44 protein-coding genes (1 of these 44 only partly in view) are annotated in these 42857 nt (G+C 71.7%); 16 read left to right on the plus strand and 28 right to left on the minus strand.

The window, feature by feature from the left end:
• Nucleotides 1-142, plus strand: partial view of a FadR/GntR family transcriptional regulator gene (locus tag GQQ95_RS15495; RefSeq protein ID WP_157425859.1) — the end only. It extends 701 nt beyond the left edge of the window; only the last 142 of its 843 coding nucleotides appear in the window; its start codon lies beyond the left edge, outside the window; its stop codon occupies nucleotides 140-142.
• 4 nt (nucleotides 143-146) lie between these two features.
• Here the strand turns inward: GQQ95_RS15495 and GQQ95_RS15500 are convergent, their stop codons facing one another.
• Nucleotides 147-1121, minus strand: coding sequence for an aldo/keto reductase (locus GQQ95_RS15500; RefSeq protein WP_157425860.1), 975 nt, complete (start codon nucleotides 1119-1121; stop codon nucleotides 147-149).
• Nucleotides 1122-1256: 135 nt separating this feature from the next.
• On the opposite strand from GQQ95_RS15500, the gene GQQ95_RS15505 reads away from it, so the two are divergent.
• Nucleotides 1257-2291 carry a zinc-dependent alcohol dehydrogenase gene (locus GQQ95_RS15505; RefSeq protein ID WP_157425861.1) on the plus strand — a complete coding sequence of 345 codons (1035 nt, stop codon included), beginning with the start codon at nucleotides 1257-1259 and terminating at the stop codon, nucleotides 2289-2291.
• Nucleotides 2288-3046: an SDR family oxidoreductase gene (locus GQQ95_RS15510; protein ID WP_157425862.1), complete on the plus strand. Its 759-nt coding sequence runs from the start codon at nucleotides 2288-2290 to the stop codon at nucleotides 3044-3046. The genes GQQ95_RS15505 and GQQ95_RS15510 overlap by 4 nt, the downstream gene beginning before the upstream one ends.
• 50 nt (nucleotides 3047-3096) lie before the next feature.
• Here GQQ95_RS15510 and GQQ95_RS15515 read toward each other — a convergent pair whose 3' ends face one another.
• The 11 genes from GQQ95_RS15515 to GQQ95_RS15565 all read right to left on the minus strand — a co-directional run bounded on the left by GQQ95_RS15515 (nucleotide 3097) and on the right by GQQ95_RS15565 (nucleotide 15618).
• Nucleotides 3097-4599, minus strand: a complete 1503-nt coding sequence (locus tag GQQ95_RS15515) for an aldehyde dehydrogenase (NADP(+)) (protein WP_157425863.1) — start codon at nucleotides 4597-4599, stop codon at nucleotides 3097-3099.
• Nucleotides 4600-4634: 35 nt separating this feature from the next.
• Nucleotides 4635-5885: a fumarylacetoacetate hydrolase family protein gene (locus GQQ95_RS15520; RefSeq protein WP_157425864.1), complete on the minus strand. Its 1251-nt coding sequence runs from the start codon at nucleotides 5883-5885 to the stop codon at nucleotides 4635-4637.
• Between the two features lie 112 nt (nucleotides 5886-5997).
• A complete protein-coding gene (locus tag GQQ95_RS15525) occupies nucleotides 5998-6792 on the minus strand; it encodes an enoyl-CoA hydratase/isomerase family protein (RefSeq protein WP_157425865.1) in 795 nt (264 codons plus the stop codon).
• Nucleotides 6789-7961 carry an extracellular solute-binding protein gene (locus tag GQQ95_RS15530; protein WP_157425866.1) on the minus strand — a complete coding sequence of 391 codons (1173 nt, stop codon included), beginning with the start codon at nucleotides 7959-7961 and terminating at the stop codon, nucleotides 6789-6791. Before GQQ95_RS15530 ends, GQQ95_RS15525 begins: the two co-directional genes overlap by 4 nt.
• Nucleotides 7958-9193: a CaiB/BaiF CoA transferase family protein gene (locus GQQ95_RS15535; protein ID WP_157425867.1), complete on the minus strand. Its 1236-nt coding sequence runs from the start codon at nucleotides 9191-9193 to the stop codon at nucleotides 7958-7960. The genes GQQ95_RS15530 and GQQ95_RS15535 overlap by 4 nt, the downstream gene beginning before the upstream one ends.
• Nucleotides 9190-10263 (minus strand): Gfo/Idh/MocA family protein, encoded by a 1074-nt coding sequence (locus GQQ95_RS15540; RefSeq protein WP_157425868.1) that lies wholly within the window; start codon nucleotides 10261-10263, stop codon nucleotides 9190-9192. The genes GQQ95_RS15535 and GQQ95_RS15540 overlap by 4 nt, the downstream gene beginning before the upstream one ends.
• The gene (locus GQQ95_RS15545) at nucleotides 10260-11222 is read right to left on the minus strand and encodes an MBL fold metallo-hydrolase (protein ID WP_157425869.1); all 963 of its coding nucleotides are present in this window, start codon (nucleotides 11220-11222) and stop codon (nucleotides 10260-10262) included. The genes GQQ95_RS15540 and GQQ95_RS15545 overlap by 4 nt, the downstream gene beginning before the upstream one ends.
• A gap of 13 nt (nucleotides 11223-11235) precedes the next feature.
• On the minus strand, nucleotides 11236-12387 hold the full coding sequence (locus GQQ95_RS15550) for a mandelate racemase/muconate lactonizing enzyme family protein (RefSeq protein ID WP_157425870.1): 1152 nt from the start codon (nucleotides 12385-12387) through the stop codon (nucleotides 11236-11238).
• Nucleotides 12388-12400: 13 nt separating this feature from the next.
• On the minus strand, nucleotides 12401-13309 hold the full coding sequence (locus GQQ95_RS15555) for a carbohydrate ABC transporter permease (RefSeq protein WP_157425871.1): 909 nt from the start codon (nucleotides 13307-13309) through the stop codon (nucleotides 12401-12403).
• Nucleotides 13302-14165, minus strand: a complete 864-nt coding sequence (locus GQQ95_RS15560; protein ID WP_157425872.1) for a carbohydrate ABC transporter permease — start codon at nucleotides 14163-14165, stop codon at nucleotides 13302-13304. The genes GQQ95_RS15555 and GQQ95_RS15560 overlap by 8 nt, the downstream gene beginning before the upstream one ends.
• An 82-nt stretch (nucleotides 14166-14247) precedes the next feature.
• Nucleotides 14248-15618, minus strand: coding sequence for an ABC transporter substrate-binding protein (locus GQQ95_RS15565; RefSeq protein ID WP_157425873.1), 1371 nt, complete (start codon nucleotides 15616-15618; stop codon nucleotides 14248-14250).
• Nucleotides 15619-15757: 139 nt separating this feature from the next.
• On the opposite strand from GQQ95_RS15565, the gene GQQ95_RS15570 reads away from it, so the two are divergent.
• Nucleotides 15758-16507: a FadR/GntR family transcriptional regulator gene (locus GQQ95_RS15570; protein ID WP_157425874.1), complete on the plus strand. Its 750-nt coding sequence runs from the start codon at nucleotides 15758-15760 to the stop codon at nucleotides 16505-16507.
• A 102-nt stretch (nucleotides 16508-16609) separates the two neighbouring features.
• Here GQQ95_RS15570 and GQQ95_RS15575 read toward each other — a convergent pair whose 3' ends face one another.
• Together GQQ95_RS15575 and GQQ95_RS15580 are read right to left on the minus strand one after the other, a co-directional pair.
• The gene (locus GQQ95_RS15575) at nucleotides 16610-18670 is read right to left on the minus strand and encodes a right-handed parallel beta-helix repeat-containing protein (protein ID WP_157425875.1); all 2061 of its coding nucleotides are present in this window, start codon (nucleotides 18668-18670) and stop codon (nucleotides 16610-16612) included.
• A 195-nt stretch (nucleotides 18671-18865) separates the two neighbouring features.
• On the minus strand, nucleotides 18866-19855 hold the full coding sequence (locus GQQ95_RS15580; protein WP_157425876.1) for an ArsR/SmtB family transcription factor: 990 nt from the start codon (nucleotides 19853-19855) through the stop codon (nucleotides 18866-18868).
• 78 nt (nucleotides 19856-19933) lie between these two features.
• Here GQQ95_RS15580 and GQQ95_RS15585 point away from each other — a divergent pair, with 78 nt between their 5' ends.
• The 8 genes from GQQ95_RS15585 (at nucleotide 19934) to ectB (ending at nucleotide 26474) form a co-directional block, all read left to right on the plus strand.
• The gene (locus GQQ95_RS15585; RefSeq protein ID WP_157425877.1) at nucleotides 19934-20335 is read left to right on the plus strand and encodes a cupin domain-containing protein; all 402 of its coding nucleotides are present in this window, start codon (nucleotides 19934-19936) and stop codon (nucleotides 20333-20335) included.
• Between the two features lie 111 nt (nucleotides 20336-20446).
• Nucleotides 20447-20737 carry a DUF4287 domain-containing protein gene (locus GQQ95_RS15590; protein ID WP_157425878.1) on the plus strand — a complete coding sequence of 97 codons (291 nt, stop codon included), beginning with the start codon at nucleotides 20447-20449 and terminating at the stop codon, nucleotides 20735-20737.
• A gap of 41 nt (nucleotides 20738-20778) precedes the next feature.
• Complete coding sequence (locus GQQ95_RS15595; RefSeq protein WP_157425879.1) at nucleotides 20779-21354, plus strand: GNAT family N-acetyltransferase; 576 nt, start codon at nucleotides 20779-20781, stop codon at nucleotides 21352-21354.
• Between the two features lie 47 nt (nucleotides 21355-21401).
• Complete coding sequence (locus GQQ95_RS15600; protein WP_157425880.1) at nucleotides 21402-22370, plus strand: prenyltransferase/squalene oxidase repeat-containing protein; 969 nt, start codon at nucleotides 21402-21404, stop codon at nucleotides 22368-22370.
• 44 nt (nucleotides 22371-22414) lie between these two features.
• Nucleotides 22415-23221 (plus strand): SGNH/GDSL hydrolase family protein, encoded by an 807-nt coding sequence (locus tag GQQ95_RS15605; RefSeq protein WP_170296924.1) that lies wholly within the window; start codon nucleotides 22415-22417, stop codon nucleotides 23219-23221.
• 140 nt (nucleotides 23222-23361) lie between these two features.
• Nucleotides 23362-24651: a SufS family cysteine desulfurase gene (locus tag GQQ95_RS15610; protein ID WP_157426132.1), complete on the plus strand. Its 1290-nt coding sequence runs from the start codon at nucleotides 23362-23364 to the stop codon at nucleotides 24649-24651.
• On the plus strand, nucleotides 24648-25163 hold the full coding sequence (sufU, locus tag GQQ95_RS15615) for a Fe-S cluster assembly sulfur transfer protein SufU (RefSeq protein ID WP_157425882.1): 516 nt from the start codon (nucleotides 24648-24650) through the stop codon (nucleotides 25161-25163). Before GQQ95_RS15610 ends, sufU begins: the two co-directional genes overlap by 4 nt.
• 42 nt (nucleotides 25164-25205) lie before the next feature.
• Nucleotides 25206-26474: a diaminobutyrate--2-oxoglutarate transaminase gene (gene ectB, locus GQQ95_RS15620; protein WP_157425883.1), complete on the plus strand. Its 1269-nt coding sequence runs from the start codon at nucleotides 25206-25208 to the stop codon at nucleotides 26472-26474.
• A 333-nt stretch (nucleotides 26475-26807) separates the two neighbouring features.
• On the opposite strand, the gene GQQ95_RS15625 is transcribed toward ectB, so the two are convergent.
• The 3 genes from GQQ95_RS15625 to GQQ95_RS15635 all read right to left on the minus strand — a co-directional run bounded on the left by GQQ95_RS15625 (nucleotide 26808) and on the right by GQQ95_RS15635 (nucleotide 29023).
• Nucleotides 26808-27284 (minus strand): recombinase family protein, encoded by a 477-nt coding sequence (locus GQQ95_RS15625; RefSeq protein ID WP_157425884.1) that lies wholly within the window; start codon nucleotides 27282-27284, stop codon nucleotides 26808-26810.
• Nucleotides 27285-27356: 72 nt separating this feature from the next.
• Entirely contained in the window at nucleotides 27357-27869 is a 513-nt protein-coding gene (locus GQQ95_RS15630; protein ID WP_246205135.1) for a MarR family winged helix-turn-helix transcriptional regulator, read from the minus strand.
• A gap of 149 nt (nucleotides 27870-28018) precedes the next feature.
• Nucleotides 28019-29023 carry an SDR family NAD(P)-dependent oxidoreductase gene (locus GQQ95_RS15635; RefSeq protein ID WP_157425886.1) on the minus strand — a complete coding sequence of 335 codons (1005 nt, stop codon included), beginning with the start codon at nucleotides 29021-29023 and terminating at the stop codon, nucleotides 28019-28021.
• Between the two features lie 218 nt (nucleotides 29024-29241).
• Between GQQ95_RS15635 and GQQ95_RS15640 the strand changes: the two genes are divergently transcribed.
• Entirely contained in the window at nucleotides 29242-29904 is a 663-nt protein-coding gene (locus tag GQQ95_RS15640; protein ID WP_170296925.1) for a TetR/AcrR family transcriptional regulator, read from the plus strand.
• Here GQQ95_RS15640 and GQQ95_RS15645 read toward each other — a convergent pair.
• The 5 genes from GQQ95_RS15645 to GQQ95_RS15665 form a co-directional block, all read right to left on the minus strand.
• Nucleotides 29889-30401 carry a DUF3237 domain-containing protein gene (locus GQQ95_RS15645; protein WP_157425888.1) on the minus strand — a complete coding sequence of 171 codons (513 nt, stop codon included), beginning with the start codon at nucleotides 30399-30401 and terminating at the stop codon, nucleotides 29889-29891. The genes GQQ95_RS15640 and GQQ95_RS15645 overlap by 16 nt on opposite strands.
• Nucleotides 30398-30919: a MarR family winged helix-turn-helix transcriptional regulator gene (locus tag GQQ95_RS15650; RefSeq protein WP_157425889.1), complete on the minus strand. Its 522-nt coding sequence runs from the start codon at nucleotides 30917-30919 to the stop codon at nucleotides 30398-30400. The genes GQQ95_RS15645 and GQQ95_RS15650 overlap by 4 nt, the downstream gene beginning before the upstream one ends.
• Nucleotides 30916-32289, minus strand: a complete 1374-nt coding sequence (locus tag GQQ95_RS15655) for an FAD-dependent monooxygenase (RefSeq protein ID WP_157425890.1) — start codon at nucleotides 32287-32289, stop codon at nucleotides 30916-30918. Before GQQ95_RS15655 ends, GQQ95_RS15650 begins: the two co-directional genes overlap by 4 nt.
• Nucleotides 32290-32405: 116 nt before the next feature.
• Nucleotides 32406-33632, minus strand: coding sequence for a glycosyltransferase (locus GQQ95_RS15660; protein WP_170296926.1), 1227 nt, complete (start codon nucleotides 33630-33632; stop codon nucleotides 32406-32408).
• A 114-nt stretch (nucleotides 33633-33746) separates the two neighbouring features.
• Nucleotides 33747-34268, minus strand: a complete 522-nt coding sequence (locus GQQ95_RS15665) for a MarR family winged helix-turn-helix transcriptional regulator (protein WP_157425892.1) — start codon at nucleotides 34266-34268, stop codon at nucleotides 33747-33749.
• 109 nt (nucleotides 34269-34377) lie between these two features.
• Between GQQ95_RS15665 and GQQ95_RS15670 the strand changes: the two genes are divergently transcribed.
• Together GQQ95_RS15670 and GQQ95_RS15675 are read left to right on the plus strand one after the other, a co-directional pair.
• Nucleotides 34378-34947, plus strand: coding sequence for an NADPH-dependent F420 reductase (locus GQQ95_RS15670; RefSeq protein ID WP_157425893.1), 570 nt, complete (start codon nucleotides 34378-34380; stop codon nucleotides 34945-34947).
• A gap of 221 nt (nucleotides 34948-35168) precedes the next feature.
• Nucleotides 35169-35837, plus strand: a complete 669-nt coding sequence (locus GQQ95_RS15675; RefSeq protein ID WP_157425894.1) for a GAP family protein — start codon at nucleotides 35169-35171, stop codon at nucleotides 35835-35837.
• A 113-nt stretch (nucleotides 35838-35950) separates the two neighbouring features.
• Here the strand turns inward: GQQ95_RS15675 and GQQ95_RS15680 are convergent, their stop codons facing one another.
• A complete protein-coding gene (locus GQQ95_RS15680) occupies nucleotides 35951-36160 on the minus strand; it encodes a three-helix bundle dimerization domain-containing protein (RefSeq protein WP_157425895.1) in 210 nt (69 codons plus the stop codon).
• Nucleotides 36161-36250: 90 nt separating this feature from the next.
• Nucleotides 36251-37150: a methylisocitrate lyase gene (gene prpB, locus GQQ95_RS15685; RefSeq protein WP_157425896.1), complete on the minus strand. Its 900-nt coding sequence runs from the start codon at nucleotides 37148-37150 to the stop codon at nucleotides 36251-36253.
• A gap of 99 nt (nucleotides 37151-37249) precedes the next feature.
• Here prpB and GQQ95_RS15690 point away from each other — a divergent pair, with 99 nt between their 5' ends.
• Complete coding sequence (locus GQQ95_RS15690) at nucleotides 37250-38260, plus strand: LLM class flavin-dependent oxidoreductase (protein WP_157425897.1); 1011 nt, start codon at nucleotides 37250-37252, stop codon at nucleotides 38258-38260.
• A gap of 160 nt (nucleotides 38261-38420) precedes the next feature.
• Here the strand turns inward: GQQ95_RS15690 and GQQ95_RS15695 are convergent, their stop codons facing one another.
• From GQQ95_RS15695 to GQQ95_RS15710, 4 genes are all read right to left on the minus strand, one after another.
• On the minus strand, nucleotides 38421-39335 hold the full coding sequence (locus GQQ95_RS15695; RefSeq protein ID WP_157425898.1) for an aldose 1-epimerase family protein: 915 nt from the start codon (nucleotides 39333-39335) through the stop codon (nucleotides 38421-38423).
• Between the two features lie 2 nt (nucleotides 39336-39337).
• The gene (araA, locus tag GQQ95_RS15700) at nucleotides 39338-40861 is read right to left on the minus strand and encodes an L-arabinose isomerase (RefSeq protein ID WP_157425899.1); all 1524 of its coding nucleotides are present in this window, start codon (nucleotides 40859-40861) and stop codon (nucleotides 39338-39340) included.
• Between the two features lie 109 nt (nucleotides 40862-40970).
• The gene (locus GQQ95_RS15705) at nucleotides 40971-42626 is read right to left on the minus strand and encodes a xylulokinase (RefSeq protein WP_157425900.1); all 1656 of its coding nucleotides are present in this window, start codon (nucleotides 42624-42626) and stop codon (nucleotides 40971-40973) included.
• Nucleotides 42623-42857: class II aldolase/adducin family protein (locus GQQ95_RS15710; protein ID WP_212275509.1), on the minus strand; the 235-nt coding region annotated here is incomplete at its 5' end. The genes GQQ95_RS15710 and GQQ95_RS15705, both read right to left, overlap by 4 nt.

A 42857-nucleotide genomic window follows, 5' to 3' on the forward strand; every position in this document is an offset into this window, starting at 1 on the left:
GTACACGGCCGCCCACCTCGACGAGTCCGCGCCCGAGATCGTCGACGGCGGAGAGCCCGGTGCGGCGCTGCGTGACCGAGGCGATGCGCAGTCGGGCGAGGCCGCCGGGGGCGCCGACTCCGGCGAGGCCGCCGGCTCCTGAGCCGTCAGGCATCGCGCAGCAGCCCGCGCTCGGCCAGCGTCGACCACAGCTCGTCGGGCACCTCGGCACCGACCCGCTCGACGGCCTGCTCGACCTGGTCGGCCGTGCGCATGCCCACCACCACGGAGACGACGCTCGGATGCCGCAGCGGGAAGGCCAGCGCGGCCTCGGGCAGGGTCACCCCGAACGACTCGCACACGTCGGCGATCTCGTTGGCCCTCGCGATGACCTCGGCAGGCGCCTGGGCGTAGTCGTAGCGTGCGTCGGCGGGCGGTCGCGGTCGTGAGAGCAGCCCCGAGTTGTAGACGCCGGCCGCCACGATGGCGACCCCGCGCTCGCTCGCAGCGGGCAGCAGGTCCTCGAGGGCGCCCTGCTCGAGCAGCGTGTAGCGCCCGGCCAGCATGATCAGGTCGACGTCATGGCGGAGCACGAACTCGGTGGGCATGGCCGACTGGTTCATGCCCGCACCGACGGCTCGCACGACGCCCTCGTCGCGCAGCTCGATGAGGGCGGGGATCGCCTCGGCATGCGCCTCCGGGCCGTAGTCGTCGGGGTCGTGGAGGTAGGCGATGTCGATGCGGTCGAGGCCGAGCCGCTCGAGGCTCTCGTCGATCGAGCGGCGGATGCCGTCGCGGCTGAGGTCGAACCGACGGCGGAGGTCGGCCGGAACGTCGAAGCCCTGATCGTCCCGGGCGCGGCCGTCGTACTCCTCGTTCGGGACGATGAGCCGTCCGGCCTTGGTGGAGAGCACGTAGTCGTCGCGGGGGTAGGCGGCCAGCGCCGCCCCGAGCCGCCGTTCGGAGAGCCCGAGCCCGTAGTGCGGCGCCGTGTCGAAGTACCGGATGCCGCGGTCGTACGCCGCCGCGACGGCACCCGCCGCCTCGTCGTCGGTGGTGACGCGGGCGAGGTTGCCGAGTTGCGCGGCACCGAAGCCGAGCTCGGTCAGCGACAGGCCGGATCGCAACGTGCGACTCTTCATCGAGTTCCTCCAGGCATGAGAACGGGGTGAGTAAAGGTTAGATGATTTCGCAGCGTCACGCCATTCCTCTGGCATAATCGAACCGATGTGGGCGAATAGGTCTCCTCAATCCGCCCCGAACGAGCTGGAGGATCAATGCTGACCGCCACGTATGCGGGCGACCGCACCATCGCCATCGCCGAAGCGACCGAGGAGCCGCCGGCTCCCGGGCAGGTGCGCCTTCAGGTCGCCTACGTCGGCCTGTGCGGTACCGACCTGCACATCCTGCACGGGAACATGGACGCGAGGGTGCGGACCCCGCTCGTCTTCGGTCACGAGATGAGCGGCACGATCGACGCCATCGGCGACGGCGTCGAGGGGTGGCACGAGGGACAGCAGGTCACCGTGATGCCCCTCGCATGGGACGGGACCTGCCCGGCATGCCTCGCCGGCAACGAGCACATCTGCCAGAACCTCGACTTCATCGGCATCGACTCCCCCGGCGCCCTGCAGGCGACCTGGAACGTCCCCGCCGAGGTGCTCGTGCCCCTGCCCGACGACATGGCGCTCGATGCCGCCGCGCTCGTCGAGCCGGTCGCCGTCGCCGTGCACGACGTCCGCCGAGCGGAGATCAGGGGCGGCGAGCGCGCCGTCGTGATCGGCGGCGGCCCCATCGGCGTGCTCATCGCGACGGTGGCCCGCGCGTTCGGCGCCGAGGTCGCCGTGGTCGAGCTCGACGCGACACGTCGCGCACAGGTCGCCGCACTCGGCTTCGAGGCCCTCGATCCCCGCGAGGTCGATCAGGTCGGCTGGGTCGAGGAATGGACGGATGGCGCCGGCGCGGACGTCGTCTTCGAGGTCTCGGGCGCGGCCCAGGCCGTGCTCGGCGCGACCGCCCTCGCCAAGGTGCGCGGCACGCTCGTCGTCGTCGCGATCCACCCCACCCCGCGCGAGATCGACCTGCAGCGCGTGTTCTGGCGCGAACTGCGCATCCTCGGCGCGCGCGTCTACGAGCGCACCGACTTCGAGCGTGCCGTCGAGCTGATCGCCGACGGCACGATCCCGACCGACGTGCTCATCACGAAGATCGTGCCGCTCGCCGAGACCGGTGCCGCGTTCGAGGACCTCGAGGCGGGCCGCGCCATGAAGGTGCTCGTCGACGTGCAGGCCGGGCAGGAGGCGAGCGCATGAGCGTGTCGTTCGACCTCACCGGAACGACGGCCGTCGTCACCGGCGCCAAGCGCGGCATCGGCTACGCGATGGCCGAGGCCCTCGCCGAGGCCGGTGCCGACATCATCGGCGTGAGCGCCACCATCGAGGCCGAGGGCAGCGCGATCGCCGCCGCGGTCGAGGCGCACGGACGCCGCTTCGAGGCGCGCGCGGTCGACTTCGCCGACCGGGAGGCCGTGCTCGCCCTCGCCGGGGAACTGCGCGACCGGGAGATCGACATCCTCGTGAACAACGCGGGCACGATCGAGCGGGCGCCCGCCGCGGAGCATCCGCTCGAGTGGTGGGACCGCGTCGTCGAGGTCAACCTGTCGAGCCAGTTCGTGCTCACCCAGGCCGTCGGCGCCGGCATGCTCGCCCGCGGCCGCGGCAAGGTCATCTTCACCGCCAGCCTGCTGAGCTTCCAGGGCGGCATCAACGTCCCCGGCTACGCGGCCGCGAAGTCGGGCATCTCCGGACTCGTGAAGGCCCTCGCCAATGAGTGGACCGCCCGCGGCGTGACCGTGAACGGCATCGCCCCCGGCTACATCGCGACCGACAACACGCAGAACCTGCGCGACGACCCCGACCGCTCGAAGGCGATCCTGGACCGCATCCCGGCCGGGCGCTGGGGCCGCCCCGACGACATCGCCGGCCCGACGGTGTTCCTCGCCTCGCCGGCATCGGACTACGTCTCGGGCGTCATCCTCCCGGTCGACGGCGGGTGGCTCGGGCGCTGAGTCGGCGCGGGGCGCGCGAGCGCGGGGCGCACGCGGCGCGCGAGCCGGGCTCAGTCGAGCTGCAGCCGGCCGTCGACGCGCCGTGGGATCCCGCGGTAGCCGTCGCGCAGCTCGGCGGGCAGCACGGCCTCCGGCGCGTCCTGGTACGCGAGCGGGCGGAGGAACCGGCGGATCGCGCTCACGCCCACCGACGTGTGCTGCGAGTTCGTCGAGGGCCACGGGCCACCGTGGTGCTGGGCCCACGACACGCGCACCCCGGTCGGGTAGCCGTCGAACACGAGGCGCCCGACGCGCGGCGCGAGCTCGCCGACGAGCGCGGCGACGGCATCCGACTCGGCGGGCTCGCTGTGCACCGTGGCCGTGAGCGAATCGGGCACGGCATCGAGCGCGGCGAGGATGTCGCGGTCGTCGCCGTACCGCGCGACGACGATGAGCGGCCCGAACGCCTCCTCGGCGATCTCGGCCGTGAGCGCGGTCGCCTCGACCCCGAGCACGGTGGGCGCGGCGGTGAAGCCCTCGCCCCGGTCGGTGCCACGGGCGAGCAACTGCACCGCACCCTCCCCCACGAGCCGGCCGCGGATCTCGTCGAACGAGGTCGCGATGCGCTCGTTGAGGAGCACGGATGCCGCGGCATCCGTCGCCCGTTCGACCAGGCGCGCGACGAGTGCATCGCCATCGGCGCCGTACGGCACGAACGCGACCCCGGGCTTCGTGCAGAACTGCCCGGAGCCGAGGGTGAAGGAGCCGTACAGGCCGTCGGCGATCTCGGTCGCGCGGGCGGCCGCCGCGCCGGGCGTGATCACGAGCGGGTTGAGGCTCGAGAGCTCGCCGTAGAAGGGGATGGGCTCGTCGCGGCCGGCGATGATGTCCATCAACGCCTGCCCGCCCGTGAGCGAGCCGGTGAAGCCGACGGCCCGCACGAGCGGGTGCGCCACGAGCGCGGCCCCGGCGGCGGTGCCGTAGACGATTCCGAGCAAGCCGTCGGGTGCGCCGTACGCGCGTGCGGCGTCGGAGAGCACGGCGTACGACCGCGCCGACGTCTCGAGGTGCGACGAGTGGGCCTTCAGCACCACGGCGTTGCCGCCGGCCAGCGCCGAGGCGGTGTCGCCGCCCGCCACGGAGAACGCGAAGGGGAAGTTGCTCGAGCCGAACACGGCGACCGGTCCGATCGGGACGAGCAGGCGCCGCAGCTCGGGCGCGGGCCCGAGCGCCGTCTGCCCCGCGTGGTCGATCGCGACCTCGAGGTAGCCGCCCTCGCGGACGGCCTCGGCGAAGAGCCGGAACTGGAACGCGCTCCGCGAGACCTCGCCGTCGAGGCGTGCCGTGCCGAGGCCGGTCTCGCGGTCGGCGACGGCGACGAGCTCGACGCGGTCCGCCTCGAGCGCGTCCGCGAGGGCGTCGAGGAGGCCGGCGCGCCAGGCGCGGTCGTGCCCGGCGACGGCGGCGAAGGCGGCCTGCGCGGCGCGCACGATGGCATCGGCCTGCTCAGCGGTGGTCGCTTCGAGTCCGGTCGGGGCGACGGCGCGAGTGCGCGGGTCGGTGGTGGTCAGCATGGTGGTCTCCTGGGTCGGCGCAGCAGTCGTTCGCGTCAGCGCAGCAGTCCGCGCGCGGCGAGGGATCGGTAGAGGGCGTCGATGCCGAAGGTCCACGGCTCGGCGTCGGCGGTCGATCGCACCCGATTGACGAGGGCGCCGAGGCGCGGCTCGGCGATGCGCACGAGGTCCCCGTCGTGGTGGGTGAAGCCGCGGCCGGGCACGTCCCGGTCCTCGACCGGCGCGAACATCGTGCCGAGGTAGAGCACGAAGCCGTCCGGGTACCGGTGGTGCTCGCCGACCACCTGGTCGACGAGGTCGGCCGGGTCGCGGCTGATGCGGGCGAGCTCGCTCGTGCCCTCGAGGCGGAAGCCGTCGGTGCCGTCGATGGTGAGCGAAACGACCGCGGCGCGGAGGTCCTCGAGGGAGTACCCGTCGTCGAAGAGCCGGATGAACGGGCCCACCGAGGCGGAGGCATTGTTGTCCTTCGCCTTGCCGAGCAGCAGCGCGCTGCGGCCCTCGACGTCGCGGAGGTTCACGTCGTTGCCGAGGCTCGCCCCGACGATGCGGCCGTCGGAGCTCACGACGAGCACGACCTCGGGCTCGGGGTTGTTCCACTGCGACGCCGGGTGCACGCCGACGTCGACCGAGGTGCCGACGGTCGCGAGCACGGGCGCCTTGGTGAACACCTCGGCGTCGGGCCCGATGCCGACCTCGAGGTACTGGCTCCACCAGCCGCGCTCGAGGAGCATCGCCTTGAGCGCGGCCGCCTCCTCCGAGCCAGGCTTCAGCTCGTCGAGGCTCCCGCCGATGGTGGCGAGGATGTCGCGGCGGATCACGGCGGCCGCGTCCTGGTCGCCGCGCGCCCGCTCCTCGATGACGCGCTCGAGCATCGAGACCGGGAAGGTCACGCCGGCGGCCTTGACCACGTGCAGGTCGATCGGCGAGAGGAGCCACGGCCTCGCGGCATCCCGGGACTCCGGCGGGGTGTTCGCGACGATCTCGGCGAGGCTCCCGATGCGCTGGCCGGTGCCGGACCCGAGCGCCGCGAGGAGCGCACCGGTGGGGTCGGCCTGCTCGGTGAGGGCGCGCATCGTCGGGAATGCGATCGACACGTCGAACAGGTCGTCGCCGCGCAGGGCGACGACCGCGGGGCCGGCGGCATCGAGGCCGGCGGCATCACGGCCGGCGTCCTCGCCCGCGTCACCGGCGGCATCCGCCCCGGTCGCGGGGAGCCAGGCGCGCCCGACGAGGGTCGCTCGGTCGGCGTCGACGGGCAGCAGGTCTCGTGCATCGGGCCAGGTCATGGGTGGTGCTCCTCGGTGTGTCGGCGGGCGGGAGGGGGCGGGACGGGTCGAGCGGCGCCAAGTGGCGGAGGTCGGCGGGCATCCGCGGGCGTCCGCGGGACGAAGGACCGCCTCAGCGGCGATGGAACGTGCCGGCCCGCTTCTCGGCGAACGCGGCCCGCCCCTCGTCGGCGTCGGCCGTCGCGAAGGTGATGGCCTGCAGGTCTCGCTCGTAGCGGATGGACTCATCCTGCGACATGTTCGCCGCGGCGCGCAGGTTCGCCTTGGCGGTCTCGGCCGCGATCGGCGGACGCGTGGCGATGACCGCGGCGAGTTCCTTCGCCCGGGCCACGAGCGCCGCCGGTTCGACGAGTTCGCTCACCAGCCCCCAGCGGAGCCCCGTCTCGGCGTCGATCGGGTCGCCGGTCATGAGCATGACCGCGGCGTTCGAGGGCCCCACCGAGCGGGTGAGGAACGTGCTCATGCCGCCGCCGCCGATCCAGCCGAGCTTGATCTCGGGAGCGGCGAAGCTCGCCGTCGTCGAGGCGAGGCGGATGTCGCAGCTGAGCGCCGTCTCGAGGCCGCCTCCGAAGGCGTAGCCGTTCACGGCCGCGATCACGGGCTTGCGGGCGGCGCGGATCGCGTCGCAGTAGTCCGCGCGGTTGCGGAACTCCCACGGCGTCGCGTAGCCGTCGAGCGTGCGGATGTCCGAGCCGGCGCAGAACGCGCGCTCGCCCGCCCCGGTGAGCACGATCGCGCGGACCTCGTGCGCGGCATCCGCCCACTCGATGACCTGCACGAGCGCCTTCGACATCTCGGGCGTGACCGAGTTGAGCTTCTCCGGGCGAGCGAGGGTGATGGTGACGACCGCACCATCGACCTCGACGCGCAGGTTCTCGTGGTCGAGCGGGTATCCCGGGTCGGTCATGCGTGGCTCCGTTCGGTGAGGGACAGGGACGCGAGCGCGTCGAAGCGGGTGTTGACGGCGTCGACGACCTCGAGGGCCGCGCGCCGCGTGAGCGAGGTGCGATCGGCGAGCATCGCGTCGCGCAGCATCGCGGATGCCGCGGACTGGAAGGCCGTGTACCCGGGCACCCGGGGGCGCACGGAGGCGTGCTCGATCGTCGTGAGCGTGCCGCGGTAGAAGTCACCGGATGCCGCGTTCACGACGTCGTTGGTCCAGGCGCTGCGGAGGCTCGGCTGGCCGTCGTGCTCGGGGATGAACCCGGCCTGCACGGCGGGGTCGAAGAGACGCGCGAGGTGGTCGAGGAGCGCGCGGTCGGGAGTGCTGCGGACGGTGATCGCGATGCCGGTGCCGCCGATCGTGGATCCGGGCCGCCCGCCGGCGACCTGGGCCGGGGCGTCGCCGAAGACGAGGGCGCCCGGGCCCGAGGCGTAGTTCACGTACCCGTAGACGAGCGGAACGAACGCGATGTCGCGCACCCTCCGCATGCGCTCGAGCAGGTCGATCGGGTTGAGCCGGGCGCTGCCGGCCGGTGCCCGGCGCGCGAGGTCGGCCAGCAACTCGAGCGCGGCCGCCCCGTTCCTTGCGTCGACGAGGCCGTGGCCGGGGGTGGTCGCGGGTTCGGCGCCGAAGGCCGCGCAGACCGAAAGGAGGCTGAGCAGCGCATGCGGGCCGGCGAGGCTCAGTGCGACCGGGACGTCGCCGCCCTCGGCGAGCGCTGCCACCTCGCGCCACGTGGCCGGTGCGGCGTCCAGCACTTCGGGCAGCCGCACCGACACCTGCGTCGCGGCGTCGAGGGGCAGCGCCCAGAGCGCGCCGTCGACGGTGTACGACGCGGCGCTCGGCCCGACCGTGTCGCGCCGCAGGCGGTCGACGAGCTCCGCCGGGAACAGCTCGTCGATCGGGCGCAGCACCCCCGCGGCGAGCGCGTCACCGAGATGCGGGTGGTCGAGGACGATCACGTCGTAGCGCTCGGCGAGTTCGCCGATGGGCGCGGACTCGAAGCCCTCGAGCGAGTGCACGCCCCACTCGATGAGGGGCCGGCCCGCGGCATCCGCCGTCGCCGCTGCCGCAGCCTCGAGCGCGTGGCGCCCCCGCGGGTGATCCCACGTGAGGCCCCGGTAGCCGGTCATCGGGCGCCGGCGACGGCGGGAGCGGCATCCGTCGCATCCGTCGCCCTGGCCGCGCCCGAGGCGAGCAGCGCGTCGATCGCGGCGTCGTCGAAGCCGGCCTCGACGAGCACCTCGCGCGTGTGCTCCCCGACGAGCGGCGCACCGCGGTGGAGCTGCGGGGGCGTCACGGAGAAGCGGTACGGGAAGCCGGGCGTCTTGACGAGCCCCTCGGTGGGGTGCTCGTACTCGATGAAGGTGCCGTTGTGCAGGATCTGCGGGTCCTCGACGAGCCGGGCGTAGTCGTTCACTGGCCCGATCCACATGCCGGCGGCGCCGAGCGTCTCGATCCAGTGCGCGGCCGTGGCCTCCCGCAGCTTCGCGGCCGTGCGCGAGTGGATCTCGTCGCGCCGGGTCCAGCCCTCGACCTCGCTCGACCAGCCCTCGAAGGCCGGCTCGCCGATGAGGCGGCCGAGCACGTCCAGGTCGGCGAACGCGAGTGCGACGTACCCGTCACTCGTCTCGAACACGCCGTACGGTGCGCGGATGTAGACGTGGGCGTGCGGTTCGGCCGACCGCTGCTGGGCCTTTCGCCCGACCGTGAAGACCGAGAGCTCCTGCATCTGCAGCGTGGTGAGGGCGTCGAGCATGTTGACCGTCACGAGCTGCCCCTCGCCGGTGCGCTCGCGGTGCAGGAGCGCGGCCAGCACGCCCTCGAAGGCGGTCGACGCGGTGATCGCGTCGGCGAGGTACTGGCCCGCGGGGGACGGCTCGTCTCCGTCGCGTCCGGCCGAGTACATCGCGCCCGACATCGCCTGGAGCAGCAGGTCCTGCCCTGGTCGGTCGCGGTACGGGCCGTCCTCGCCGTACCCCGAGATGGAGACGTAGACGATCGACGGGTTCACGGCGCGCAACGACTCGTAGTCGACGCCGAGCCGTGCGGCGACGCCCGGTCGGTAGTTCTGCAGGAAGACGTCGGCACCCGCGACGAGGTCGCGAAGCGCGGCCTTGCCGTCCTCGGCCTTCAGGTCGAGCGCGACCGACCTCTTGTTGCGGTTCAGCGAGAGGAACGAGACGTTGATCTCGTTGCCGGCGGCCCCGCCCGCGGCGGCGTGGCGCTGCCACTCCCCCGTCGTCGGCTCGACCTTGATGACATCGGCCCCGAGATCGCCGAGGCGCTGCGCCGCGAACGGCCCTGCCATCGCGATCGAGCAGTCGATGACGCGGTATCCGGTGAGCACTCCCCGTGCGGTCATGCGGCCTGCTCCTCGTCGTGCACGTTCACGTCGGTCCCTCCCGCAGCGGCGCTGCGCAGCATGGCGTCGATCAGTTCCACCGAGCGGGCCGCCACCTCGACGTCGGAGTTGTTCTCGGTGCTCGCACCCGTGACGAGGTCGATGAACCGGTTCGGCGGCACGATGCACTCGTACGCGCCGGCGCCCGGCTCGACCTGGATGTCGAAGCGCGTCCCGTCGTACCGGTGCACCCAGGCGCGCTCGCGCTCGGTGTCGAGCATGAGCACTCCCTCGGTGCCGAAGATGCGGATGTCCACCTGGTACGGGTCGCCGTCGGGAACGGTCGCGGCCCCCGAGAGCGAGCCGAGCGCACCGCCGTCGAACGTGATGACGGCCGCGTTGAAGAGGTCGACCGCGGCACCGCCGTTCGAGACCTTCGCCATGACGGATGCCGCGCGCAGGTCGCTCAGCCAGAAGAGCAGCGCGCTCGAGTGCGTGACCTGCCCGTGGGCGTAGCCGCCGCCGCGCGCGGGCGACTGCCACGTGCTCGGCTCGGGCCCGCTCGTCTCGGAGTCCCAGAGCGCGCGGATGTGGTTCGTGTCGCCGGCGAAGAGGCCCCGCGTCGGCGAGGCCATGTTGCACGTCACGTGCTGGATCTCGCCGAGGTGGCCGGCGTCGACGAGGCGCTTGGCCTCGACGATGAACGGCTTGTAGTTCCATCCGTATGGCGCGAGGAAGTGCACGCCGTGCTCGCGCACCTTGGCCGCGAGGTCCCAGCCCTGCGCCGCGTGCAGCGTGACGGGCTTCTCGACGAGCACGTGCAGGCCCCGCTCGATGGCGGCGACGGCCTGCGGGTGGTGCAGGTCGTGCGGCGTCGAGACGACCATCGCGTCGAGGTCCTGGTCGAGGAGCTCCGCGTAGTCGGTCGTCGCCATGCCGAACCCGAACTGCTCGCGCACGGCCTCCAGCTCGGGGCCGATGCCGCAGACGCCGACGAGGTCGACGTCCTCGCGAGCCGCGAAGATCGGGAAGTGGTTGCTCGTCGCCCACCAGCCGGCGCCGACCGCGCCGAGCCGAACCCTGGCGCTCATCGCACCCACCGCCACGTGCGTCGGCCGTCGGCGTCGGTGGCGGATGCCGCGAGCCCGCGTCGCTCCATGCGCTCGAGGTTGCCCGTCACGGGGAACACGGCGTAGTCGAGCGCGTCAGGGCCCCACGGGCCGAGCTCAGACCCCGCGGCGCGCACGAGCTCGAGCGTCGTGGCCGGATCCTCGCGCGCGGCGAGGATCGCCGAGACGACCTCGTCGATGCGCTCGGTGTAGGCCTCGCTCTCGTCGAGGAAGGCCCCGACGTCGTCGCCCTCGAAGACCGGGTAGTGCGCGGTCAGCAGCAGCTCGGCATCGAGCGCACGGAACGCGCGCAGGCTCTCCACGTACGGGTCGACGTCGCGGTAGGTCGGCGGGAATGCGGCGCGCCCGTCGGCGAACGGCACGGTCGTCCCGAGTGTCGCGTCGCCGATGAGCAGCGCGCGATTCGCCTCGTCGTGGACGGCCACGTGACCGGGGCTGTGTCCGGGCACGTGCAGCACGCGTACGGTGCGGCCGCCGAGGTCGAAGCCTTCGCCGCCCGCGACCCGCAGGTCCACGGGCACGAGGTCGGAGACGCTCCGCAGGTACGCGGTCGTCTCGGGCGGGTCGTCGAACCCGTCGGTCTCGCGGAACTCGCCGTAGCGCTCGTCGATGAGCCGCTGCACGTCCTCGACGAGCGGGGCGTCGAGGTCGTGCGCGACGATCCGGACGCCGGGGATCGCGGCCTTCAGCGCGCCGTTGCCGCCCGTGTGGTCGAAGTCGCAATGCGTGTTCACGGCCCAGCGCAGCTTCTCGCGCGGGATCCCGGCGGCATCGAGGTAGGGCAGGAGCGTCTCGGTGACGCTCTCGCGCACGCCCGTGTCCACGAGGAGCGCGGCGTCCTCGCCCACGAGGAGGTAGAGCGCGACGAAGCGCTCGCCGAGCGGCGCCTGGACGCGGTGCAGTCCGGGTCGGAGTTCCATCGTCCTCGTCCTCTCAGCGCTCGACGCCGTCGAGCACGACGCGGAGGCCCGCCCGCATGGGGCGCATGTGCGGTCCGGCCGGGTCGGCCCAGCCGCCGCCGTCGCGCTGCTCGGTGATCAGGGCCTCGTCGATGCGGATGCCGGCTCCCGGCTCGTCGCTCAGGACGATGCCGCCGTCGGCGAACTCATGGTCGACGAGCAGCCCGTCGGCGAAGCGCACGTCCTGCACCTCGGTCGTCAGGTGGTTCGGCACGGCCGTCATGACGTGTGCGACGGCCGGGTTGGCGTTGTAGCCGACCGGGCTGATCGGGAGGTCGCGCGCGGCCGCGGCGAGCGCGAGCCGGTGGAGATGCGACACGCCCCAGATCGCGCCGGCCTGCACGACGTCGGGCGCCCCGGCGTCGAACAGGGGTCGGAACTGGTCGACGCCCGTGAGGTTCTCGCCCGTCGCGACGGCCGCCCTGATGCCGTTGCTGAGCCGGGCGTGCCCGGTGGCATCCCATCGCCGCAGCGGCTCCTCGACCCAGAGCAGGTCGACGTGCTCCTCGAGCGCGGTCACGTAGCGGACCGCCTGCTTGACCTGCCAGGACTCGTTCGCGTCGAGCATCAGGCCCGGCCGCGTCGTATTGCCCCGGAGCGCATCGGCGAGGATGCCGAGGCGCCGCAGGTCGGCGTCGAAGTCGATGCCGCCCTTGAGCTTGCCGGCCACGAAGCCGCGCTCGGCGAACTCCGCGTAGAACCCGACGAGCTCGTCGTCGTCGAGGGCGATGTCCAGGCCCGAGGCGTAGCCGGGCACGAAGCGGTCGCGTCCGCCGAGCAGGCGCCAGAGCGGCTCCCCCGCGGCCTTGGCCTTGAGATCCCAGACGGCGGCATCGAAGGTGGCCAGCCCGCCGTAGGTCGCACCCGCGTGCCCGCTCTTGAAGACCTGTGCGAGCATGCGGTCGAAGAGGGCGGCCGCTCCCCGCGGGTCTTCCCCCTCGAGCGCGGGGAACAGCCGCTCGAGATCGGCGTGCGAGCCGATCCCGACGCCCTCGAGGCCGATGTCGGTCTCGAGGATGACGATGGGCACCTCGGTGACCGCCTCGGGGATGTGCCCGTTGGCGTCGCCGATCGATCGCTTCCAGTGGTGCTGCGCGGTCAGGGTGCGGTATCCGGTGATCTTCATGACGTCCTCGCGCTCATTCCTTGGTTCCGCCGGCGGTCATGCCCTCGACGAGGAACCGCTGCGCGAACAGGAAGATCAACAGGATGGGGGCCACCGAGAGCAGGGTCGCGAGGGCCAGCGTCGGGAGCTGGATCACGATGCTCGAGGCGGTCGTGGGGTTGAAGGCGGGGACGTTCGCCAACATGTTGGCCAGGCCCACCTGGACCGGGATCTTCGTTCCGCCGACCACGAGGAACGGGAGGAAGTAGTTGTTCCAGTTCGCGACGAAGCTGAAGAAGCCGACGAGCGCGATGACGGGCGTCGCGAGCGGCATGGCCACCTGCGCGAACACGCGCAGCTCGCCGGCGCCGTCGATGCGCGCCGCGTTCAGCAGGTCGCGGGAGACCGCGGTCGAGAAGTAGATGTAGGTGAGGTACACCCCGAACGGGAAGAACGAGAACGGCAGGATGACCGCGAGCGGATTGCCGATGAGCTTCGCCGCACTGAGCTCGAGGAAGATCGGGAGCACGAGCGCCGTGTTCGGGATGAGCATCACGATGAGCGTGGTCACCAGCAGCAGCCGCCGGCCCTTGAACTCGATGAGCGCGAGCGCGTACCCGGCCGGGATGCTCACGACCAGCGTGATGGCGAGCGCCGCGAACGAGTAGAAGGCGGAGTTGCCGAGCCACGTCGAGAAGATGCCGCTGCCGAAGGCGAACAGCTCGTTCCAGTTCGCGGCGAGCTGGTCGAACGAGCCGAACGAGAACGGACCGTCGAGCAGGAGCTGGCTGTTCGTCTTGGTCGGCGCGAGCACCATCCAGATGATCGGCAGCACGAAGAAGGCGGCGAACACGAGCAGGACGAGGATGACCGCGGCGCGGCCGACCCACTGTCCGGGGGTGAGGGCGGGGCGCTGCCTGCGCCGGGTGGTCACGTCAGTCACGTTCGAACAGCTTTCCGCGGAAGATGAAGATCGCCGAGAGCCCCAGCGCGACCACGAGCAGCACGACCGAGATCGCGGCGGATCCCGAGAAGTCGTTCTGGCGGAAGGCGTAGAGGTAGGCGAGCTGGTTGAGGGAGTAGTCCTCGGGGACGACGTTCTTCGTCGCCTGCGCGAGGATCTTCGGTTCGACGAAGAGCTGGGTTCCGGCGGCCAACGACATGACGCCCATGTAGCTGATCCACTTCTTCAGCATCGGGAGCTGGATGTGCCACGCCGTCTGCACGGGGCCGGCGCCGTCGATGCGGGCGGCCTCCATGACCTCGACGGGGATGTTGTTGAGTGCCCCGTACATGATCACGATCCAGGAACCGGCACCCGCCCAGAACGCGATGACGGTGAACACGACCGGGAGGTTGCCCACGGCCACCACGTTGACGAGCGACTCGTAGCCCATGGCGTGCAGGAGGCCGGAGACCGGGCTGACCGAGGGGTCGAGCACGAACAGCCAGAGCAGCACGCTCGAGGCCCCGGCGATGGCGCCCGGCACGTAGAAGAGGAAGCGGGCGGCGTTGCCGAGCCAGCGGACCCGGATGCCGTGCACGATGACGGCGAGCAGGACCACGAAGACGATGAGGCTGACGAGCCAGAAGAGCACGTAGAGCGCCACGTGCAGGACCGCCGGGAGGAACCGGTAGTCGGCGAAGACCCTGGCGAAGTTGTCGACGCCCACGAAGGCGCCGTTGCGGGTGAACGACAGGTAGAGCGCGTAGAGCGTCGGCAGCAGTCCGAAGGCCAGCAGCAGCAGCGTGTAGCCGCTGACGAAGACGTAGCCGTAGCGCAACTGGCCGGCGTTCATGCGAGAGGCGCGGCGGCCCCCCGGCCGACGCCGCCCCGAGGGGACGACGTCGACCGGGACCGGAGGTGCGGTGACGGTCACGTTACTCGACCGAGTACCCGTTGACGGTGGCCTCGTTCTCGAGCTCCTCCTGCCATGCCGGCAGCAGCGACTCGATGGTCTCGCCCTCGGCGATGCCGGGGATGACGATCTTCGCCCAGGCCGACTCGGGGCTCCACGAGGTGACGTTCCAGCCGGACCAGACCTGGCCCGCGGCATCCGACATCACGGTCTTGAAGTCGTCGTTGACGAAGTACGACGCCTCCGCCTGCTTGTCGAGCCACTTCTCGGCGGCCTCCGTGTAGGCGGGGTAGCCCGACGACGCGTCGACCTGGAACTCCTCGGCGCTCGTCACGAACTCCAGGAAGGTCTCGACGGCCTCGAGGTTCTTCGAGTGGCTCGAGGCGTACCAGACGCCGCCGCCCACGTTGCCGGCCGCGACGTCGCCGCCCTCCCACTTCAGCGGGGCGCTGACGCTGATCTCGCCGGCGGGGGTGGCGAGACCGCCCTGGAAGATGGCGCCCGTGTACCAGACCGGCCCCGGCACGCCGACGAGCTTGTCGGCGTACTTCGACGCGAAGTCGGCGCTGAAGAAGCTGTCCTGCACGAGCGTGCCGTTCGCGAGCATCCCGTCGAGGATCTTCGAGATCTTCTCGGCGTTCGCGTCGGAGGTGTCGGAGTGGAACACGCCCTGCTCGGGCGACTGGAAGACCGGCGACTCGGAGCCGCCGTAGTAGACGTACGTCATGAAGCTGTCGCCGAGGCTGCCGAGGATGTACCCCGGGTGCTCCGCGGCGAGCTTGTCGCCGAGCTCCGCGTACTCCTCCCAGGTCGTGGGCGCCTCGTAGCCGAACTCGTCGAGGAGCCTCTGGTTCGAGAAGAACACCGTCTGGGCCAGGTCGTTGCGGAGGCCGTACACGGTGCCGTCGATGGTCGTGTAGTCGAGCGAGCCCTCGGCGAAGCCGTCGAGGAACTCCTCGTCGAGGAAGCCCTTGTTCAGCGGCGCCGCGAAGCCCTGCTCGCCGCTCGTGGTCTGCTTCGACGCCCAGATCGCGTCATTCTGCTGGGTGGAGAAGACCACGTCGGGCCAGCCCTCGCCGGCCTGGTCCATGAGGGCGATCTTGCTCTGGAACGAACCGCTGCCGCCGGCCGAGCCGTCGTACGTCTCGAAGGCGATCTCGATGTCCGGGTACGCCTCCTGGAAGGCCGTGACGGCCGGCTCGCGGGAGGCATCGACCCAGACGGTGATCGGGCTGTCGGCCACCTGCTCCGCCTGCGTGAAGCCGAGCGAGGTGTCACCGCCGCCCGAGGCATCCGCGGAGCAAGAGCTGAGGGCGAGGAGCCCCGCAGCGGCCGCGGCGGCCACCGTGAGGAACCGGGCCGCTCGACGGCGGGAGGACGAGTGCTGTGACATTTCGCATCCTGTTCTGGTCGGCGTCTCTGACGACAGTGCACACCCAGGGGCGGGGGCAGAAGTGATTACATCATACGTCTTATCTCGTCCGCAAGGGACATCATAGGTATTACGAATATTGGTCGGTATGCTGTGACGCATGTCCGATCCGATCACCGCGTCGACCGCGACCGAGTACCCCACGATCGCCGCGCGCGCCCGTGCGCCGCGACTCGGCGTGACGGTCGTCGGCGCCCTCGTGGACGCCATCGTGCGGGGCGACCTGCTCCCCGGTTCCTCCCTCCCGCCCGAGGCCGTCCTCTGCGAGCAGTTCGGCGTCAGCCGCACCGTGATCCGCGAGTCGGTCAAGCGCCTCGAGGAGAAGGGCCTCGTCACGGTCGCCCAGGGGCGCGGCACGCAGGTGCTGCCGCCCACCTCCTGGAGCATGATCGACGCCACCGTGCTCTCGGCGCTCGTCGCCAACGACGCGACGCTCGGCATCCTCGACGAGCTGAGCGTCGTGCGCGCGGCCCTCGAGGCCGTCATCGCGCGCGACGCCGCCCTCCGCCGCACCGAGGACCAGCTCGAGCGCCTTCGCGAGGCACTGATGCTGATGCGCGAGACCATCGCCGACGAGCCGCGGTTCAACGAGGCCGACGTCGTCTTCCACGCGGTCGTCGGCGAGATCACCTCGAATCGGCTCGCCGACAGCCTCGTGCGCACCCTGTTCGCGCAGGCCCGCGAGAGCGCCCGTTTCCACCTGCACAGCCAGCTCGACCTCACCCTTCAAGAGCACGAGGCGGTCTTCGCGGCCATCGAGGCGGGCGATCCCGAGGCGGCCGAGTCCGCCATGCGCGCCCACATCATCGACGCCTGGGAGCGCCGGCGGCCGCCGAGCCCCAAGCGCTGAGCGGCGGAACGACGAACGACGAACGGCCCGGGAGTCTCCTCCCGGGCCGTTCGTCGTGCCGGCCACATGCGACGCGCCTCGCGCGTCACCGACGGGCACGCGTCAGCCGCGCGCGCCCGCCTCGGCCATCACCTGCTTCGCGGCATCCGGCCACTGCTCCTGCGGCACGCCGTTCAGCTCGACGTTGTCGGTCCACGTGGTGAAGTACTCGGGGAACCGCACGTAGCGCTCGCGGCCGCCGGTCCACCAGTTGCTCGTGAACGTCAGGTCGAGCGTGTTGAAGATCTCGGGACCGTTCGTGTCGGCGTTCACGTAGATGTAGCGGCTCGAGTCGAGGATCACGTTCTCGCGCACCTCGATGTAGCGCGACCCCTGGTCGATGAGCATGCCGAAGGTCTCGCGGCTGTCGTAGATGTAGTTGCGCTCGATGACCGTGCCAGGGGCCGCCGACAGCGTGTAGATGCTGCCGCCGTCGTGCATCTCGTTCTTCGTGTCGTAGATGAGGTTGTACGCCACGTGGTTGTCGCGGAACGTGGTGGGCGTCTCGTACACGGGCTGGTACTCGAAGAGCCCGGCGTCCTTGTAGTACTGGTTGCCGCCCGGGTCGTTGATGCCCCAGCCCCAGCCGATGTCGATGCCGTCGTACGGCAGGTCGGTCAGCGTGTTGTGCGAGATCTCCGCACGCGTCACGTAGGTCGAGAGCACGCCAGCGCTGTCGCGGTAGCCCTGGCCGATGCGGGTGATCGTGTTGTCCTCGATCGTGATGTCCTGCACCGTCATGCGAGGGTCGCTCGGGTGGTGGGCGTCCGGCTGGATGCCGCCGACGACGATGCCCGATCCGGCGAGGTCGCTGAACGTGTTGCCCAGGACCTCGATGTCGGATGCCCCGTAGCCGACGCCCGTCTCGTGCGCATTCGGGTCCATGCCGATGCCGAGGCCGACCGAGCCGAGCTGCTCGAACTCGTTGCCCTCGAAGGCGACATCGGATGCCGCGGAGACCTGGACCGCCGCGGGGATCTGCCACCACTCGTTGCGGGACTCCTCGAACTCGGGGCATCCGTCCTGGCAGGTCTCGAGGTAGTCGGCGGGCGGCTCGTACTGCCCGACCATGTGCGCGCCGCTCTGCTGGTCGGCGTAGCCCTGCTCGCTGCTCGGACGCATCCAGGTCGTGTCGGTGAACCGGATGCCGGTGAAGTCGAGTCCGGTGACCGGCCGGTCGTAGGTGCCGCCGATCTCGACGAGCGTCTCGAGACGCGGCAGGCGCACGTCGAGACCCTCCATGCTCGCGCCTGGCTCGGCCTGGTAGAAGACCTTGCCGGCCGGGGAGTCGAGGTACCACTCACCGGGGTTCGCGAAGAACTCGTAGGCGTTGGCGAGGTAGATCGCGCCGCGGTTGTACGGCGACTTCAGGGTGTCGTACCCGAAGTTGTTGTTCTGCCAGGCCGGCTGCACCATCGCGATCTCGTTGCCGGTGATCGACTCGACGGGCGAGATGCGGTCGGTGAACGAGCCCATGCTCACGACCTCGAGGTCGGACTGGTTGCCCAGCGCGCTGAGGTCGCCGAAGCGGTCGTCGTTCAGGGTCAGCCCCTGCTCGGTCCAGGTGAGGTGGGCGCGATCCTTCTTGTCGACGCCGAGCTGCAGCTGGGTGCGCTTGGCGGGGGTGCCGTCGACGTAGAGCTGACGGGACTGGGTGCCGGGCGCAACGTCGGCGACCCAGATGTTCTGCTCGGCGTCATGGAGGGTCCAGCCCGTCACGGCACTGCCGCCCGAGAGCACGGCCTGCTCGCCCGGCGCGCTCGTCCACGTGACGGTGTGCCCGTTCTGCCCGCCGTCCTTCGGGCCGAACTCGAGCGGCTGCTCGAGCTCGTACACGCCGCCGTCGAGCAGCACCGTGACGTCCTGCTTCTTGCCCTTGTTCTTCACGACGCTCTTCGCCGCATCGATGGACGTCACGACGATGTCGCCCGCGGGCGCGCCCTGCGTGCCGTTCGGTGCGACGACCACGGTGAGCGAGCGGTCCTTGCCGCCTTGGTTCCCGTCGCCGCCCTGGCCCGGCCCGTTGCCACCGGCGGCGTGCGCCGGTGCGGCCACGGCGACCATCCCGACGATCGCGACCGCCGCGGTGACGGCGCCCAGACGTCGCTGAGTGAGTATCCTCATTGATTTCTCCTCGATCATGTGTCGAATGACATCATACGAATGACGAGGGTATGAGCCCCGTTCGAGGGACGTCAAGCCGGTGTGCAGCATCTGCAACGCAGGATTCATCAGACGAGCCGCGATGTTCGCGTGGCCATCCGCGCGGCCGCGGGCGACACGCCGTCGCCCTCGCAGGGGCGAAATCCGGCGCGCCCGTCAGAGCGTCGCGCCCGCGATCGCCTCCCCGAGCGGCGTTCGCAGGTGCAGCATCCGGGCGCCGTCGCGGCGGCTCGCAACGAGCCCGCTCTCGCGCAGCACGCTCAGGTGATGCGAGGCCGTGGAGATCGCCAGGCCGGCGTCGGAGGCCACCTGCGAGGTCGTGCGCTCGGCATGCGCGTCGAGCAGGATCCCGGCGCGAGCGGGGCCGAGCAGCGCTCCGAGCGCCTCGGCGGCGGATCCCGCGTCCCTGGCCCAGGTCTCGGTCACGCCCTGCGCCGGATAGAAGATCGTCGGCTGCGCGGGCGGTTCGGTCAGCACCGTGCAGCCCTGGGCGGTGAACACCGACGGCACGAGCACGAGCCCGCTCCCCCGGCAGTCGAGCTCCTCGCGATGCATGCGCAGCTCGACCCGCACGACGTCGTCGCTCCAGGCCAGGGTGCGGTGCAGCGACCCGACCATGCCCGCGAGCCCGTCGGTGGCGATGCGCCGCGCCCGCACCGCGATGTCGGCCCGGAGGATGCGCTCGAGCTGCACCCAGACCGGCGCGAGCACGGCCTCCCACATCGACTCGACGGCGTCGGCGAGCATGGCGCGGGCGCGCAACGGATCGTCGAGCATGCGCTGGATCGCGTGCTGCCTGGCCCCCGTCGACCGCAGCACCATCTTGCGCAGGTCCACGCGCATGAGCTCGGGCGAGACCGTTCGCAGCCGCTCGAACTCGTCGGCGGGCTGCATGTCCCACGTCGGCGTCGCGGTGAAGAAGTCGGGGAAGTACCCCTCGGCCCCGATCACCGTCGCCAGCAGCTCGAAGGCCGGTCGCGGCATCCGGGATCGCGCCCCGCGGAGCCAGCCCCACTGCAGGGGGTACTCCTCGGGCCGCTGCAGCACGCGCACCGCGTTGCAGAGCTCGTGACCGGGCGAGACGCCGAACCTGATCGCCGAGATGTCGTCGGGCGCAAGGCGGAAGTCCACGAAGTTTCGATCCACGTCGAAACTCTAACGCGAGCGGATGCCGCGGGTGGAGCCTGTTCACGACACAGACCACCCACCGACCCGGAGGACCCCATGATCACGTCATCGACGCCGGCCGAGATCCTGCTCGCGCCCACGACCGACCCCTCGGACGCGCCGGACCTCGTGCACGCCGCCGACCTGCTCATCACCTCGACGAGCCGCACCCGCCGCTTCGTCGGCGCCGAGCACGGGTCGGGCGTCTCCTACTTCTTCGTCGACTACGAGCTCGGCCAGGGCACCGACCTGCACTGGCACCCGTACCCCGAGACGTGGATCGTGCTCGAGGGCGAGGCCGAGCTCACGATCGGCGACCGGCAGCTCACGGCACGCGTCGGCGACACCGCGACCGTGCCCACCGGGGTCTGGCACCGGTTCGCCAACCGAAGCGAGGCCCGGCTCAAGATGCTCTGCATCCACGCCTCGCCGGTCATCATCCAGACGTGGGCCGATTGAGCCACGCGGCCCGAACTCCGAACGCCGAACTCCCGAACTCCGCACTCCGAACTCCGAACTCCGACCTCCGAACTCCGAACTCCGAACTCCGAACTCCGAAGGGAAACGAACATGACGTTCCAGGCATATCTCGACAACATCGAGGCGAAGACCGGCATCACGCCGCGCGAGTTCATCGAACTGGCGCACGAGCAGGGCTTCGACGAGACGACGAAGTCCACGCCCATCGTCGCGTGGCTGAAGGCCGACTACGGCCTCGGGCAGGGGCACGCGATGGCGCTCGTGCACGTCATCACGAAGGGCCCGCAGATCAGCGACAAGCACGTGGGCACCGGCACCGCGCACAGCGACCCGAGCAACATGCTCTGGCTCGACGGCGCGGCGACGAATCCGAACCGATAGCACTGGTTCCGGATGTCGGTGGCCGGTGGCATCGTGGCGCCATGGGGATCGAGGTGCGACCGGCGTCCGTCTTCGAGGACGTGGCGACGATGGTGGGGCCCAAGCGGCCCGACGCGAACGTCTGCTTCTGCCTGAGCTACCGCGTGGGGTCCAAGGAGAACCTGGCCCTCACGGGCCCGGCACGCGGCGAGCGCGTACGCGAGCTCTGCGCCGAGGATCCGCCGCCGGGCGTGCTCGCCTACGCGGGCGACGAGGTCGTCGGCTGGGCCGGCGTGCATCCTCGGGCCGACACGAGCTTCGCGCGCAACCGCAAGATCCCGCACGTCGACGACCTCGACGTCTGGTCGGTGTGGTGCATCCGCGTGCGTCCGGGCCACCGGGGCGAGGGCATCTCGCACCGGCTCCTCGAGGGTGCCGTCGCGTTCGCCCGCGACCATGGCGCCCCGGCCATCGAGGGCTACCCCGTCGACAACCGGGGCGCGAAGGTCGACCTGACGATGGCCTACGTCGGAACGCGTGCGCTCTTCGAGAAGGCCGGGTTCCGCAAGGCGGCAGACACCACGTCGGTGATCAACGGGTTCCCGCGGGTGCTCATGCGCCTGGGACTCGGTACGTGAACGCAAGCCCCTTGGCAGCGGCATCCGCACCCGACAGCATGGAACGCATGCAACGCGTCGACGTCATCGAATGGCTGCTCGAATCCGATCCCTCCGTGCGCTGGCAGGTGATGCGCGATCTCACCGACCAGCCGCCCGAGCGGGTCGCGACCGAGCGTGCCCGCATCGCGACCGAGGGCCACGGTGCCGGGCTACTCGACCTGCAGACCGCCGACGGGTACTGGGGCGGCCAGGCGTACGGCGTCGACGGCGATCGCCGCAGCGTCATGTGGACCCTGCAGGCGTTGCGCCGCCTCGGCATCGATCCGGATGTCGCGCCCACGCGCCGCGCGATCGAGCGTGTCCGATCGGGCGTGCGCTTCAGCGAGGACGACGGGGGCCTGCCGTTCTTCGCGGGCGAGGTCGAGGCGTGCGTCAACGGCGGCGTGCTCGCGGCATCCGCGTACTTCGGCGTGCTCGGCGACGGCGCCGATCGCATGATCGGCCTGCTCCTCGAGGGGCAGCTCGAGGACGGCGGCTGGAACTGCGAACCTCGGGAGGAATCCGATCGCTCGTCCTTCGACTCAACGCTGTGCGTGCTCGAGGGGCTTCTCGAATTCCAGCGCGCCGTCGGCGATGGCGCGACGCCGCCCGAGGTGATCGCGGCCCGCCATCACGGCGAGGAGTACCTGCTCGAACGCAACCTCTACCGGCGCAAGTCGACGGGCGGCATCGTGCGCGAGCGCTACGAGAACTTCATCTTCCCGCCGTACTGGGTGTACGACGTGCTGCGTGCGCTCGACCACTTCCGCGAGGCCTCGATCATCGACGGCACCGCGCCCGACGAACGACTCGAGCCGGCCGTCGAGCTGCTCCGCTCGCATCGCCGCGACGACGGCCGCTGGGCCGCGGGCGACCCGTGGAACGGCGAGGTGTTCTTCGCGATCGACGAGCCGGCCGGGACCCCGAGCCCGTGGAACACGCTGCGCGCGCTGCGGGTGCTCGACTGGGCCGATTCGGGCCGATCGGCCGCATGACGCGCCGCACGAGTCAGCGCACGTCCCGGCAGGCAGGTCGCCGGATGCCCCGGGGCCGGAGCGCCGAGCCGCGCTCCACCGATCGACGGTCTCGAACGCGCCCGATCGTCGTCGGCCTCCTGCTCGGGGCGACCGCCGCAGGGGTGGCGTTCCAGTGGCGCTGGCTCGCCCGCCGCCAGCACCACTGGCGCACCGCGCTCGCGGAGGCGATCCCCGTGAACTCGGCGTACTGGCGGGAGCAGCGCGCGGGGGCCGGCGAGCTGCTCTACGTCGCCGTCGGCGACTCGGCTGCCCAAGGCATCGGCGCGAGCCGGCCGGGACACAGTTACGTCGGATTCGTCGCGCGCACGCTGGCCGCGGCATCCACCCGCGAGATCCGCACCGTGAACCTCGGCATCTCGGGTGCGACGCTGCGCATCGCGCTCGACTCCGAGCTGCCCGTGCTCGAGCGACTCGACCCCGACGTGCTCACGGTCTGCATCGGCGCCAACGACATCGCGGACTTCGACCCCGTGCGATTCGACCGCGAACTGCGCGAGCTGTTCGCGCGGCTGCCCGATCACGCGATCGTGGCCGACCTGCCGAGCTTCTACTTCCCGCCCGCGCAGGGCCGGGTGCGCACGGCGAACCGCCTGCTCCGGGCCGCCGCCGCTGAGCGAGGCCTGGTCGTGGTGCCGCTCTTCTCCCGCACGAACCGGCAGGGACTCTGGGGCGTGTCGACGCAGTTCGCGGGAGACCTGTTCCACCCCAACGACCGCGGGTACCGCATCTGGGCCGAGGCGTTCCGCCCGGCGGTCGAGGCGCGCCTGGCGCAGCTCGACGCCGCCGCCCCCGCGTCGCGCGCCCCGTGATCGGCACCTCGGCGCGGCCGGGCACCGTTGTGGCGGGATCCGGCCGCCACCCAGCCGAAGTGCGAGACAATTGAGGAGCACCGCGCGCGCGAACCGTCGCGACCGATCGGGTGCAGGAGACCCACGTGACCTTCGAATCCATGACGACGTCCCAGCCCCTCGATCTCGCGAGCATCCGACGGGACTTCCCGTACCTCGCGCAGGAGCTGAACGGCTTCCCGCTCGCCTACCTCGACTCGGGTGCCACCGCGCAGCGCCCGGTGCAGGTGCTCGACGCCGAACGCGCGTTCCTCGAGCACGCGAACGCGGCCGTGCACCGCGGCGCCTCGACGCTCGTCGGCACGTCCACGACCGCCTTCGAGGATGCGCGCGCGACCGTGGCCCGCTTCGTCGGCGCCGGCGAGCGCGAGATCGTCTGGGCCGAGAACGCGACCGACGCGATCAACATCGTCGCCCTGGGCATGGCGGATGCCGCAGCGGGCCTGGGCGGCGCCGAGGCCGACGTGTTCCGGCTCGGCCCCGGCGACGAGATCGTCGTGACCGAGGCCGAGCACCACGCGAACCTCATCCCGTGGCAGCGCCTCGCGGCGAAGACCGGCGCGACCCTGCGCTGGATCCCCGTCGACGACGACGGCACGTGGAACATCGACCACGCGGCATCCGTCATCGGCGAGAAGACCAGGCTCGTCGCGTTCGCGCACGTCTCGAACGTGACCGGCCACGTCGCCCCGGTGACCGACGTGGTCGAGCTCGCACACCGCCACGCGGCGCTCGTGGTGCTCGACGCCTGCCAGTCGGTGCCGCACCGCCCCACCGACTTCGCGGCGCTCGGCGTCGACTTCGCCGCCTTCTCGGCGCACAAGATGCTCGGTCCGAACGGCATCGGCGTGCTCTACGGCCGCGCGCACCTGCTCGACGCGCTGCCCCCGGCCCGCACGGGCGGCTCGACCATCACGACCGTGACCATGGAGGCGGCCGAGTTCCTGCCGTCACCGCAGCGATTCGAGGCCGGCACCCAGCCCGTCTCGCAGGCTGTCGGCCTCGCCGAGGCCGTGCGGTACCTCGAGCGCCTCGACATGCACCGGGTGCACGAGCACGAGGTCGAACTCGCCGCGCTGATGGTCGACGAGGTCTCGCGCATCCCCGGCGTCCGACTGGTGGGCAGCGGGGCCGGCGTCGAGCGCGGCGCCCTCGCGAGCGTCGACGTCCCCGGCGTGCATGCGCACGACGTCGGGCAGTTCCTCGACTCGCGGGGCATCGCCGTGCGAGTCGGGCACCACTGCGCGCAGCCGCTGCACCGCCGCCTGGGCCTGCGCGCCACGACGCGCGCCAGCGCCTACGTCTACACGACGGCCGACGAGGTGCGCCGCTTCACGGCCGCCCTCGGCGAGGTCCGCGCGTTCTTCGGCGTGACGGGGGCGAGCGCATGAGCGACCTGTCGGGGCTCTACCAGGAGCTCATCCTCGACCACTCGAAGCGCCGCGTCGGCGACGGCGCGCTCGCCGATCCGCACGCCTCGCACCACGAGCTGAACCCCACGTGCGGCGACGAGATCACCCTCGGCCTCCGGCTCGACGCATCCGGCACGAAGGTCGAGGCCGTCGGCTGGCAGGGCGATGGATGCAGCATCTCGATGGCCTCCGCATCGGCCCTGACGGAGCTCGTCGTCGGTTCCGACGTGGCGCACGTGCGAGAGCTCATCGACGGGTTCCGGTCGATGCTGCGCTCGCAGGGCGCCGGCGAGCCCGATGAAGACCTGCTCGGCGACGCGATCGCGTTCCACGGCGTCTCCAAGTACGTGATGCGCGTCAAGTGCGCCATGCTCTCCTGGGTCGCCCTCGAAGCCTGCCTGAACGCGGCCGTCGCTGCTGCCGGCGCCGCACACGCCGTGCCGGCCGGGGTGACGGATGCCTCGGCGCCGACGCCCAGCGAACAGGCTTAGGCTCGTACCACCGCCGCCGTACAGAAAGAGGAAACGCCTGCCATGAGCGACGCCCTTGACGTCTTCGACCGCCGTGAGTCGGAGGTGCGCGGCTACGTGCGCGCCTTCCCGACCGTGTTCGATCGGGCGGTCGGCTCGACGCTGATCGGCGAAGACGGCCGCGAGTACCTCGACTTCTTCGCCGGTGCCGGCGTGCTGAACTACGGGCACAACAACCCGCTCTTCACCCGCGCACTCATCGAGTACCTCGAGCACGACGGCATCATCCACGGCCTCGACATGGCGACCTCGGCCAAGAAGGCCTTCATCGAGGCGTTCGAGCGTCTCGTGCTCGAGCCACGCGGGCTCGACCACAAGCTGCAGTTCACCGGGCCCACCGGCGCCAACGCCGTCGAGGCAGCCCTCAAGGTCGCCCGCCAGGCGACCGGCCGCACCAACGTCATCGCGTTCACGAACGCCTTCCACGGCCTGAGCATCGGCGCGCTCGCCGCGACCGGCAACAGCCACTACCGCGGCGCCGCAGGCATCACGCTCGACAACATCACTCGCCTGCCCTACGACGGCTACCTCGGCACCGAGGTCGACACGCTCGACCTCCTCGAGAAGATGCTCGACGACCCGGGCTCGGGCGTCGACCTGCCCGCGGCGGTCATCGTGGAGGCCGTGCAGGGCGAGGGCGGCATCAACGTCGCGAGCGTCCCGTGGCTGCAGCGCCTGCGGACGATCACCGCCGAGCGCGGCATCCTGCTCATCCTCGACGAGATCCAGGCCGGGGTCGGTCGCACGGGTGCGTTCTTCGCGTTCGAGCAGTCGGGCATCGTGCCCGACATCGTGACCGTCTCGAAGTCGATCTCGGGCTCCGGCCTGCCGATGTCGCTCGTGCTGCTGCGCCCCGAGGTCGACGTGTGGAAGCCCGGCGCCCACACCGGCACCTTCCGCGGCAACAACCTCGCCTTCGTCTCCGCCCGCGCGGCCCTCGAGAACTACTGGGCCGACACCGCGTTCGTCGACGGCGTCGCCTCGAAGTCGGCGCTGCTCGCGTCGGAGCTCGAGAAGATCGCCGCCGAGTACACCGACCTCGGGTTCGTCGTGCGCGGTCGCGGCCTCATGTACGGCCTCGCGTGCGACGCCGACCGCGGCCTCGCCGGCCGCATCTCGAAGGAGGCGTTCTCGCGCGGGCTCGTCATCGAGACCTCCGGCGCTCACGACGAGGTGCTGAAGTTCCTGCCGGCGCTGACGATCAGCGAAGACGAATTGCTGCGCGGCCTCTCGATCGTGCGCGAGAGCCTCGCCGCCGCCCTGGCCGAGTAGCGGCGTCGGGGAGCGCCGAGCCCGGCTCCGGCCCGCGCCGTCCTTTCCCGCGTTCCGAGAACAGGCGGATCCGGCCCAGTCGAGCCGGAAACAGGCACGACCGCGGCGTGTCGTCCGCCGTTGCCTGTTTCCGATCACGACGGCGAGCGGCTCAACGGGCCCGGCTCCGGCCGGCGCCGTCCTTTGCCGCGTTCCGAGAACAGGCGGATCCGGCCCAGCCGAGCCGGGAACAGGCACGACCGCGGCGTGTCGTCCGCCGTTGCCTGTTTCGGATCACGGCGGCGAGCGGCCGAAGGCGCCCGCGCCCGGCGCCCGGCGCGCGCGGCGAGCGAACTACGCGACCGGCTCGGCGTCGGCGAGGTGGCGTGCGCCGTGGCTCAGCACCTTGACGACGATGCCGCGTCGGCGAAGCGCCGCGATGGTTCGGGTCTCCTCGTCGACGCTGCGGCCCATGGCATGGCGGTTCGCCACGACGAGCACGTCACCCGCGCGAAGGGTTCCGAAGAAGCGCTCGAGCCGCTCCTCCCAGGTGTCGTCGTTCTCGGGCGCCGGGAACCTGAAGTCGGGGATCGCGACGCCGAACGCGGTGAGGTCGCGACGCTGCTCGACGATCGGCGGCATGTCGTCGCGGGCCACGACCAACCCGACGAGGCGTGAGCCCTCGGGCTTGGCCTTCCACCAGTCGGAGTCGCGCTGCAGCTCGACGAAGCACTCGGGGCAGTCGTTCGCGACGTGCACGTGCGTCGCCGTCGCCGCGCGCTTCGCGGAATCCGCGTGCCCGCTCGGTGCCGCGCTCGTCACATCGCCCATGATCAGCCTTTCTGGTTTGGGTCCATTGTCCCAGTTCCGGCCGACATCCGGGAGACGGCCTCACTCGGAAGCTCAGGCAGGCGGCTGCTCCTGCGAGAGCAGCCGGAGCAGGCGCGCGAGTGCGGCCTGATCGTCGCGGCTGAGCGCCGCCAGTTCGACGCCCTCGCGAGCGACGAGTCCGCGCATGGCCTCGTCGACGCGCTCGACGCCCTCGGGCCTGAGGCGCACCAGGATGCTGCGCCCGTCGCGAGGGTTGGGCCGTCGCTCGACCAGCCCCCGGACGACGAGGTTCTCGAGCCGGTTCGTCATCGCCGCACTGCCGATCATCGTCGCGGCGATGAGCTGCGCGGGGCTGAGCTCATGCGGCTCCTCCTGGCGGCGCAGCGCCGCGAGGACGTCGAACTCCCACGACGCGAGACCGGCGTCCTTGAACGCGGCGGCCCGCAGCTTCGCGAGCCGGTTCGCTGCCCGGCGCAGTCGCGACATCACGTCGAGCGGTGAGAGGTCGGTCTCGGGCAACCGCCGGGACCACGCGTCGATCAGCAGGTCGACCTCGTCGTCGCGTTCGCTCGGCCTGGGGTTCACGCTCTCGACGGTAGCGCGATCACGCGGCATCCGGAGCACTCGATGCCGGCTCCGCGAGCGGACAGAACGCCGCACCCGCGGCCCGGATACGAAACGAGCGGACCGGATGCCGAGGCATCGGACCCGCTCGTCGATCGTGCAAGCGGCGACTACTGCACCGACCAGCCGCCGTCGGAGGCGAGGATCGCGCCGTTGATGTTGACGCCGTCCTCGCTCAGGAGGAACGTGATCGAGGCGGCGAGCGCCTCGGCCGTCGCGACGGTCGGGATGGCCCCCTGGAACGGCGCGAGGCGGGCGGAGCCGACCTCGGACACGTGCGGGGGGAACGGGATGCCGGTCGCGACGCCGCCAGGGGCGACGGCGTTCACGCGCACGCCCTGCAGCGCGTACATGAAGGCGGCCGACTTCGTCATGCCGACGACGGCGTGCTTGGACGCCGTGTAGGCGTTGCCCGACGCGTTGCCGCGAAGGCCGGCCTCGCTCGCGACGTTCACGATCGAGCCCTTGCCGGCCTCGAGCATGAACGGCACGACGGCGCGCGTGAGCTTGAAGGTGCCCGTCACGTTGACGGCCATGACCTTGTCCCAGATGGCGTCGGGCGTCTCGTGGATCGGCGAGAAGTCGTCGTTGATGCCCGCGACATTGGCGAGTCCGTAGATCGAGTCACCGGCGGCGGCGACGATCGCGTCGATCGACTCCTGCTTCGTGATGTCGCCCGCGACGGGCACGATCTCGGCGCCGGGGATCGAGGCGGCGAACTCGTCGAGCTTGTCGGCGGAGATGTCGACGGCGACGACGCGGCCGCCCTCGCGTGCGATGCGGCTCGCCGTCGCGCGACCGATGCCGGACGCGGCGCCGGTGACGATGACGGTCTTGCCGGCGAAGCGGCCCGAGGTGATCTTCTCGGCCCAGACCTTGGAGTCGCCCTCGTCCTCGGGGATGACGCCGCCGTTGACCGCCTTGACGAGCTCGTCCACGGCCGACTGCGGCATCTGGCCCTGGCTCATGACGACGAGCTGCTGCAGGGGAAGGCTCGCGATCGGGGCGAGCTGGTCGGTCGAGCCGCCGCCCTGGCCCACGAGGCCCTGGAGCGCGGCCTTGCCGGCGGGGTCGGCGAGCCATTCGGCGATGGTGGAGTTGGCGGTGAGCGCCATGATGCTTCCTTCTTTCTGTCCGGCCGGATCGGTCGAAGCGGGGTGCGCCGGATGTCTCGGGGCTGCGGCATCCGTCGGTCCGTCGGTCCGTCGGGATGCTGCACCACACCGTGCGACTCCGGACGGGACACCTCCAGCCTAAACAACATCTGTCGGATATCCGACAATTGTCGGCGAACTCACGGCCAGCTCGCCTCGAGGACTGCGAGAATGCGGGCATGGGCGAACCCGGTGGTGAGCGCGACGAGCACGGCGGCCGCAATGAGCGCGACGACGACCGCGAGGAGCGCGTCGACGCGCGCGTCGAGCGCACGCGGCGTGCCCTTCAGCGCGCCGCCCTCGTCCTCGCCCGCGAGGGCCGGTTCGACGACGCGACCGTCGCGGAACTGACCGAGGCGGCGGGCGTGAACCGCTCGAGCTTCTACCAGCACTACGACGACCGCCAGGTGCTGCTCGCCGACGCGATCGAGGCCGCCGAGATCGAGGCGGTCTCCGAGCTCGGCACCCCGACCGACATCCCCGACCGGCTCCCCGAGTCGATGGTCGCCTTCATCGCCCACTTCGAGGCTGACGCCGACCTCTACCGGCGCCTCCTCGGCGAGCGCGGCTCCCCCATCGTCGCCGCCCGCATCCGCGCCCGCTTCGAGGCTCAGGCCCGCGCGGGCGTCATCTCCTCGGGCACGACGGCGTTCGAGGGCCTGCCGATCGACGTCGTGGCCGCCGGCATCGCGGGTTCGTGCCTGGCCGTGATCCAGGCATGGCTCGAACTCGACCCTCGGCCCGACATCGAGACCGCCGCCGAGTGGGTCTGGCGCGTGCTCGTCGGCCCGGGCGTGCCGATCGCCTCGCCCATGCGCGATCGGCCTCAGTCGACGGCGTAGGCGTCGTAGACGACCCGGTCGGGCCCGCGCGCGGCGACCCCGATGATGAAGCGGCGCTGGAGGGCCGCGAATGCGGGGGCGGATGTCTCGACCTCCACGTGCAGCCGGAACGCATACCGGTCGGACGGCACGGCCTCTCCGCGCCCGAGCGCCGCCAGCACGTCGGGCTCTCCGGAGCGAAGGCCGTGCGTGCGCACGTGGAGCAATTCGCCCCCCGCGGTGCGGGCGGTGTAGCGCGTGTCGATCTCGATCGTGCCGTCGGAGCGCACGACCTGCCAGTCGGCCCCGCCCGGCAGCACCTCGGCGTCGACGCCGTCACCCAGTCGTCCCCCGAGGATCGGCACGACCCGGCGATGGCCCCGACTCGTCACGCCGTGGTCCTCCACGTCGCCCACGAGCACGTCGGCCCGGAACACCTTCACGAGCCGGGCGGGCGGCGGCTCGACGGCCGCCGCGCCTGCGGAACCGGCCGGAGCTGCGGCATCCGCGGGGCTCATGCGTCCGGCTCCCCGGGTGCGACGGCGGGCGTCGAGCGGAGGTCGCGCCGCGTCCGGGATACGTCCTGCAGGGCGTCGCGCAACCGCTCGAGTGCGGGCACGGCGGCGGCGAGCGCGCGGGCGTCGCCGGCATCGAGGGCGTCGACCGCCTCGCCGAGCAGGGAGGCGCTGGCCTCGTCGAATCGGCCGAGCAGGCGCTCGGATCGTTCGGAGGCGCGAACGCCGAGACGCCGGCGGTCGGCCGGGTCGGGCTCCCGCGTGACGAGCCCCGCGGCCGCCATGGACTTCAGCAAGTTGCTCACCGTCGTGCGGTTGAGGCTGAGGTCGTCGGCGAGCTCGACCGGACTCCGCGTCGTGCCCGCCGGAAGCGCTCGAAGCACCTCGATCTGCGTGTCGGGGATGTCGGGCAGGTCTTCGGCCTCGCGGGCGGCGCGCAGCAGGCTGCGGCGCAGCGGCGAGATGACCCCGCTGAGCCGGGCCACGTCGACGCGGTCGGCCGCGCGCTCGGCGCCGCTCATGCCCGGACCGCCGGCGGCGTCAGCGACGACCGCTCGTTGAGCAGGTCGGCGTGGAACCCGGCCGCGACCTTGTACGCCTCGGCGATCTCCCGGAGCTCGGCCTCGGGGATCACGTCGTGGACGTCGGCGAAGCCCTGCGGCGCGCGCTCGTATGCGAGCTGCATGACCCGCTCGGGGCCGAGCTGCCGGGTCATCGCGTTCAGGCGCGTCGTCACGGGACGGCGATCGGCCTCGTAGGCGGCGAGCGCGGCGTCGATGCCGGAGGCGGCCGTGCCGGTGGTGGCCGTGCCGGCCGTGGCTGTGCCGGAGGCGACTGTATCGGCGGCAGCCGTGCCGGCAGCAGCCGCTTCGGCGGCAGCCAGGTGGAAGGCGAGCGCGCGAGCGTCGAGGATCGCCTGCGAGGCCCCGTTCGAGCCGTTGGGGTACAGCGCGTGGGCGGCGTCCCCGAGCAACGTCGTCCGCCCGACGGTCCAGCGCTCGAGCGGGTCGCGGTCGACCATCGGGTACTCGAGGATCTCGTCGGCGGCGACGATCACGCCGGGTACGTCGAGCCAGTCGAAGCGCCAGTCGGCGAAGAGCTCGGCGATCGGCGCCGGGTCGACGGCACGGTTCCAGTCGGCGGACTCCTTGACGCCCGCGGGGGCACGCCGCTCGGCGATGAAGTTGAGGCGGGTCATGCCGTCGTCGGAGCCCGATGCGACGAGCGGGTACGCCACGAACTTCTGCTCGGCGTCGCCGGCCATGATCATCGTGCGACCGTCGAGGAAGGTCGGTGCGAGGGCCGTGCCGCGCCAGAGCAGGAGCCGGTTCCACAGGGGCGCCCCCTCGGCCGGGTGGGCCTGCGCCCGGAGGGCGGAGTGGATGCCGTCGGCCCCGACCACGACGTCGGCGTCGACGACGAGCTCGTCGCCCGCGGCATCCGTGAACCGCGCACGCTCGACGACGCCGCCGCCGTCGGAGCCCGCGACGCCGTGCTCGACGCCGGTCGCGCGCCACCCGAGCCGGATCGCGTCGGCGCCGAGGCGACGCCGGACCTCGTCGGCGAGCAGCAGTTGGAACTCACCCCGGTGCACCGAGAGCTGCGGCCAGTGGTATCCCGCTTCGAGGCCCCGGGGTTCGCTCCAGACGGGCTGCCCGAAGCGGGTGAAGTACGAGAGCCGCGCGGGGGCGGTGCCGATCGCGGCCACCTCGTCGACGAGCCCGAGTTCGGTGAGCTCGCGCACGGCGTGCGGCAGCAGGTTCATGCCGACCCCGAGCGGCCGGAGCTCCCGGGCCCGCTCGACGACGGTCACGTCGCGGAACCCCGCCGCTTCCAGGCTCAGTGCCGTTGCGAGCCCGCCGATGCCGGCTCCGACGATGACGATCTTCACGCTGCCTCCTTGCAGGTCGTGAATTGAGTTTGGAACAAACGCAATTCCCTGTCAAGGGTCCGCCGGCGGACTCCGCGCCAGACGCGCCTCGCGCTGGACTCCGCGTCAGACGCGCCTCACGAGCTGATGCGGGCCTCGATGAGCCGCGCCGCGGCCGAAGGCCCGTCCTGCCCTGCGAAGACCTCCTGCACCCCGGTTGCGGCCTCGCGGATCCCCGGATCGGTGAGCACGCGGCGCACTGCGTCGATGAACTCCGGTCGCCCGACGTGCTTCGGCGGCACGCGAAGGGCGTTGCCGCGGCCGACGCACACCTCCACGTTCCACACCTGCTCGGGTTGCAGGCCGAGGCCGACGAAGGGGATTCCGGTGGCGCATGCCGTCTGCACGGTGCCCTGGCCGCCGTGCAGCACGGCCGCGTCGACGAGTCCGCCCAACAGGTGGGCGGGCAGCAGTCCGGTGACGTGCACGTTCGGGGGCACCTCGTCGCCGGGCTCCAGATAGTGCCCGATCGGCGCGACCACGTTGACGGGCAGCGTGCCCAGCTGGGCGGCCGCGGCGAGCGCGAGCCGCCGGTCGGCCGAGGATCCGAGCCCGAGGTAGACGAGCGGTTCGGATGCCGCGGCCAGGTCATCCACGATCGGAGGCATCGGCGCGTCCAACCGCGCGAAGATCGGCCCGACGCGGCGGTAGCCGTCGGGCAGGTCGTACCCGTCCAGTTCCCACGGCATGACCGTCAGCAGGTTCTCGTCGGCCTCGAGCATCGACGCGACGGTCCGGAGCGGCGGCACCCCGTTCGCCTCGGCGACGGAGGCGAAGGCGCGCGGCGCGACGGGGGCACGGGTGTACACCCAGCGGAACGCCGTCGTCGCGACCCGATCGGCGGTTCGTGCGAGCCACCCGCGACCCTGCACGAAGTGCATGCGACGGGTCTGCGCGACCTGCGGCCCGGTGAGCGCGAAGGGCACCGGATAGAAGAGCGGCACGCCCTCGGCGCGTGCGGAGATGAGCGACGTGATGTTCGAGCCGATCACGACCGCCGCGGCATCCGTCTCGCGGATGATGCGACGTTCCACGTCGACGCGCGCCGACACGAGGTCGCGGGTGAACGGACTCCGCAGCGCCCGCCCCTGGTCGAAGTCGAGGGCCTGCTTCCGCTCCGCCGCGGACCAGGCCGGTTCGCAGGCGCGGTACTCGAAGCCGGCGTCCGCGATGAGCTGCACGAAGTCGTGCTCGTAGCCCATGAACACCGCCCGGTGCGAGTCGTCGAGGGCGCGGGCGACCTCGATCATGCGGGTGGTCTCGGCGAGGTTGAAGGTCACCGGGCAGAAGACGACGGTCGCCATGGGTCGATCATCGCACCGCCGGGCCCGGTCGGTCCGATGCGCCGGCATCCCGACGGGCGCCACCGGGGCGGACCGCGGAGCCGGAAGCCGGCCCTCACGGCGCGGACCTGAAGCCTAGGGGCGAGCGGATGCCTCGGGCCGGTCCTTCGCCGCATCGCACTGCGTCGCCGACAGCCGGCCCTCGGGGTCGAGCTTCGAGAGGATGCTCGCGGTGATGGCGGCGAGCTGGTCGAGCTCTCCGGGGGCGAGCGCGTCGAGCACGTTCGACCGCACGGTCGCGACGTGGCCCGGCGCGGCGCGGTCGAGGACGGCGAGCCCCTCGTCCGTGATGCGGGCGTTCGTCGCGCGCTTGTCCTGGGGGCAGGGGAACCTGGCCAGGAGGCCCTTCTCCTCGAGGCGGCGGGCGACGTGCGAGAGGCGCGGGAGCGTGGCGTTGGTCTGCGATGCGAGCCGGGTCATGCGGCTCGTGCGATCGGGCGAGGACGCGAGCACGCTGAGCACGAGGTATTCGAAGTGGGTCAGCTCGACGTCTCGCTGGAGCTGCGCGTCGAGCATCGTGGGCAGCAGTTCGCTCACGGCGACGAGCCTGGCCCAGGCGGTCGCCTCGGCCGAGGAGAAGGGCTGGGTCGCGGTCATGCGCCCAGTCTACCGCATTAGTTGTCATGACAACTAAGTCGTGCTACGTTTGATTGTATCAACAAGTAATTGCGACGACTCGAGCCGTCGCGTCAGAAGGAGTCGCACAATGACCACGGTCAGCATCATCGGCAACGGCAACATGGGCACCGCCATCGGCGCCCTCGTCACCGAGGGCGGCAACGCCGTCGAGCACCTCGGCCGCGGGGCCGCGCCCATCTCCGGCGAGATCGTCGTGCTCGCGGTGCCGCATCCCGCCCTCGCCGAGGTCGTCGCCGTGCACGGCCCGCAGCTCGCGGGCAAGGTCGTCATCGACATCACCAACCCGCTCGACTTCGCCACCTTCGACGGACTCGTGGTCGACGCCGACGGCTCCGCCGCCGCCGACCTGGCCGCCGCGCTCCCCGAGTCGCGCGTCCTCAAGGCGTTCAACACCAACTTCGCCGCGACGCTCGCCGCGAAGCGGGTCGGCGAGGCGCAGACGACCGTGCTCGTCTCCGGCGATGACGACGAGGCCAAGCAGCTCGTCGCCGACGTCTTCACCGCGGGCGGCGTCAAGGTCATCGATGCGGGCGCGCTCAAGCGGGCCCGTGAACTCGAGGCGATCGGCTTCCTCCAGCTCACGCTCGCCGTCCAGGAGAAGACCTCCTGGACGGGCGGATTCTCGCTCAGCGCTTAACCTCGGTCGAGCCGGTTCGAACGGGCGGCGCCCCTCGCGGGGCTGCCGCCCGTTCGCCTTCCCCCCGCGCAATCCCCGCGCAATCCCTCCGCGCCATCGCCGGTATCTCGCGGCCGAAGCACTAGCCTGACCTAGACGCGCTGCGCTCCCGGTCGCGGCACCGCCGTCGGCCGCTCGCGACACCACCCGCGAGCGGGCCCTGAGCAGGAAGGACGACGACGATGATCGCCGCCATCGGCCACCTGCTCCCGATCGCGATCGCGGCCGCCGTCAGCTCCGTGCCGATCATGGCGACCATCGTGCTGCTGCTCTCGCCGAATCGCACCCGCACGGCACTGCCGTTCCTCATCGGCTGGGTCACCGGTCTCCTGCTCGTGGTCTCCATCTGCACCCTCGGCGCGCAACTCATCCCCACGCCGAAGCTGGGCCTGCGCCCGAACACGGCGATCGGCATCTGGGAGTCGATCATCGGCGTGGCCCTGATCGTGCTCGCCGTGGTCTCGTGGCGGCGCAGCCGTCACGAGACCCGCACAGAGCTGCCGAAGTGGCTCCGCTCGATCGACAAGATCGGAGCATGGTCGGCGGTCGGACTCGCCCTCGTGCTGAACGTACGACCCAAGGCGATCCTGCTCGCGATCGCCGCCGGCCTGGCCATCCGCGGAGAGAACCTCGACCTCGGGGAATCGGCCGTCTCCATCGGGTTCTACGTGGTGATCGCGGCCTCGACGGTCGCCGTGCCGATCATCGTCACGCTCGCCGCGCCGAAGCGCATGGAACCGCGGCTCGTCATCTGGCAGGACTGGCTCATCCGCAACAGCGACGTCGTCACCTCGCTCATCGTGCTGATGGTCGGCGTCGTCGTGCTCGGCAGCGGCATCAGCCGGTTCTGACCAGCCGGGTCCGAGAGCCCGGGGCGCGGCATCCGCCGGTCCTGGCCGACCGGGTCCGAGGCGCCGGCTCGCGGCATCCGCGGGTCAGGAGACCCGAGCGGACGTCCGCGACGTCAGGCCGACTGCAGGGCCTTGACCCGCTTCTTCGCACTCTTCTCGACGAGGACGGGCACGAAGTCGCGCACGTTGCGCCCATCGAACTCGTGGTGCTCCTCGTCGACGATCCTCGCGATCTCGGCCCGATCGACACTCGGGTACTTCACGGCGAGACGATCGACGACTTCTCCGACGCTGCGCAGTTCGGCGGCTTCGCGTTCTTCCATAGTGCGAGTCTGAGCCCACCCGGCACGGTGCGTCAACGACGCGCCGTGCAGTCCCAGCGTGCGCCCAGCCGCGCGGCGCGGCCGTCGAGGTCAGCGGGTGATCTCGAAGTTGAAGACGTCCTGGTCGAAGTGGTTGTACCCCTCGTAGTCGACGAGGTCGTAGAGGTCGGCGCGGTGCTGCATCTCGCCGAGCTTCGACGTGAGGTGGCCCTCGTCGATGATGGTGTCGAGCGCCCGGTCGGCGGCTCCCATCGCGATGCGGAGCAGCGACACCGGCCAGATGACGATGTTCACGCCGGCGTCGCGCAGCTGGTCCACCGAGAAGAGGTCGCTCTTGCCGAACTCGGTCATGTTGGCGAGGATCGGCACGTCGAGCGCGGTGCGCATCGCCTCGAACTCGGCGAGGTCGCGCATCGCTTCGGGGAAGATCGCATCGGCGCCGGCATCGACGAGCGCCTTGGCGCGGTCGATCGCGGCATCGAGACCCTCCACGGCACGGATGTCGGTCCGGGCCATGATGAGGAAGTTCGGGTCGCGCCGGGCGTCTGCGGCCGCGCGGATGCGCTTGAGCGCGGTGCCCTCGTCGACGACCTGCTTGCCGTCGAGGTGCCCGCACCGCTTCGGGTTGACCTGGTCCTCGATGTGCGCGCCGGCGATGCCGGCGTCCTCGAGGGTCTGGATGGTGCGCGCGACGTTCATCGGCTCGCCGAACCCGGTGTCGGCGTCGATGATGGCCGGAAGTTCGGTCATGCGGGCGATCTGCTGCCCGCGCCCTGCGACCTCGGTCAGCGTCGTGAGGCCGATGTCGGGCAGCCCGAGGTCGGCTGCGAGCACGGCGCCCGAGATGTAGACGCCCTCGAAGCCCTTGCGCTCGATGAGCCGCGCCGAGAGCGGGTTGAACGCTCCCGGGAAGCGGAGCAGCTCGCCCGACGCCAGCCGCTCGCGGAACAGTCGGCGCTTCTCGGCGGCGGGAGTCTGTGAATACAGCATCGGGTGTCCTCTCGTGGCCGCACCGGGCGTGGTTCGTCGAGCCGGCGGGTCCGCTTCTCAGGCTACCCGCCCCCGGAAGGGGTCTGGGAGGATGCTCCCGTGCCTGAAACCTCCTCCGCGCGTATCGGCGTGCTCCTCCCCCGCGATCTGCCCATCGACCAACTGCTGCCGTACGCGCGCCGGGCCGACGAGCTCGGCTTCGACGAGCTCTGGCTCGTCGAGGACCTCGGGTTCCGCAGCGGCATCGCCCAGGCCGGCGCGGTGCTCGCGGCGACCGAGCGCATCACGGTCGGCGTGGGCATCCTGCCCGCGGGCGCCCGTAACGCGGCCTTCTCGGCGATGGAGATCGGCACCCTCGGCCAGCTCTTCCCGAACCGCTTCATCGCCGGCATCGGCCACGGCATGCCCGTCTGGATGCGACAGATCGGCGCGTGGCCCGCGAGCCCCCTGACCCTCCTCGCCGAGTACACGACAGCCGTGCGCGCACTGCTGCGCGGGGAGGCGGGTCCGGCTGCCGGGCGGTACGTGAACGTGGAGGGCGTCGTGCTCGACGAGCTCCCGGCGAGCGTCCCGCCGGTGCTGCTCGGCGTGCGCGGACCGAAGTCGCTCGCGGTCGCCGGGGCGGTCGCCGACGGCGTCGTGCTCGCCGAGCCCGCGGCGCCTCCGTACATCGCCGCCGCGCGCGGGCACGTCCGCGCGGGGGCAGCGGGCCACGCCGGCACGGCGGCGGCCGTCGCGGCCGGGACGACCGGGCCCAACGTCACGACCTACGACGTCGCGGCCGTGCGCGAGGATGCCGCCACCGCCATCGCCCGCGTGCGCCCCGGGCTCGCTTGGATCGGCGAGCCCGACTGGGCGCCGCACCTGGTCGGCCTGCCCTTCGCGGAAGAGCTCGCGCGCCTCCGCCAGCAGTGCAGCGGACCCGACGAGTTCGCCACCCGGCTGCCCGACGAGTGGGTCGCCGAGCTCGCCCTGGCCGGGACATCCGCCCAGGTGCGCGAGCGCATCGCCGACCGGCACGAGGCGGGTGCGACGACCGTGGTGCTCACGCCCGTCGGCGACGACCGGCTCGGCGAGCTCGAGCGACTCGCGGAGGTGCTGCCCGGCTGAGGCCGGGTCGACCGCCGCCCTCGTCGAAGGGCGGAGGCCGGCCGGGCCCAGCCGGGCCTCGTGTCTGCCGGATTCGGAGATCTCGGCGACACGCCGCACCACGAGGTGCTGGCGACGGCGTGTCGGCAGGAACTCCGAATCCGGCAGACGGGCGAGGGCGTCAGATCGCGAAGATCGTCCACCCCGCGGATGCCGCGGCGCCGGGCTCCAGCACGATGAGGTCGGTGCCCGAGTTGAACGCATCCGGCGGGCAGGTCATCGGTTCGACCGCGAGGCCCGAACGACCGCTGCCGTCAGCCGTGTGGATCTGCACCCACGGGCAGTCGGCCGCCCACGACATGCCGACGCCGCGTCCGTCCGTATCCGTGAGCCGGGCCCGCACGAGGCCGTCCTCACCGAAGGCGAGCCCCGTGAAGGCGTGGTCGATCTCGGTGGATCCGATGCGTCGCGGCATCCGGTAGTCGAACGAGTCGCCGTCCCGTGCCTCGGCGACCGGCGTCGCGCCGGTCGGGACGAGCCGGTCGGGCGTCACCTCGAGCACGACCTCGGCGGGCAGCTCGAGGGCCCAGTCGTCGACCGAGCCCGCGCCCGCCACGAGGTACGGGTGCGGGCCGGTGCCGAAGGGCGCGGCATCCGGGCCGGTGTTCGTGGCCGTGACGTTCGTGTGCAGCCCCGACTCGTCGAGGCGGAACTCGACCTCGACGAGGATGCGGTGCGGGTAGCCCGTCTGCGCCTCGATGGTCGCCGCGAGCACGACCCGTGCGCTCTCGCGGAGCACCGGCTCGAAGTCGAGCCACGCCGCGAGGCCGTGCAGGGCATGGCCTCGCGCGGGCTCGGTGAGCGGCAGCTGCTGCTCGACGCCGCCGAAGTGGTACCGGCCGTCGACCACGCGGTTGGGCCACGGCGCGAGCGTGACCCCGCGGTACGCCGGACGCACCTCGTCGGCCTCGAACGGGACGACGAGGTCGCGGCCCTCGTACGTCAGCGACCGGAGCGAGGCTCCGATGCTCGCGATGGTCGCCGCGTACCCGTGCGCGGCGATCTCGTGCTGGTATCCCGACAGCGCGTTGCCCACGGCTAGAGTCCCTGCGCGAGGCGGTAGTACGCCTGGTTCCAGCGCACCTCGCGCTGGAAGTCGGGCAGCGTCGTCGACTCGTCGATGACGAGCAGCTCGACGCCGGCCATCTCGGCGAAGTCGCGGAACACCTCGATGCCGACCGCGGTCGACATGACGGTGTGGTGGGCGGCACCGGCCGTGAGCCACGCCGCGGCGCTCGTGCGGAAGTCGGGGGCCGGCTTCCAGACGGCCCGGCCCACGGGCAGCTTCGGCAGCGACTCGCGCGGCGCGACGTTCTCGACGACGTTCGCGGTGAGGCGGAAGCGGTCGCGCATGTCGCTCATGGCGACCACGACGGCGGGCCCGGCGTCGGCCGTGAAGACCAGGCGCACGGGGTCGTCCTTGCCGCCGATGCCGAGCGGGTGCACCTCGAGCGTGGGCTTCGCGGTCGTGAGCGAGGGCGAGACCTCGAGCATGTGCGCGCCGAGGATGAGCTCGTCGCCGGGCGTCATGTCGTAGGTGTAGTCCTCCATGAGGCTCGCGCCGCCGGGCAGGCCCGCACCCATGACGTTCGCGATGCGCACGAGCACGGCCGTCTTCCAGTCACCCTCGGCGCCGAAGCCGTAACCCTCGGCCATGAGGCGCTGCACGGCGAGGCCGGGCAGCTGCTTCAGGGCACCGAGGTCCTCGAAGGACGTCGTGAACGCGCCGAACCCGCCCTCCTCGAGGAACGAGCGGAGGCCGAGCTCGATCGCGGCGCCGTCGCGCAGCGACTGGTGGCGCTCGCCGCCCTGCCGCAGTTCGGGCACGACGTCGTACTCGTTCTCGTAGACGGCGACGAGCTCGTCGATCTCGGCCTCGGATGCCGCGGCCACCGCCTCGGCGAGCTCGTTGACGCCCCACGTGTTGACCTGCACGCCGAAGCGCAGCTCCGCCTCGGTCTTGTCGCCCTCGGTCACGGCGACGTAGCGCATGTTGTCGCCGAAGCGCGCGAGCTTGAGGTCGCGGGATGCCGCGAGGCCGGCCGCGGCACGCTGCCAGGTGCCGAGCTGCTGCTGCACGACCGGGTCGCTCGCGTGGCCGACGATGGTCTTGCGGGGCACGCCGAGGCGGGTCTGGATGTACCCGAACTCGCGGTCGCCGTGCGCCGCCTGGTTCAGGTTCATGAAGTCGAAGTCGATGTCCGCCCAGGGCAGCTCGACGTTGGCCTGCGTGTGCAGGTGCGCGAGCGGCTTCTGCAGCGCGTCGAGGCCCGCGATCCACATCTTCGCGGGGCTGAACGTATGCATCCAGGCGACGACGCCGATGACGTTCTGGGCGGCGTTGGCCTCGAGCATGACCTTCTTGATCGCGGCCGAGTCGGTGAGCACGGGCAGCCAGACCACCTTCACCGGCACGTCGGATGCCGCGTCGAGCGTCTCGGCGATCGCCTGCGACTGCTCGGCGACCTGCGCGAGCGTCTCGGGGCCGTAGAGGTGCTGGCTGCCCGTGAGGAACCAGACCTCGTACTGGTCGAGCGAGGTCGTGAGCGGCGTGGGGGTCATGCGGGTCTCCTTCGGTGCGGGTCGTGCTGGGTTCGTGTGGTCTTGTGCGGCGTCGTGCTGCGAGGGGTGCGGTGCGAGCGGATGCCGCGTGCGCGGCGCTCCCCTCGGGTCAGAGCGCCTCGACGGCCGCGGCCTCGGCGGCGAGGCCGGCCCGGTAGCGCTCGAGGTAGGCGGCGAAGCCGGCGACATCCGCGGGGTCGGGGGTGACGGTCTCGACCTCGGCGTCCGCGAAGACGCTGTCGCGCAGGTAGGTGTCGAGGTCGGTGCCCGCGGGCGCCGAGAGGTAGGAGGCGAGCACCGCAATGCCCCAGGCTCCACCCTCGGACGCGGTCTCGCCGACGGCCACGGGCGCGTCGAGCGAGCCGGCGAGGAAGCGCTGCGCGACGCCCGCCGTGCGGAACATGCCGCCGTGCGCGAACATGCGGTCGAGCTCGACGCCCTCGCCCGCGAGCACCCGCATGCCGAGCGCGAGCGTGCCGAACACGCCGTACAGCTGGGCGCGCATGAAGTTCGGCAGCGTGAGCCGGCTGTCGGGCGTGCGGACGACGAGCGGGCGACCTTCACTGAGGCCCGCGATCGGCTCGCCCGCGAGGTGGTTGTAGGCGAGCAGTCCGCCGGCGTCGGGCTCACCCTCGAGCGCGGCACGGAACAGCACGTCGAAGGCCGTGTCGGTGTCGACCGGGCTGCCCGAGGCGGCACCGAACTGCGCGAAGAGCCCGACCCACGCGGCCAGTTCGCTCGCACCGTTGTTGCAGTGCACCATCGCGACGGGGTCGCCCGCGGGCGTCGTCACGAGGTCGAGCTCGTGATGCGCGTGCTCGAGCGGGCGCTCGAGCACGACCATCGCGAAGATGCTCGTCCCGGCGCTGACGTTGCCGGTGCGCGGGGCGACCGAGTTCGTCGCGACCATGCCCGTGCCGGCGTCGCCCTCGGGCGGGCAGAACGGGGCGCCGGGCTGCAGGCCGCCGGTCGGATCGAGCAGGGCCGCGCCGGCCGCCGTGAGGACGCCGGCGGGCACGCCCGCGTCGAGCACCTCGGGCAGCAGGTCGAGCAGCGGGCGCGGCGCGCGGTCGCCGACGAGCGAGTCGTAGGAGTCGACCAGGCCCGCGTCGTAGCCGTGGGTGGCGGCGTCGATCGGGTCCGTGCTGATCGGGAACATGCCCGACGCGTCGCCCACGCCCAGCACCTTGCGGTCGGTGAGGCGCCAGTGCACGTACCCGGCGAGGGTCGTCACGAAGCGGATGTCGGGGACGTGCGCCTCCCCGTCGAGGATCGCCTGGTGCAGGTGCGCGATCGACCAGCGCAGCGGGATGTTGACGCCGAAGCGCTCGCTGAGCTCTGCGGATGCCGCGCCCGTGGAGGTGTTGCGCCAGGTGCGGAACGGCACGAGCAGCTCGTCGGCCGCGTCGAACGCGAGGTAGCCGTGCATCATCGCCGAGACGCCGATCGCGCCGAAGGTCTGCGGCGTCGCGTCGTGGCGGCGCCGCACGTCGGCGATGAGGTCCGCGTACGCGGCCTGCAGGCCCGACCAGACGTCCTCGAGGGAGTAGGTCCAGACGCGGTCCTCGAACCGGTTCTCCCACTCGTGGCTGCCGACGGCAAGCACGTTCGTGGGGTCGGCCGAGTCGACGAGGCAGGCCTTGATGCGGGTCGAGCCGAGCTCGATGCCGAGCGACGTGCGACCCTCGAGGATCGCCGTGCGCGCGGCATCCGTCGTCGCATGCGCCTGTGCGTCGTCCGTCTGCTGGGTGGTGGGCTCGCTCATGCGGTGGCTTCCTTCCGGCGGGTGTCGTTCGCCTGTCCGTAGACGTTCTGGTAGCGGTCGTACAACCAGTCGATCGCGTCCTGCGGGATCGGGACCAACGGGCCCGCCTCACGAGCCAGGTGCACCGTGCGGGCGACATCCTCGACCATCACCGCAGCCTTGACCGCGTCCTTGGCCGACGCGCCGATCGTGAACGGCCCATGATTGGCCATCAACACCGCACGGCTGCGG

It is taken from the genome of Agromyces salentinus (assembly GCF_009749395.1).
GTDB classification, from domain to species: Bacteria; Actinomycetota; Actinomycetes; order Actinomycetales; family Microbacteriaceae; genus Agromyces; species Agromyces salentinus.

What these genes read in the sequence shown, in the direction of transcription:
- GQQ95_RS15705 (WP_157425900.1), bottom strand. Translation starts at nt 42,626, where the DNA reads ATGAGCGAGCCCACCACCCAGCAGACGGACGACGCACAGGCGCATGCG.
- araA (WP_157425899.1), bottom strand. Translation starts at nt 40,861, where the DNA reads ATGACCCCCACGCCGCTCACGACCTCGCTCGACCAGTACGAGGTCTGG.
- GQQ95_RS15545 (WP_157425869.1), bottom strand. Translation starts at nt 11,222, where the DNA reads ATGGAACTCCGACCCGGACTGCACCGCGTCCAGGCGCCGCTCGGCGAG.
- sufU (WP_157425882.1), top strand. Translation starts at nt 24,648, where the DNA reads ATGAGCGACCTGTCGGGGCTCTACCAGGAGCTCATCCTCGACCACTCG.
- GQQ95_RS15600 (WP_157425880.1), top strand. Translation starts at nt 21,402, where the DNA reads ATGCAACGCGTCGACGTCATCGAATGGCTGCTCGAATCCGATCCCTCC.
- GQQ95_RS15665 (WP_157425892.1), bottom strand. Translation starts at nt 34,268, where the DNA reads ATGACCGCGACCCAGCCCTTCTCCTCGGCCGAGGCGACCGCCTGGGCC.
- GQQ95_RS15640 (WP_170296925.1), top strand. Translation starts at nt 29,242, where the DNA reads ATGGGCGAACCCGGTGGTGAGCGCGACGAGCACGGCGGCCGCAATGAG.
- GQQ95_RS15510 (WP_157425862.1), top strand. Translation starts at nt 2,288, where the DNA reads ATGAGCGTGTCGTTCGACCTCACCGGAACGACGGCCGTCGTCACCGGC.
- GQQ95_RS15500 (WP_157425860.1), bottom strand. Translation starts at nt 1,121, where the DNA reads ATGAAGAGTCGCACGTTGCGATCCGGCCTGTCGCTGACCGAGCTCGGC.
- GQQ95_RS15670 (WP_157425893.1), top strand. Translation starts at nt 34,378, where the DNA reads ATGACCACGGTCAGCATCATCGGCAACGGCAACATGGGCACCGCCATC.
- GQQ95_RS15520 (WP_157425864.1), bottom strand. Translation starts at nt 5,885, where the DNA reads ATGACCTGGCCCGATGCACGAGACCTGCTGCCCGTCGACGCCGACCGA.
- GQQ95_RS15505 (WP_157425861.1), top strand. Translation starts at nt 1,257, where the DNA reads ATGCTGACCGCCACGTATGCGGGCGACCGCACCATCGCCATCGCCGAA.
- GQQ95_RS15530 (WP_157425866.1), bottom strand. Translation starts at nt 7,961, where the DNA reads ATGACCGGCTACCGGGGCCTCACGTGGGATCACCCGCGGGGGCGCCAC.
- ectB (WP_157425883.1), top strand. Translation starts at nt 25,206, where the DNA reads ATGAGCGACGCCCTTGACGTCTTCGACCGCCGTGAGTCGGAGGTGCGC.
- GQQ95_RS15535 (WP_157425867.1), bottom strand. Translation starts at nt 9,193, where the DNA reads ATGACCGCACGGGGAGTGCTCACCGGATACCGCGTCATCGACTGCTCG.
- GQQ95_RS15565 (WP_157425873.1), bottom strand. Translation starts at nt 15,618, where the DNA reads ATGTCACAGCACTCGTCCTCCCGCCGTCGAGCGGCCCGGTTCCTCACG.
- GQQ95_RS15675 (WP_157425894.1), top strand. Translation starts at nt 35,169, where the DNA reads ATGATCGCCGCCATCGGCCACCTGCTCCCGATCGCGATCGCGGCCGCC.
- GQQ95_RS15540 (WP_157425868.1), bottom strand. Translation starts at nt 10,263, where the DNA reads ATGAGCGCCAGGGTTCGGCTCGGCGCGGTCGGCGCCGGCTGGTGGGCG.
- GQQ95_RS15595 (WP_157425879.1), top strand. Translation starts at nt 20,779, where the DNA reads ATGGGGATCGAGGTGCGACCGGCGTCCGTCTTCGAGGACGTGGCGACG.
- GQQ95_RS15550 (WP_157425870.1), bottom strand. Translation starts at nt 12,387, where the DNA reads ATGAAGATCACCGGATACCGCACCCTGACCGCGCAGCACCACTGGAAG.
- GQQ95_RS15585 (WP_157425877.1), top strand. Translation starts at nt 19,934, where the DNA reads ATGATCACGTCATCGACGCCGGCCGAGATCCTGCTCGCGCCCACGACC.
- GQQ95_RS15560 (WP_157425872.1), bottom strand. Translation starts at nt 14,165, where the DNA reads ATGAACGCCGGCCAGTTGCGCTACGGCTACGTCTTCGTCAGCGGCTAC.
- GQQ95_RS15625 (WP_157425884.1), bottom strand. Translation starts at nt 27,284, where the DNA reads ATGGGCGATGTGACGAGCGCGGCACCGAGCGGGCACGCGGATTCCGCG.
- GQQ95_RS15645 (WP_157425888.1), bottom strand. Translation starts at nt 30,401, where the DNA reads ATGAGCCCCGCGGATGCCGCAGCTCCGGCCGGTTCCGCAGGCGCGGCG.
- GQQ95_RS15570 (WP_157425874.1), top strand. Translation starts at nt 15,758, where the DNA reads ATGTCCGATCCGATCACCGCGTCGACCGCGACCGAGTACCCCACGATC.
- GQQ95_RS15660 (WP_170296926.1), bottom strand. Translation starts at nt 33,632, where the DNA reads ATGGCGACCGTCGTCTTCTGCCCGGTGACCTTCAACCTCGCCGAGACC.
- GQQ95_RS15515 (WP_157425863.1), bottom strand. Translation starts at nt 4,599, where the DNA reads ATGCTGACCACCACCGACCCGCGCACTCGCGCCGTCGCCCCGACCGGA.
- GQQ95_RS15650 (WP_157425889.1), bottom strand. Translation starts at nt 30,919, where the DNA reads ATGAGCGGCGCCGAGCGCGCGGCCGACCGCGTCGACGTGGCCCGGCTC.
- GQQ95_RS15605 (WP_170296924.1), top strand. Translation starts at nt 22,415, where the DNA reads ATGCCCCGGGGCCGGAGCGCCGAGCCGCGCTCCACCGATCGACGGTCT.
- GQQ95_RS15575 (WP_157425875.1), bottom strand. Translation starts at nt 18,670, where the DNA reads ATGAGGATACTCACTCAGCGACGTCTGGGCGCCGTCACCGCGGCGGTC.
- GQQ95_RS15525 (WP_157425865.1), bottom strand. Translation starts at nt 6,792, where the DNA reads ATGACCGACCCGGGATACCCGCTCGACCACGAGAACCTGCGCGTCGAG.
- GQQ95_RS15680 (WP_157425895.1), bottom strand. Translation starts at nt 36,160, where the DNA reads ATGGAAGAACGCGAAGCCGCCGAACTGCGCAGCGTCGGAGAAGTCGTC.
- GQQ95_RS15610 (WP_157426132.1), top strand. Translation starts at nt 23,362, where the DNA reads ATGACGACGTCCCAGCCCCTCGATCTCGCGAGCATCCGACGGGACTTC.
- prpB (WP_157425896.1), bottom strand. Translation starts at nt 37,150, where the DNA reads ATGCTGTATTCACAGACTCCCGCCGCCGAGAAGCGCCGACTGTTCCGC.
- GQQ95_RS15590 (WP_157425878.1), top strand. Translation starts at nt 20,447, where the DNA reads ATGACGTTCCAGGCATATCTCGACAACATCGAGGCGAAGACCGGCATC.
- GQQ95_RS15635 (WP_157425886.1), bottom strand. Translation starts at nt 29,023, where the DNA reads ATGGCGCTCACCGCCAACTCCACCATCGCCGAATGGCTCGCCGACCCC.